This is a genomic window from Sphingobium quisquiliarum P25, assembly GCF_000445065.1.
GTDB lineage: Bacteria > Pseudomonadota > Alphaproteobacteria > Sphingomonadales > Sphingomonadaceae > Sphingobium > Sphingobium quisquiliarum.
Map to the genome: position 1 here is coordinate 1 of NZ_ATHO01000159.1, position 43,665 is coordinate 43,665.

A 43,665-nucleotide genomic window follows, 5' to 3' on the forward strand; every position below is an offset into this window, starting at 1 on the left:
CGCGCATCCTCCAGCGCGGCGCGCGCGGCGCGGCCGTCGGCATGGGGGCTGGACGGGTTGGCCCAGCGGTCCATCGCGTCGATCATCGCGGCCTTCGCCGCCGCCGCCATCGGCGTCGTTGCGGCGTGGTCCAGGTAAAGACGGTCGGCGGCCACGAGGCGGCTATACTCATTGATTGCGGAAACGGCGGCGACTTCTATATAGGCGGTCTGCCGCGCAACGCCAGCACAGGCTTGCGCCCACCGCATCCATCAGCCGCTCGCGGCCAGAACCATAATAAGGTGCCATGCCCGACGTTATCTTTCCCGGACCCGAAGGCCGCCTGGAAGGCCGCTTCAGCCCCCCGCCCCGCCCCCGCGCGCCTGTCGCCATGATCCTTCATCCCCATCCGCAAGGCGGGGGGACGATGAACGACCGGATCACCCAGGCGCTGTACAAGACCTTCGTGAGGCGGGGTTTCGCCACCTTGCGCTTCAACTTCCGGGGGGTCGGGCGCAGCCAGGGGACGTTCGACAATGGCGTGGGCGAACTCAGCGACGCGGCCGCCGCGCTCGATTGGGTGCAGAGCTTCCATCCCGAAGCGCAGACCACCTGGATCGCGGGCTTCTCCTTCGGCGCGTGGATCGGCATGCAGCTGTTGATGCGCCGTCCCGAAATCCGGGGCTTCATCTCGGTCGCGCCGCCCGCCAATATGTACGATTTCTCCTTCCTCGCGCCCTGCCCTTCTTCAGGCATCATCGTGCAGGGGACGGCGGACGAGGTCGTGACCGCCAGCGCCGTGCAGAAGCTGGTCGACAAGCTGCGCACGCAAAAGGGCATCACCATCCATCATGACGAAATCCGTGGCGCGAACCACTTTTTCGAACATGAGCTGGATCAGCTGATGAAGTCGGTCGACAATTATCTCGACATGCGGCTTGCGCCCGATTCACCCATCCGCTGATTGTCCAGGGATCGAGAAAAGGGCCGTGGACCGGCCCTTTTTTTTGTGTCCGCCGGTTGCGCATGGCCTGGCCTGATCATGGACCCAAGAAAATATGTCTTGGCCTGCCATCCGCCCGCGACTAGCGGCGGCGGGCCATGCAGAATGAGAAGAATGACGAAAGCCGCCTGATATGGAGCCGCTATTACAGCGCCTTCATCCCCGCGCCGCCGGGGCCGGGCTTCTTCGACCGGCTGAAGGCCGCGAGCGGGGCGATGGGCGGCATTGCGATCACCGGATTGCTGTGCGGCCTGATGCTGGGGAACGGCATCGCCCATCCGCTGCTGGTGGCGCCCATGGGTGCGTCCGCCGTGCTGCTGTTCGCCGTGCCCGCCAGTCCGCTGGCGCAACCCTGGTCCGTGTTCGGCGGCAATGTCGTGTCGGCCATCGTGGGCATCACGATCGCGCTGCTGGTGCCGGACCTGACGATGGCCGCGGCGCTGGCGGTGGGCTGCGCGATCGCGGCCATGTCCCTGCTGCGCTGCCTTCACCCGCCCGGCGGGGCGGTGGCGCTGTCCGCCGTGCTGGGCGCCAGCGGAGATCCGAGCTATATGTTCGTCCTGGTGCCGGTGGCATTGAACACGGCCTTGCTGGTGACGGTGGCGATCATCTTTCACCGGATCGCCGGGCACAGCTATCCCCACGTCGCGCCCAGGGCGCAAAGCGCGCATGGCACCAGCGATCCCGCGCCCCTGCTGCGCACCCCGCCGTCCGAACAGGATGTGGAGGAAGCGCTGGAAGCCTATGGCGACGTACTGGACGTGGATGCGGCCGACTTGCAGGTCGTGCTGCATGATGCGGAGGTGCGCGCGGCCGAGCGGAGCCATGCGGCGCTGACCTGCGGCGAGATCATGTCGCGCGACATCATCTCCGTCCGGGAAAGCCAGCCGGTGATGGAGGCGGCGGGACTGCTGCATGCCCGCCGCCTGCTGTCGCTGCCGGTGCTGGACGATGCAGGGCGGGTGCAGGGGCTGGTCAGCCCGCTGGACCTTGCCCGCGCGGGAGAGACTGTCCGCGACATCGCGTCGGCGCCGCTGTTCGTGTCAGACCAGACGCCGGTGTCGGAACTGCTGCGGCCGCTGACCAGCGGAGCTCGGCGGGAGGCGATCGTCGTGGATGGAGACGGCAAGCTGCGCGGGCTGGTGACGCAGACGGACCTGCTGGCGGCGATGGCCCTGCGCGCCTGATCAGTCGGCGCGGCTTTCCAGCATCGGCACGTCCGGGCCGGGAATGGCGGAGATGGCGACATTGGCGAACATCACCAGCCCCGCTATGATCATCAGCACGCCGCGCTTGCGGTCGCCCTTCTTCGCGATCGCGTAGATGCCGCCGCCCGTCAGGAACAATCCCGCGAGCATCAGAATGGATAATATCGTCCCTGCCATGGGGCAGGCCATAAGCGGCTAGCTGGACTGTGGCAATTGGCCGCCTGTGCCCCTAAGAGGCGCGGGAAACGAATCACCTTTTGCGTGACAGGATCATTACACCGTGAAAATCGCCATCGCTTCCGATCATGCCGCCGTTGATCTGAAGGCGGAACTTGCCGGTTGGCTGCGCGCCGAAGGACATGAGGTCGACGATCTTGGCCCCGCCACGGCCGATCGCGTGGACTATCCCGATTTCGGTTACAAGCTGGCGGCGGCGGTCGCGTCGGGCGCTGCGGAACGGGGCATCGCGCTGTGCGGGTCCGGCATCGGCATTTCCATCGCCGTGAACCGCAATCCGGCCTGCCGCTGCGCCCTGGTGTCCGAACCGCTGTCGGCCGCACTGGCGCGCGAACATAATGACGCCAATGTGCTTGCCCTGGGCGCGCGCCTGACCGGCGCCGACATGGCCAGGGCCTGCGTCACCGCTTTCCTTTCTACCCAATTTGGCGGAGGCCGTCACAGCGGCCGCGTCGAAAAACTCTCCCAGCCCGCGCTTTAAGGAGCACGCCCGATGAGCACCGCCACCCTCAGCCAGCCCGACCTGTCCGACATCCGCGCGGAAGGTTATTTCACGCGCAGCCTGGCCGATGCCGACCCGGCCGTCTTCGCTGGCGTCACCAAGGAATTGAAGCGCGAGCAGACGCAGATCGAACTGATCGCATCGGAAAATATCGTGTCGAAGGCTGTGCTGGAAGCGCAGGGCAGCGTGTTCACCAACAAATATGCCGAAGGCTATCCGGGCAAGCGCTATTATCAGGGCTGCGCGCCGTCGGATGAGGTCGAGCAGCTCGCCATCGACCGCGCCAAGGAAATCTTCAACTGCGGCTTCGTCAATGTGCAGCCCCATTCGGGCGCGCAGGCGAACGGCGCGGTGATGCTGGCGCTGACCAAGCCGGGCGACACGATCATGGGCCTGTCGCTCGACGCGGGCGGCCACCTGACGCACGGCGCCAAGCCCGCCTTGTCGGGCAAGTGGTACAATGCCGTGCAATATGGCGTGCGCGAAGACACGCACCTCATCGATTATGACGCGTTGGAAGCGCAGGCGATCGAGGCCAAGCCGACCCTGATCATCGCGGGCGGTTCGGCCTATCCGCGCCATCTGGACTTCGCGCGCTTCCGCGCCATCGCTGACAAGGTGGGCGCGTTGTTCATGGTGGACATGGCGCATTTCGCCGGGCTGGTCGCCGGCGGCGCGCATCCCACGCCCTTCGGTTTCGCCGATGTCGTGACCACCACCACGCACAAGACCCTGCGCGGCCCGCGCGGCGGCATGATCCTGACCGATGACGAAGCCATCGCGAAGAAGATCAATTCGGCCGTCTTCCCCGGCCTTCAGGGCGGGCCGCTGATGCACGTCATCGCCGCCAAGGCCGTGGCGTTCGGCGAAGCGCTGCGTCCTGAGTTCAAGACCTATGCGCAGGCGATCGTCACCAATGCCAAGGCGCTCGCCGCCAGGCTGGAGCAGCGCGGCCTGGCCGTGATTTCGGGCGGCACCGACACGCATCTCGCGCTGATCGACCTGCGCCCCTTCGGCATTTCGGGCAAAGATGCGGACGAGGCGCTGGAGCGCAGCTTCATTACCTGCAACAAGAATGGCGTGCCCGGCGACCCCCTGCCCCCGACGAAGACCAGCGGCATCCGTGTGGGTTCGCCCGCGGGGACCACGCGCGGCTTCGGCGTGGCCGAGTTCGAGGCGATCGGCGACATGATCGCGGACGTGCTGGAAGGGCTGCGCGACAAGGGCGAGCATGGCGACGCAGCGGTGGAGGCCAATGTGCGCGAACGCGTGTCGGCCCTCTGCACCCGCTTCCCGATCTACGAGGGTTAAAGCGAACTTCTACCGTTCGTCCTGCATGGCCGTTGAGCGGGATCGAGGACGGCCGAAAGGCAAAAGGCGTATCGAAGGGCTGGAGCTTTGCTCAATCCTTCGATACGTGCCTTGGACAAGCCCGGTTCCTGCTCAGGACGAATGGAGATATCTGCTGAATGCGCTGCCCCTTCTGCGCCCATGACGACAGCCAGGTAAAAGACAGCCGTCCCACCGAGGACGGCGCCGCCATCCGCCGCCGCCGTCAGTGCGAAGCCTGCGGGGCGCGCTTCACCACGTTCGAACGCATCCAGTTGCGCGACATCTGGGTGGTGAAAAGCGAGGGGCGCAAGGAAGCGTTCGACCGCGACAAGCTGGCCCGATCCATCGACATCGCCTGCCGCAAGCGGCAGATCGACCCCAGCCGCCTGGAAAAGCTGATCTCCGGCATCCAGCGGCAGCTGGAGACCAGCGGCGAAGGCGAAGTGCCCGCGCGGGCGATCGGCGAAATGGTGATGGAGGGGCTGAAACGGCTGGACAGCGTCGCCTATATCCGCTTCGCCAGCGTGTATAAGGACTTCACCGATGCGCGGGACTTCGAGGATTTCGCCGGTTCGGTGAAGGAGGTGGGGAGTGAGTGAGGGGGCCGGTCCCTCCCCTTCGCAACCCCGTTCGTCCTGAGTAGCCATTGAGCCTGTCGAAATGGCGTATCGAAGGACAATGCCATGACGTTCCACGCCTATATGCTGCGCTGCTCGGACGGCAGCTACTATCTTGGGCATACGGATAATCTTGAGAAGCGTATCGCCCAGCATCAGACAGGCGAGATTGCCGGTTACACGCAAAACCGCCGCCCCCTTCAACTGGTCTGGCAACAGGATTTCGGTACGCGGGAAGAAGCCCTTGCCGCCGAGCAGCAGATCAAGGGCTGGTCGCGGAAAAAGAAGGAAGCGCTGATCGCTGGCGACTGGGACATGGTCAGCCGGTTGGCGCGCAAATCCTTCGATACGGGGCTTCGACAAGCTCAGCCCCTACTTAGGACGAACGGCATCATGGAAGAAAATAGCGCTCCTCCCCCTATCATCGTCCTTGTCCGCCCGCAGCTTGGCGAGAATATCGGCAAGGCGGCGCGGGCTATGCTGAATTTCGGGCTTACCGAGATGCGGCTGGTCAGTCCCCGCGACGGCTGGCCCAATCCCGATGCGGGGCCCTCGGCGGCGGGGGCGGATGTCGTGCTGGACAAGGCGGAGCTGTTCGAGACGCTGGCCGATGCGGTCGCCGATTGCGCGCATGTCTATGCCACCACGGTGCGCAAGCGCGGCGTCACCAAGCCGGTGGTGACCCCGGAAGAAGCCGCGCGCGAGGTGCATCGGGCGAGCGGCCGCTGCGCCTATGTCTTCGGGCCTGAACGGTCGGGGCTGGAGACGGAGGATGTCGCGCTGGCCCGCAAGATATTGACGGTGCCGATCAACCCGGAATTCGGATCGCTCAACCTTGCCCAGGCGGTGATCCTGTGCGCCTATGAATGGTCGAAGCAGGCCGGGCTGGAGCAGCCGACCGTCACCGACCTGGGCGAACCCGCGCCGCAGGCCGAGCTGGAAGGCATGATCGGCCAGTTCGAAACCTTGCTGGAGGGCGCGGGCTATTTCTTCCCGCCCGACCGCGCGCCCGCGACCAAGCGGACCTTGCGCAACCTGCTCACCAAGCCGGGTTGGAATCACCTGGAGGTGCGGACGCTGCGCGGCGTGCTGTCGGCGCTCGCCAACCCGCGCGCGCGTTAGAATATCGCGGGCAGTGTTTCAGGCTTTCAGCCGGTCGAACTCGGTCATTTCATAGGCGATCGATGCTTCGACCAGTTGGTCCCACAAGGCCGCAAGAATGTCTTCCGGCGCGCCCTGCCGGGCGGCCTCTTCGCGGACATTCTGGATGACTTCGGCCTTGCGCGCCTCGTCCCGCACGGCGCTCCGCTCCTCCTTGATGCGGGCGGCGGCGCGCATATGGGCGAAGCGCTGAGCGAGCAGAGCGACGATCTGGCGGTCGAGATTGTCGACGCCCGCGCGCACCTGCTCCATGGTCGAATAGCTTTCCGGGTTCATGGGCCTACCGATTAGGCTGGCATCCACCCCCTGTCGAGGGCTTGACATGATCCCCGCCCAAGGCCATAGGCGCGCCTTCGCGATTGGCCCTGCACTCCGGTGAAGCGGCGGCCCTGCCCCTTTCAGGCAAGCAGGCGAGTACCGGAACCAACGTTGTTAGCATATCGAAGGAAATATCATGTCGAAGCGTTCCAGCGCCAAGCATAAGCTCGACCGCCGCATGGGCGAGAATATCTGGGGCCGCCCCAAGAGCCCGGTCAACAAGCGTGAATATGGCCCCGGCCAGCACGGCCAGCGCCGCAAGGGCAAGATGTCCGACTATGGCATTCAGCTTCGCGCCAAGCAGAAGCTGAAGGGCTATTATGGCGACATCACCGAAAAGCAGTTCAAGAAGAACTATATCGAAGCCGCGCGGATGAAGGGCGACACCGGCCAGAATCTGGTCGGCCTGCTGGAACGCCGCCTAGATGCGGTGGTCTATCGCGCCAAGTTCGCGCCGACCATCTTTTCGGCACGCCAGATCGTTTCGCACGGTCACATCTATGTGAACGGCGTCAAGTGCAATATCGCGTCGCGTCTGGTGAAGCCGGGCGACGAAATCACCCTGGGCAAGAAGGCGCAGGAAATGGCGCTGGTGCTTGAAGCGCAGAGCCTGCCTGAACGCGACATCCCCGACTATGTGTCGCCCGATGGCGCGGCCAAGGTGACTTATGTCCGCGTGCCCACGCTGGACGAAGTGCCCTATCCGGTGAAGATGGAGCCCAATCTGGTCGTCGAATTCTATTCGCGCTGATCGATCAGGCATTTCGGATTTTGGGAGAAGGCGGTCCTGCGCGGGCCGCCTTTTTCTTTTGCGCTCATCGGCTTGCCTGCATGCGGCCGCGCTGGCATCACCGGGACCATCGCTGGTCCAAACAAGGCTGTCGTCATGCGCATCGCCCTCCTGCCCCTCCTGTCCCTGATCGCCGCCGCGGCGGGCGGTCCGGCGCTCGCTGCGCCGCGCGACGTTGCGCCGTCGATCGACACGATGAAGGAGGTCGTGAAGGAGCTTTCCTCCGACGCCTATGAGGGACGCGCGCCCGGCACGGCGGGCGAGGAAAAGACGCTGGCCTATCTGGTGCAGCGGTTCGAGGCGCTGGGGCTGAAACCCGGCAACAAGGGCAGTTGGTTTCAGGATGTGCCGCTGGTGGAGATCACCGCCAGGGATGTGACGCCGCTGCGCTTCACGGGCGGGAAGACGGCGGTTTCGGCGGAATATGGGCCGGAGATGGTGATCGCCACCTACCGCACCGCGCAGCCGCATGTGGAGGTGAAGGACAGCCCGGTCGTCTTCGTGGGCTATGGCATCAACGCGCCGGAAAAGAAGTGGAACGACTATGCCGGCGTGGATGTGCGCGGAAAGACCGTCATCATCCTGGTGAATGACCCCGATTATCAGGCGGCGGCGCTCACCGGCCCCTTCAACGGGCGGGCGATGACCTATTATGGCCGCTGGACCTACAAGTTCGAGGAAGCCGCGCGGCAGGGCGCGGCCGCGGCGATCATCGTCCATGACACGGAGCCCGCCGCCTATGGCTGGAACGTCGTGCAGTCCAGCTGGACCGGCGCCCAGCATGTGGCCGACAGCGCCGATGGCAATGCGCGCCAGTCCGCCGCGATCGGATGGATAGGGAAGGACAAGGCGGCGGCGCTGATGGCCAGTGCCGGGCTCAACCTGGACACCCTCTCGGCCGCCGCCAAAAAGCGCGGGTTCAAGGCGGTGCCCCTCAAGGGCGTGAAGGCCAGCGTCAGTTTCGACAATGTGGTGCGCAAGCATCGGTCCAGGAATGTCGCGGCCCTGCTGCCCGGCAGCACGCGGCCGGACGAATATGTGCTCTACGCCGCCCATTGGGATCATCTGGGCCGGTGCAAGGCCGCGCCCGATGGCGACGATATCTGCAATGGCGCGATCGACAATGCCACCGGCACGGCGGCCCTGGTCGCGCTGGCGGAGGCGAATGTGAAGGCTGGTCCGGCTGACCGCAGCCAGTTGTTCCTTGCCGTCACGGCGGAGGAGTCCGGGCTGCTCGGCTCGGCCTATTACGCCGATCATCCCGCCGTGCCGCTGCGCCAGACGGTGGGCGGCGTCAATATGGACGCGCTCAGCATGGCGGGGCTCGCCCGCAACGTGGTGGTGATCGGCAAGGGCAAGTCGCAGCTCGACGCCTATCTGGATCGCGCCCTTGCCGCGCAGAAGCGGATCGCGAGCATGGAGCCCACGCCGGAAAAGGGCTTCTACTATCGCTCCGACCATTTCAGCTTCGCCAAGAAGGGCGTGCCGATGCTCTATTTCGAAGGCGGGCAGGATCTGGTGAAGGGCGGCACGGCGGCCGGAGCGGCGGCGGCCAGGGACTATGAGGAGCATCGCTACCACGGGCCCAAGGATGAATATGATCCCAACTGGGACTGGAGCGGGGTGAAGGCCGACCTTGAACTTTATTATGATGTCGGCCGCGCTCTGGCGGACAGCACGGACTGGCCCAACTGGACGCCGGGCGACGAATTCCGCGCCATTCGCGACAGAAGCCGCGCTGGCCGGTGAAGCCAACCCTATTTGCCGCTTCCATGGGACCCGCGATCCTGTAGAGGCGGACAGGACCCGCCCCCCATCAGGAGAAAGCCCATGACCTTCCGTATGCCAGCCGAATGGGCGCCGCACGAATGGACCTGGATCGGCTTTCCGGCCAACCCGGAAGAATGGCCCGGCGCTTTCGACGAGGCCCGGCGGCAGATCGCTGACTTCGCGAACGCCCTGCATGCGGATGGCAAGGGCGAGGATGTGCGGCTGGTCGTGGCCGATGAAGCGGATGCGCAGGCGGCCCGCGCGCTGACCGCGCCGGGCGTCGGCATCGTCGTTCAGAAGCTGGGCGACGTATGGCTGCGCGATACCGCCCCGATCGCGGTGATGCGCGGCCGGGAGCGGGCGCTGGTCGATTTCGGCTTCAACGGCTGGGGCGGCAAATATCAGATGGCGGGGGATGAGGATATCGGCGCGCGGCTGGCGGCGATGACCGGCCTCCCCACATCCACCCAGCAATGGGTGTTCGAAGGCGGAGCGGTGGACACGGACGGCACCGGCCTGTTCGTCACGACCGAACAATGCCTGCTGAACCCCAACCGGAACCCGGACCTGGACCGCGGCAAGATCGAAACGCTGCTGGCGGGATCGCTTGGCCTGTCGGACATGCTGTGGCTGGGCGAGGGGCTGATGAACGATCATACCGACGGCCATGTCGACAATCTGGCGCGCTTCGTGGCGCCGGGCGTGCTGGCGCTGCCCGAATCGGCGGGCGATGACGATCCCAACGCGGCCATCTATGCCGACGCGCGCGCGCGCGCGCAGGCGTTCGGCGTCGAGGTCGCGTCCATCCCCTCCCCCGGCCGCGTCGTCGTGGATGGAGAGGTCGTTCCGGCAAGCTACATGAATTTCTACATCGGCAATGCCGCCGTCATCGTGCCCCTTTATGGCTGCGCCAATGATCAGGCGGCACTGGATGCGCTACGGCCCTTCTTCCCCGGCCGCGACATTGTCGGCCTGCCCAGCAACGCCATCTTGTCGGGCGGGGGCAGCTTTCACTGCACCAGCCAGCAGATGCCCTCCGCCTGAGCGGAGTTTCGTCGCGCGCCGCGCCGGTCACCGGTTGCGCCCGCGCGATCCTGCCCTATGTCCTGACCGTCTTTCGCCGCTGTCTCCAGGGACCATTAACCAATGACCAAAGTCACCGTCGCCGCGCTCCAACTCGCCTTTTCGGACGACATGGCGGACAATATCGAAATGGTCGCGGGCCATGTCGTGAAGGCGGCGGCGCGCGGCGCGAAGATCATCCTTCCCCCCGAACTGTTCGAAGGCCCCTATTTCTGCAAGGTGGAGGATGAGGCGCTGTTCGCCAACGCCCTGCCCGTGGGCGAGCATCCCGCCGTCCAGGAAATGCGCAAGCTCGCCAAGGCGCACGGCGTCTATATCCCCGCCAGCTTCTTCGAGCGGGACGGGCAGCATCATTACAACTCCCTCGCCATGATCGATGATGAGGGGGAGATTATGGGCGTCTATCGCAAGAGCCACATCCCTGACGGTCCGGGCTATGAGGAAAAATATTATTTCCGCCCCGGCAATTCAGGCTTCAAGGTGTGGAATACCCGATATGGGACGATCGGCGTCGGCATCTGCTGGGACCAATGGTATCCCGAAACCGCGCGCGTGATGGCGCTGATGGGTGCGGAGATGCTGTTTTATCCCACGGCGATCGGTTCCGAACCCTATGATGCGGACCTCGACACCAGCCGCATGTGGCGGCGCGCGATGATCGGCCATGCGGTGAGCAATTGCATGCCGGTGATCGCCGCCAATCGCATCGGCGAGGAAGACGGGCAGAGATTCTACGGCCACAGCTTCATCACCGACGAATGGGGCGATTTCGCGGCGGAGGCGGACGGCAGGGATTCAGGCGCGCTGGTGGCGACGCTCGACCTTGCGCAGGCGCGCAAGCACCGCGCGGGCATGGGCTTTTTCCGCGACCGGCGGCCCGAACTTTACGGCCGCATCGCGCAGGACATCTGACCCCCCGCGCCACAGAGGCTTTGCAGCGCAGGGTTGAGACGCTAGGCGCGGGTCATGTCCGCCGCCCCCGCCCTCCACCTCTATGCCCTGGCGCTTGGATCCAACCGCGCCCTGTCGGCCAGGCGCACCCCCGCCCGGCTGCTGCATGAAGCGGCGGCGCGCATCGGCGAATTGGGGCAGGTCCGGGCGATGGCGCCGGTCATGCCCACCCGCCCCCTGGGCCCTTCGGCACGGCAGTTCGCCAACAGCGCCCTGATCGTCGAAAGCAGGCTGACGCCCGGCGAGATGCTGCTGGCGCTGCAACGGATCGAAACGCAGCTCGGCCGCCGCCGCCATCGCCGCTGGGGCGCGCGCAGCATGGATATCGACATCATCCTGTGGTCGGGCGGCCAGTGGAAAAGCCGGTCGCTCCTCATCCCCCATCCCGCCTTCCGCCAGCGCGCCTTCGTGCTGGGCCCCCTCAGCCAGATCGCGCCAGCATGGCGGGACCCGCTCTCCGGCCGCTCCGTCCGCCATATCGAAGCACGGCTGGGAAAAGCGTCACCGATAGAGCGTCCTAGAGGTTGACCAGCCGCATCACGGCCTTTAGGGCGTGCACACCTTCCAGCGAGAGGGCCCTTAGCTCAGTCGGTAGAGCAACTGACTTTTAATCAGTAGGTCGCTGGTTCGAATCCAGCAGGGCTCACCATTTTTCCTTGTTTTTCACGGCGTTGTTAGAAATTCTGGTGCGTCTGTCGCCATCCGGAGTTTCTGAAAACCGGATAGGCACCGAATCTTTCAATCGGACGGATCGTGCCAGGCGCCCTCCTCATGTTTCCAATGAGGTTGCACAATGTGAACCACGGCTCAGACGGCCCCGGATCAATCAGCTGAAAACCTGCGAGAGGAATAATTTCCCTCATAGTCATCACACCGCCTGGCCTGACATTTGCAACGCGCTCCAAGGTTGAGTCGCCGTTGCACCTGTCAGCTGCCGAGCAATCTCTCGATTCGTATTCGGGTATCTTGCGCAAATTTCGACACAACGATATTGTTGTGTCCATGATCCCTAGTCTCATCAGTCAACGTGGGCACTCGGCCCAAGTGCTACCAGTAGGTTTGCACTTCGTCAGCCTGCGAGAATTTCGCGATGCCTTCGCCTTTAATGCCCACCGCGCATGGTTGTTTGAAGGTCTCAAGGTAGCGTGTCACGATCTGCGGGTGGCAGGCTGTTCGCGCATCTTTGTCGGCGGCAGCTTCGTCACTTCGAAGCAAGACCCAAGCGACTATGATGCGTGTTGGGATCCCGTGGGCGTCTCAGCCGACTTAGAGCCAATCCTATATGATGAAAATTTGCTCTTAGAGCGCCGTGAAAGATACAGGGGCGACCTCCTGATAGGCGGCTGCGATTCTGGCCCATCAGGTGAGTTTTTCCGTTTCCTTTCCAAGGATAAAATGACGGGGGAAGAGCGAGGAATGATCGGAATTAAATTGAAACTGTTGGAAATCATGAATTCATGATTAGCAACGAGAAAGAATATCGTTCGACAAAGGCTGCCTTGGCGGGATTTGAAGACGCCTTAATGCAATATGACGTCCTGAAAGCGATCCAAGGTGGCATTGACCCGATGATCGCTCGTGCGCAACGTGCGTCTTATGAACGCCAAGCCGCCGAACTGCGCGAACAGTTGGTTGCCTATGAAGCGCTGCGAGACGGAAAAGTTCGTGAGCTTGAGGTTCATGGCGTTTCTGAACTCGGAAAGGGCTTGCTGGAAGCCCGGGTGGCAAAGGGACTCACGCAGAGAGAGTTGGCCAATTTGGCCGGACTTCAAGAGCAGCAAATCCAAAAATACGAGAAGGAGCAGTATGGTTCAGCAAGCCTCAATCGGATATCGCACATTGCGTCATCGATAGGCTTAGGGTTTGAAGCGAAGTTGACCCTCACCGGAGAAGACCCTTCAATCAATGACATGCCAGGTGGGCTTAGTCTAGCGGACTTCCCTTTTGCGGAAATGAACACGCGTGGTTGGTTCGGCCGTCAGATTGATCGGCGCACACCGTCCGCCGAGAGGGCTCGTGTGTTACGGGACTTTTTCGTTCAGGCGCCGCGTGAAATCGCACCTGCATTACACCGGAAGACGGCGGGCTCCCTGTCTGTTCCACGGCGAGCTGCTCTTTTGGCTTGGCAGGCGAGAATTTTGATGAAGGCTCGCCAACGGGTTGGACTGGCGCGCCGCTTCACTACGCCGTCGGCTGAGGTCGTCTCCCAAATCGCCAAGCTTAGTTCCGACCCTATCGGTATCCGAAAGGTCGTGGAGTTACTTCTGGAATACGGCGTTATTGTAGTTTTCGAGAAGCATCTCCCTAAAACGAAGCTTGATGGTGCGGCCATGTCGTTGGACGGCATCTATGCGGTTATTGGAATGACAGCCCGGCATGACAGGATAGATAACTTTTGGTTCGTTCTTCTTCATGAACTTGGTCATATAATTCGCCATTGGCCCCGCGTTGTCGGAGAAGGAATCATGGATGAGGACGCCGGCAACAGCGATGAATTGATTGAAAGGGAAGCGGACGAGTTTGCGGAAAACGCGATTCTTCCAAAAGTCACTTGGCAAGGATCAACGGTGAGATTTGCCAAGTTGCCCGAAGCTATCATCAAGTTTGCAGCTCGCCACGATTTACATCCAGCTCTGATTGCAGGCCGTATTCGCCGGGAGCGTGATTACACCGAATTTCATGATATGCTAGGTAGTGGCGAGGTCAGAGAATTTCTTCGCTCATCTGGCTATATGGAGTGACAATCAAATGCGAATGTCAGACGTAATCTATATGCCGCAGGCGAAATGGAAAGCCGGTGAGCGCCGCGCATTTAAAACGGCCTCGATGCAAAGTGACAGACTTGTCCCGGCGTTCAAAGTTACACCGGCAGGCTCCTTCGACCCTGACGAACAGCGTGTGCTATCCCCCACGGAATATCTGCGGAGGTTTGGCCACCAACTCGCTGAAAGCCGTGGTCGGCGTCTAGCGTTCATCGATGCCGAATTGGTCGATGATGACCGCCACCGCAAGGCCGTGGATGCCCATCCGCTCACAGAGCTTTTGGAGCGTGCAAGGCTCTGCGGCGCGAATGCTGCCCCGATATTCAGTCGGAACAGTTCGGCTGACTACATGGCGGCCATCCGCCGCTTTATCCGGCGCGATAGCAATGCGGTCATCTGCTTCCGTGTAGGCCTTCAAGAACTCGAGGATATACCGTCTGCGTCTGATCTTGCAGCTCACGTCCTAGAGCTTGGAGGCGCGCCAGATCGGACGGTTCTGCTCGTGGATGGCGGACCACTGCAAATCGATGAACCAGAAGATTTGGCTCATCTTTTGGCGATCCAAATGGCGAGGCTGATCTCGCAGAATACATGGTTGAGGGTGTTTTGGAGCGCCACCAGCTTCCCTGATAAGCCTAAGCTGAAACCGGGAATGCTTGCGCGCTTTCCGCGCAGCGACTGGAAAGTGTACGAGGCAATTCTTAGCATTAAGGACGAATTCCCCGTCGTCCCGATGTTTTCTGATTACATGCTAGAATTTCCAAGCGACTATAAACCGATGCGTGTCAGCCCCACTGCCAAGCTCTTATATTCGAGTGAGAATGATTACATATACTGCAAAGGAAATTCGACGAAGATTGGAGAGAAATACAAAAATATCTTCCCAGTAGCTGCCCAGCTCGCTTTGATTTCTGAAATGAAATCAGCGAATTATAGCTTGGGCAATTCTTACATCCACGATTTGGCTAATGGCAAGGGTAAAACGGGCAACGCAAGTATGTGGAGATGGTGCTCGACAGATCACCATCTTGCTATTGTCGACGAGCAGCTGACCCGAGCTTTTGGCATATCCCGCGAGCGCGTGGCGCCTATTATCCACGCCGAGCAATTACAGCTCGTCTAGCATTCACGCGACACCCGCCTGCTAAGTAATAAGCAAGTCCCCGGGACGAACGCTAAGCACCGTAGCTATTCGGCCAAGCACACTGATCGATGGATTTCGCCTCCCCGCCTCGATGCCGCGCAGGTAGGTCACATCGATCCCGGCATCATGGGCAAGCTGCTCCTGGGTGAACCCCCGCTCGCCCCGCAACCTCCGCACGTTCGCGCCGACGATCTTGCCCCAATCCATGAGTGGACAAGAGCGGCCTCTTCACGGCAGGGTCGAGGGACTATAGTCTCTATCGCACGACCTTGAGGAAGGAACGAATGAAGAAGATCATGGGGATAGCAGCCGCTACAACGGCGCTACTGACCGCCATCGCGCCCAGCGCGGCAATGGCCAAGGGCAAGCCGCGGGACGTGTGGAGCGTCACCCGCTCATCCGATCCGATCACCGGCACAACCAGTTGTGTCGTCACGGCGTATGACACGGCAGCAGGAATGAAGTTCTCCCGAATGGGCTTCCTGTATCCGATCGTAGAGAATAACCCGAAGCTGGGTTTGCTCATCGGCGTCAGCTCTGGCGGACGCTACCGGCTGCCGACCGGCGACATCCTCTGGCGAGTGGACGACAACCCGCATCGCGAGCTTAAAGCCGCGGACAATCCAGCGGTCGGCGGCACCAGCTTCGGCGCTGCCTTCAAGACAGGGAATGAGGCAACGGACCGACAGGTCGAAGGCGTCATGGTGCAGACGGCGCAGCTTACCGCATCGCTGACGGCGACCAGTACCGTAGCGAGCGGCGACAAGGCCCGTGAGATGCTCGCAGAGATGGCGGCCGGCAGGTCGCTCATTTATCGGCAAGAGGCCGCTTCGCCAGCCTTTGGCCTGCCTAGCGCCCGCACCGCCGAGGTTGGGCAGTACACGAGCAAGGGACAGGAGCCGTTCCTTATCGATGCCTCTTTCCATCGGGGCCTCACCGAGTGCGGGATCATTCCGCCCGCATCGGGCGGCGGTGTGACCCCATGATCGATTTTTGGGCATCAGAGCATTCGGTACTCCGCGAAAAGGTATTAGAGCACGCGCTTCTCACCGAGTTGGCTAAGGCTATCCTATTTCACCAGGGTGTCACCCTTGAGGTCCTGCGGCCGGAGTTCGACGCAAATGGCTACGATCTGGTCATCGAAGCAAACGGCGTACTCCGGCACGTTCAACTGAAGGCGATGCGGAAGGGCGGGAAGCGCGCCCATGTCGACATTGCGCTCGCGCTCGCAGACAAACCCGCCGGTTGCGTCGTATGGTTCACCGTGGATACCGAAACCCTCGCCATGGGGCCATTCCTGTGGCTGGGCGGCAAGCCCGGCGAACCCCTGCCCGATCTAGGCGACAGGGTCACGCGCCACACAAAGGCCAACGCTGAAGGTAAGAAAGCAGAGCGGGCGGGGCACCGACGTGTTCCCATCGCCCGATTCACCAGACTGGACACAATCCAGGATTTGGCCATGGCCATGTTCGGTAAACCTGCCGCGCTCGCGACCACCCGTTCCCATGCTATGAACGGGACCATGACAGAAAGCAGATGTGAATATGATGGGCCGGTCGGCGTGACCGAGCCAATGCCCGGATGGGACTTTCCCCGCCAGGTCATCCGATATGAGCGCAGGAACGGCAAGGTCTTCGCGACTTGGATCGCGCCATCGGGCGTCCTTACCCATGGGGAAGTGCCGCTGTTCCAAGAAGGTGACGGCTTCTACGACGTTTTCGGTCGTTTCCTAGGAAACAGCGCAGAACTTTAACAAGATTGGTGGGAGGCGGCCACCGTGGCTGCCTCCCTCGCCCTATCAGTCCGCCGTCATCGCGGTCTCGGCGCGGGCAACAGAGTCGCGATCGTCCGCCTCATCGGCTTCAGTTTCTTGGGCAAGATCGAGCAGGCCTATCATGGCGCAGGCATTACGCCGGGCGAGCTTGACCTGCTCATCCCAATATTCGTCCTCAGGCCATACCTCGGTCCTGATCCAGACCCGCTTAGCTCCACGGCCGAATTCAACGATCGCCCGGTCTGGCTTGTATCCATACCTTTTGAGCGCCGCCGTGCATTCGGCCAGTTCAACCCTGCCGAACGTTTCCTGGTCTCTGCCGGTCATATAGATGTAGAGGGTCAGTGGCGTCAGCATCTGCTCGCCCGCCATCGCCTTCCGGAACAAGTCGTCACGGCCCTTGTATGTGATCGGGATCGTCTGGCCACGCTCGACAATGTCGAGGGCGCGCAGGCGATTGATCGTCCGATCCTTATGCTTCGTCATCATCACCCTCCTCAGCATAGAGGGCTTCGGCCTGCTGCTGGCGAAGGGTCTGCTCGATCATGTTGGTGCCGTCCGCGCGGCCCGTCTCGAAGTCGCGATCGCGGCGCGCAATATCCACTGCCATGGTTTCCACCTCATCCAGCGCCTTACTGATTTCACGCCATTCTTCTCCGACGATTGCATTGGCCAATTCGTTGACGTCGAACGGCCGCTTCTCCGGAGCCAGGGAGAAGACGCGCGAAGCAAGCGCGGCGCCGAGATCCTTGTCGCCGGTCGCCGCCGCCAGTTCCGCAAGGGAAAGCAGTTCCGCCGGGCCAGAGTTCTCGATCTGCTGCATGATCCGACTGCGCTTCTCGCTGCCCAAGGTATACCGGGCAAGCATCTGGGCGGGCGACCGATAGTGCGGCTTGGCGGCGATGGCCGTAGCGCGCATCTCGGCCGCCGAACGGACATGCGCCGTGCGGGCATCGGCGGTCTGTTTCTTGATGTCGCCACGAAAGGCGGCGAGTCCCTGCGCAATGGCCACGTCGCGCGACGGGGCGGGCACATCCTTGAGATTGTTCCAGAGTGACTCGCGCCTGATCTCAACCTTCGCCTGCGTCGCGTCGATCAGGCTATTGAGCTGGTCTCGGTTGCCCTGACGCAGATAATCCTCATGATCGAGGTGTGGATTGTCACGAAAGGTCGAGTTGGCCTGGACGCACCAGCCACCGTGCTCCAACTGGAACGGCGCCCACTGCTTCGACGGCAGCACATAGCGCGACGCAACCCACTGGTGACCGACATTGCCGGGGTTGGCCGCATAGATCGTTCGAAGCGGGATGCCCTGGGGGCCGCGCAGGTTGCTGCGCAGCATGTCGATGACGAAGGGATCGGCCCACTGCGTCAACTCGTCCACCACGATCAGCGTGAATGACCGACCCTGGACCTTGTCATAGTCCTTCGGTCCATCGATCTGGGCAAGTTCAACGTAGCCATATGGCAGGCGCCAGACATGCTCCTGACTGTTGTATGACGCGCGCGAGCCATATGCCTGGGAGAAGATGCCGCGTAGGACCAGTTCGAAATCGGCCAGCCCCTTGTAGGACTTGCGGACGAACAGGACGCGCGCCTTCTCCCGATACAGCTCTAGGTGCCGTAGGATCAGCAGACTGATGTTGTGCGACTTGCCGCCGCCGCGCCCACCGCCGAGAAAAAGGTCCACCATCTCCGGGACGGCCATGACCTTCGCCTGGAAGGCCGTGGGTTCAATGATCTGGACGTCATGCATCGGACGTCTCCACCGCGATCATGCGCTGATAGTCCTCCAGGGAGGCCGAAGGCCCAGGCAGATTGATCTGGATGGCCACCCGGTTATCGTCGCCGCCATTTACGGCGCCGTGGTCGCGGTATCCGTGCCGGGTCTTCAGCGCGAACATGAGGGCCGTGACGTCCCCCTCCTTCGCCTTGTCGATGAGGACGTTGCGAAGTTCGATTTCCTCCATAGCCAGCACCTCGGAGAGTGCGGAGGCAATTTCCTCGTCGTCCGCTTTCACGCGCTGCCAAGTGCGGTAATTGATCCGAAGGGCGCGGGCGATGGAGATGCCGGAGGCGCCGCGGCGGATGGCCCGGATGACCTTGGTCCGCTCGTCGTCGGTCAGTTCAAACTTGTTGCCGCGGCCCCAGCCGGGGACCTTGCCGCCTGGAATTTTTTCCAGGTTTTTGCCCGTCCCACGGTGCTTGATCCGGTGCTTATCGTTTGCTGCCGCGCTCAACGCCTTGGTTTCCTTAGCCTTCGACCGCCAAGACCTTCCGACTAATTGTCAGTAGGGCTGGAAAACGGCCTGTTCAACGCGCGCACGATGGGCCGTAGGCGGCGCTTTTGTTACCAATGTTGAGGGCGAGGCCGCTTGGCCGTGTCGAATGGCGACCATGTTGGAACTGGAAGATGCGCCCTCTACGGCAGGGAAGCGCCCTCTCTAAAATGCAGCGTTTTCAATAGATGAGGGCGATGAGGGCACTTAGGACAACCAAAAGAAATGATTATTGGTCGAATGCTCCATCGCGCTTGGCATCCAAGACTGAGGATCGAGAAAGCTGCGCCGGAAAATCAAACCGCAGTGCGTCCCTCGCGCCCTCGGCAGTGAAAAACCCAGCTTTCTCTAGGCGTTGAAGCGCCCTCGCGATGCGCCCTCACGAAATGCACCTGCCCTCGCCTATATAGGAGAGGCGCCAGGTCGCCCCGACGCCTCCCATTTCACCATAGCTCTCTGTCAGCCAAACAGGCCATCCGCCCCGATGCGGGCCTCGAACATGCCGCGCGCGTCTGACAAAGGCGGAATCACCCATCCACGCCCCATGTTCCGATCGAGCTTAACGGCCTCCAGTCCAAAGGACTTACCCGCTGCGGCGAGCGCCTTGCTGGTCGCCTTCGCAGAATAGACCCGGTTCCGCTTGAGGAACGCGTCATACTCCTCCCTCAGCCGGTCGCGCTCATCCTTGAGGGTGATCGGGCCGGCAAGCCATTCCGCCTCATCAATCAGACCGACCGACCCACGCTCAAGAACCTCCATCCAGAACTTCATTACCGGGTCGAGACTGAGCAGCTTCTGATCGGCAAGTGCCTGAGTCTGAGGCACGTTGCGCGCCGGGTGCCAGTCACCGAGGTCCATGCTGAGAAGATCGTGGAGCATCGCAGCGTATCCGCCATTCTCCATCTGGCTGTTGAGCCGCTCCCAGAATGCGGTATCGCCGCGGCGGCCCTCGGTCACATCGAAGACGGCGAAGCGCCTCGCGTCCTTACCGGCTGGCACGACCCATTCCTCGTTGGACGCGAGCATCAGGTGGACAAGGTTGCGCCCCTGGATGACATCCTTTCCCTTCGGCTCGAACGCGATGACCGGCTCAGTGACGAGCTGCTTCAGCGTGCCCTCGGCTTCCTTGTTGCCCGGCCAGAGCGCCTCGTCGGCGAAGACGAACACCGCGGACCGGAGATGGGCGTTGAAGTTACCCGCAAGCTGCTTCGGTGACGACACCGTGATGCCATGACGGCCTGCGATCCGCATCAGGGCGCGTCCCAGCGTGCTCTTGCCTGTGCCCTCATTGCCGCGGAAAGCGATGGCCACCTCAGGCCGAACCCCCGGCTTCTGCACCATGAAGGCCATCCACCGAACCACGAAGTCGGCATGTGCGCGGTTAGGGTCAGGTCGCGTTCACCGAAGCGGGTCACGAGTTCGCGCGTCAAAACACGTTCGGTTTCCCGCCATGACCGATTGCGCGGCTTGGCATATTGCTCGATGAATGCATCCACGCCTTCGCGCAGGTTCATGTTCTTGCGACGGCGAACAGCCTGCGGATCGACCCCTTCCAGAACCTCCCGATATGCTGCCCGTGCCTTATCGCGGGCTTCGGCGAGGCTGATGATTGGATAGCGGCCGATCGTCAGGCGTCGTTGCTTCCGGCCATAGCGATAGCTCGCGGTGAAGGTTTTCGTACCGTTCGCGTTCACTCGCACGGAAAGGCCGGGGCAATGTGCATCATGCACCGCGTAGCGTTTGCCCGTCGGCTTCAGTGCTTCCAAGGTTCTGTTTGTTAAAGATTTTGTCATCTGCCATCCTTTCGAATGGCAGTTCAATAATCACCTGTTTGGTCAAATCTCAAAGAAAATCCCAGGTCGCGGATGACCTGAAACGGAAAAGTGCAGGCCGTATCGATCTAACGGCCTCTGCCGTCGTCACGGTTCACGAATAGGTCCGCGAGAAATTCATCAATCTCTGCGCGATTCCAGATGACCGTATTTGGGGTCAGATAAGTGCGTTTCGGGAATGCGCCTTGAGCTTCCCTTCGTAGCAAAGTCGTGTTGGAAATCGTGATGCCCCGCTGCTTCAAATCAGCGCGAGTGAGGAAAATACGGTCCATATCGGTTGCTCCATCGTTTGCGATGGCAGGCCAATAATCACCCGATCAGAAAAATCTCAAAGAAAATCCTAGATGCAGGTAGGAATTATTATCCGCGATATTTTACGCGGATTATTGTTCGTCCAAAATAAGATAGTAGCGAGTCGATTTCCTTTCGCCTTCGCGGCGAAGCGCGCCAAGACTTACGAGTTCGGCAAGATCACGTGTCACAGTTGCAGGCGCCGCGTCGGTGATCGTTCGGTAATTCTTGGCGCTGAGGCCGCCCCTGAAGCCATCGGGACCTTCGGCGAACATGCGGAGCAATGCCTTCTCCTGCCGTTCATTGATGTGTCCGCTGAGCCGGTCGAGCATCCGCGTTTGGGCGATGAGGAACCGAACGCGCGTCAGGGTGCGTTGCTGCGCTTCAAGCGCGATGTCTGCGAACCATGCAAGCCATTCGTCGATCTGATTGGTTGTGCTGGCGCGATGCAGATGCTCGTAATAGTCCTTGCGGTGCCGGTGAATGGTTTCGGCCAGTGCGGTGAGGCTCGGCTGCTCGACGGTTTGCGCCAGCGCCTTTTCGGCAATCGCTCGACCGATACGCCCGTTGCCGTCTTCGAAGGGGTGAATCGATTCGAACCAGATGTGGGCGATACCTGAACGCGTGAGTGCAGGGAGCGGCTTTGCGCCTCCCGGAGCCGTACCATTGAACCATGTGATGAAGGCGGCCATTTCTTTCGGAACACGGCCAGATGGCGGCGCTTCATAGTGGACGCGGGGCGCGTGCAAGGCACCCGATACGATTTGCATGGGTTCGGGGTTGGATCGATAGCATCCAACGTTCGCAAGATCGCGCCTGCCGGTCATCAACATGGCGTGCCAATCAAATAATGCCTGATCGGTCAGCGGCTCGGCGAATTTCCGCCAAACATCAGCCATCAGCTCAGCCGCCCCGGCTTCGGCTGGTTTTGCACGCCTTTGATCGGCTTTAAGACCGAGATGCTTGGCAATGGATGATTGGACACTCGCGCGGTCGAGAATTTCCCCTTCGATCGCGGAGCTGTCCACCGTCTCTTGAGTTATAAGATCAACCGTCAACGCTTGCTTCTGCTCGCCATCCACATGAAGCAGCGCGCCGACGATAACACCTGATCCCCGTGTGAATCGCTCCTCAGCCGCCCGCAGACGTGCGGGATCATAGGTGAAGTTCGGCCAGTCGGGTTGTTGCCAGTTCCACCGCATGATCGATAACGCCCTCCTTTATCGATCATTATAATGGCATATTGTGATTTATAAAATGGCAATTTATCGATCACCGCACTGACTGGCTTTCGACCTGACAAGGCTGCCTCTTCTGCGATATGCCGCAATTACCGGGGGGGCTTTGGATCGCCTTCCTTGTGGTGAGGCCGCACCAAGTGTCGCGCGATATTTTCCAGATTTTCAGCCTCAATCGAATGCGTGATGCAGGGTATCGATGGGGTCGCAGACGACTTTACTTAAGCGGAAGAACGTGAAGCCTCCCGAAGCAATATGCTTTGCTAAAAGAGTCGAAATTTCATCAACGAATGGACGATACGCCGCGACAAGATGATACGTAATCTCTTGAAAAATCATACTTTTAATCAGTAGATCGCTGGTTCGAATCCAGCAGGGCTCACCATACCCTTACCGTTCGGACATACCCCCCGCCGCTATAACCGGGCGTGGACCTTCGATCGAGGCATGGCGTTGATGTCGCCATGACGATCGGAATGAGCAGGGTCGGCACGGCCGGATGGGCGATCGCATCTCGCTACAATGCGCAGTTCCCTGGGGAGGACACGCATCTTGAGCGCTATGCCCGTCATTTCAACGCCGTGGAAATCAACAGCAGTTTCCACCGGCCACATCGCCGCTCCACCTATCAACGCTGGGCGGCGAGCGTGCCGCCGGATTTCCGGTTTTCGGTAAAGGCGCCCAAGGCGATCACTCACGAACTGCGGCTGGTGGATTGCGATGATGTGGTCAGCCGCTTCATGGATGAGGTGCAGGGACTGGGAGGCAAATTGGGCGTGGTCCTTGTCCAACTGCCGCCCAGCCTGACCTTTGCTGACGAATTACTTTCAGTGATGGAGCGGCTACGCGATCAGCTTGGCGCGTCCGTTCAATGCGAGCCCCGGCATGCCAGCTGGTTCGCGCCGCATGTCGGCAAGGCGTTCGCCGAAACAGGAATCGGACGCGCCGCTGCCGACCCGTCGCTGCTATCCGATGCCGCCCGGCCCGGTGGAGGCGGGGAACTCGCCTATTTCAGGCTGCATGGCGCGCCGCGCATCTACTGGTCGCGTTATGAGCAGGCGGACCTCAAAGCCTGGTCCGCCGCTGCCTTGAACGAAATGTCGGATGGCCGCGAGACCTGGATCATCCTCGACAACACGGCCGCTGGCTTTGCGCTTGAGAACGCACTCGAAATGCAAGCCCTTCTCGCTCCGGCGCTGATCCCGTGACAGCCGCGCGTCATAGCTGTCCTTCTAGCGTTACGATCGTGCGGCCGGGCACGTCGATGGATTGCCCGCTGGCCTGAAACCGGCAGCCTTCAACCTCTCCGTTGACGCAGAGAGCGAGGCCCGTTCCGCGATATCGCATGATCAGGCGGCGGCGCGCGGGATTTTCCCAATCTTCGGAGGTTAGCGGCGCGCCATGTTCGTCCAGCCATTCCACATCGCTATCGGTCAGCAGCTTCGTGCCGGACAGGCCGGCGCTTCCGGCGCGCTGGGCGGCAAGGGCGAAGGCATGCGCCTCGATCTCCCGGTCGCGCCCGGTCCAATCCAGCCAACTGATCGCATTATCCTGCGCATAGCTGTTGTTGTTGCCGCGCTGGGTGCGGCCGAACTCGTCTCCGGCGGTCAGCATGATCGTGCCGCGCGAGCAGAAGAGGGTGGAAAGCAGCGCCTTTACGTCGCGCTGCCGCGCCGCCTCTATGGCGGGGTCATCGCTGGCGCCTTCGACGCCGTTGTTCCAGCTGAAATTCTCGCCATGGCCGTCCCGGTTATCCTCGCCATTGGCTTCATTATGGCGGTGCGCGTAGCTGGCAAGGTCGCGCAGGGTGAAGCCGTCATGCGCCGCGATGAAGTTGACCGTGCGCGTATGCTCCCCTGCTCCGAACAGGTCCGACGATCCGGCCAGCCTCGTCGCCAGCGCGCCCAGCATGGCGGGATCACCTCGCCAGAACCGGCGGACATCGTCGCGATAACGGTCATTCCATTCCAGCCATGGCTCGCCAAAGCGTCCGAGTTGATAGCCGCCCGACCCGATGTCCCACGGCTCGGCAATCATGATGCGGTCAGCGAGCAAGGAGTCCTGCCGCATCGCCGTCAGCAACGGCGCGCCGGGATGGAACCCGTCCGGCATCCTGCCCAGCGCGGGGGCCAGATCGAAGCGGAAGCCATCCACGCCGGTCTGGGTGACGAAGTGACGCAGCGACGCTAGGATGAGCGACTGCATGGCGGGATGGTTGCAATCGATGCTGTTGCCGGTGCCCGTGTCGTTGATCAGATTGCCGTCAGCATCGCGACGGAAAGCGCTGCGGGCATCTAGACCGCGCAATGACAGCGTAGGCCCGAGCATGTCGCTTTCACCATTATGGTTATAGACCATGTCCAGGATCACGCCGATCCCCGCCGCATGCAGCGCGGCCACCGTATCGCGCAGTTCGGAAAGGCCGCCCGGCGCGATACGGGGATCGAGTGCGAAATAGCTGACGGGATTATAGCCCCACGCATTGCGCAGGCCCAGGGGCGGGAGGTGCCGCTCATCGATCCAGGCGTTGACCGGCATCAACTCGACCGCGCCGACATGCAGGCGGCGCAGATGGTCGATGATCGTTGGATGAGCGAGCGCGCTGATCGTCCCGCGCTGCCCTGCCGGGATATCGGGATGCTGCATGGTGAAGCTGCGCGCCTGAAGTTCGTAGATCAGCCCGCCGGGGCTGAACATGGGCGGCTGGATCGCGACGGGATGCAGAGGGGCGATGACCACGCCCTTGGGCATGAGCGGAGCCGTGTCGCCGCCCTCCCCCCTTGGAGCGGCGAGCGCGGGGTCATAGGCGAACGGCCGGTCGATCGCCTGCGCATAGGGATCGAGCAGCAGCTTATCGGGGTCGAACCACAGGGCCTGACCGGGATCATAGGGGCCGTCGGCGCGGATGCCGTAGCGGGTTCCCGGCCCCGCTCCGGCTATGTCGACGGTCCAGAGGCCCTCGCCATCCCGGCTCATCGGCAGGCGCGTCTCGCGATCGCCCGCGTCGAACAGGCAGAGCCAGAGCTGGGTCGCGTCCGGCGACGCCACGCGGAAGCGAACGCCCTCGCCGCTTGTCTCCGGCCCCGGCAAAGGGCTGCTCATGCGGCGGGCTGCACCAGCGCCCGGAACAGCCGGGCATATTGGCGCGCGCTATGCGCCCAGGAAAAGTCCGCGCGCATGCCTGCCCGCTGCATCGCCTGCCACGCGGCCTTGTCGCCATGCAGACGAACTGTTCTGGTGATCGCTCCGGCAAGGGCGGAGGGGTCGGACGGGGCGAAGACGATGCCCGTCGCCGCGCCCGCAGCCACGGCCGCTTCATTGGCGTCGATCACCGTGTCGGCAAGCCCCCCGGCGCGCGCCACCACCGGGATGCAGCCATAGCGCAGGGCGTAAAGCTGGGTAAGGCCGCAGGGTTCGAAGCGCGAAGGAATGAGGATGGCGTCGCCGCCCGCCTGCATCAGGTGGGACAGCGGCTCGTCATAGCCGATCTGCGTGCCCACGCGCCCGCGATGCCGCTCCGCCGCTGCCAGGAACGCGCCCTCCAGCGCATGGTCGCCCGACCCAAGGATCGCCAGCTTCGCGCCCAAGGCGACGAGATGGCCGATCGCGTCGGCGACCATGTCCATGCCCTTTTGCCAGGTCAGGCGGCTGATGATGACGAAGAGGGGCGCATCGTCGCGATCCAGCCCGAAATGCCTGGTCAGCGCCTTGCGGTTGGCGGTGCGCGCCGCCAGCGCCCGCGCCGTATATCGCCGCGCGATCAGGGGATCGGTCGCCGGGTCCCAAATGGCCGTGTCCACCCCGTTCAATATGCCGTGCAGCCGGTCGGCCCGCCCGTTCAGCAAGCCGTCGAGGCCCATGCCTTGCGCAGGGGAGCGTATCTCCTGCGCATAGGAGGGGCTGACCGTGGTAATGAGGTCGGCCGATATCAGCCCTGCTTTCAAATAGCCGGTGCCGCCATAATATTCGACGCCATCGACGCCCCATGCTTCGGGCGGAAGGCCAAGGCTGCCGAATATCTCAGGGCCGAACCGCCCCTGAAAGGCGAGGTTGTGGATGGTCACGGCCTTGGGCATGTCACGGGCGGGGCCGTAGCGCATATAGGCCGCCGTCATGGCCGCCTGCCAGTCATGCGCATGGACGATATCGGGCCGCCATCCCTTGATCCCGTCCTCCGCCAGGTCAGCGCCCGCGCGGGAAAGCGCGGCGAAGCGCCTCCAGTTGTCGGGCCAGTCATGTCCGGCCAAATCCCCATAGGGGCCGCCTTCCCGCATGAAGAAGTCCGGCGCGTCGAGCACCAGCAGGTCGAGATCGCCCGCCTTCGCCGCCAGGATGGAGGCCGGTGCGCCGAACAGCGCGTCATAACGCCGCACCACCTTCGCCTTGCCGATGCGCGCCATGACCTGCGGATAGCCCGGCACCAGCGTGCGCACGGCAATGCCCTCCCCCGCCAGCGCGGCGGGAAGCGCGCCCGCGACATCGGCAAGGCCGCCCGTCTTGATCAAAGGATAGATTTCGGACGCGACCGAAAGCAGCTGCATTCCCATGTCCCCCCGCTCAGGCCTATCAGTGCGCCAGCCGCCCGATCATATATTGCGTGATCAGGCACACGCCGCTTTCGGTGCGGCGGAACCGGCGCGCATCCTCTTCCGCATCTTCGCCCACGATCAGGCCCGGCGGAATGATGACGTCGGAATCGAGCACGCATTTGTGCAGCCGCGCCCCGCGCCCGATCTCACAGCCGGGCATGATCACGCTGTCGGTGACGGACGAAAAGCTGTGCGTCCGCACACCTGAAAACAACAGGCTGCGGTGCAGGGAGGAGCCGGACACGATGCATCCGCCCGCCACCAGCGACGATGTGGCGGACCCGCGCCGCCCATCCTCATTATGGACGAACTTGGCGGGCGGCGTCACTTCGGAATAGGTCCAGAGCGGCCAGTTGCGGTCGAACAGGTCGAGCGAGGGCACCACCTCCGTCAGGTCGATGTTCGCCTGCCAATAGGCGTCGATGGTGCCGACATCGCGCCAATAGGGCACAGGCTCGCTTTCCGCCCGCACGCAGCTGCTGGAAAAGCGGTGGGCGACGGCCTTCCCATGCTTGACGATATAGGGGATGATGTCGCCGCCGAAATCGCGCTTGCTGGCGGGATTGTCGGCGTCGCGGCGCAATTCCTCGATCAGGAATTTGGTGCGGAACACATAGATGCCCATGGACGCCAAAGCGAGATCGGGCTGGCCGGGGATGCCGGGCGGATTGCTGGGCTTTTCGACGAAATCGGTGATGACGTCGCGTTCATCCACATGCATGACGCCAAAGCCGCGCGCCTCCATGCGCGGCACCTCCAGGCAACCCACGGTCACATCGGCGCCTGTATCGACATGCTGCTGGAGCATCAGTTCATAGTCCATCTTGTAGACATGATCGCCCGCCAGCAGCACCATATATTCGGGCGCATAGCCTTCGATGATGTCGATATTCTGGAACACGGCATCGGCCGTCCCTTCATACCATTGGCTTTCGGAAACGCGCTGGCTGGCGGGCAGGATGTCGAAGCTTTCGTTGCGTTCGGGCCGCAGGAAGTTCCAGCCGCGCTGAAGGTGGCGGATCAGGGAATGCGCCTTGTACTGCGTGGCGACGCCGATGCGGCGGATGCCGCTGTTGAGCGCGTTCGACAGGGCGAAGTCGATGATCCGCGCCTTGCCGCCGAAATGCACCGCCGGCTTGGCGCGCTTGTCGGTCAGTTCGCCCAAGCGGCTGCCGCGTCCTCCCGCCAGCACATAGGCCATGGCGTCACGAGCAATCGGCTGGTGCCTTGGTTGCATGGGAATTTTCCTTCTCCTTATCCCGGCGTCAGCCTGCTCTCGTCCCAATCAATATAGTCCAGTTCCAGCATCAAGGTTCCCAAAGGCGGGATGGTGATGCTGGCCCAGCCATCCTCATCCGCCGTCACCGAACCCATATTGCCCGCGCCGCTGCCGCCATAATCGGCCGCGTCGCTGTTCATGATCTCTCGCCACAGCCCGGCGGCGGGCAGGCGTATCCTGTAGCCCTGCCGCAGGACCGGCGTGAAATGGCTGATGACCACGACCGGCGCGGCGGAAGGGGAGCGGCGGACCCAGGCGAAGACAGAATCCGCCGCCGCGTCGACCAGCACCCATTCGAACCCCTCCGGCTCGCAATCGCGCGCGTGCAGCGCCGGGCGCGAGCGGTAGAGGCGGTTGAGATCCGCCACCAGCTTCTGCACACCCCGGTGCGGCTGATGATCCAGCAGATGCCAGTCGAGCGCCCTCGCCTCGCTCCATTCGGCGCGCTGGGCGAATTCCTGCCCCATGAACAGCAGCTTCTTGCCCGGATAGCCCCACATCATCGCATAATAAGCGCGCAGGGTAGCGAATTTCTGCCAATCGTCGCCCGCCATCTTGTGCAGCAGGGACGCCTTGCCATGCACCACCTCGTCATGGCTGAGCGCCAGGACGAAATTTTCGGTGAAGGCATAGACCAGGCCGAAGGTGATGTCGTCATGATGGTGGGCGCGGTGCACCGCCTCCCGCGACAGATAGCGCAGCGTGTCGTGCATGAAGCCCATATTCCATTTGAAGCCGAAGCCAAGGCCGCCTTCATGGACCGGGTGGGAAACTTTGGGCCAGCTGGTGGACTCCTCCGCGACCGTCATCACGCCGGGATGGGTTCCGTACAGCGCCTTGTTCATCTGCTGGAGGAAATCGACCGCCTCCACATTCTCGCGCCCGCCCTGGGCATTGGGTATCCATTCGCCTGCCTTGCGCGAATAATCGAGGTAGAGCATCGATGCCACCGCATCGACCCGCAGCCCATCGACATGATAGCGCTCCGCCCAGAACAGCGCATTGTTGATCAGGAACTGCGCCACCTCCCGCCGTCCGAAATTATAGATGGCGGTGTTCCAGTCGGGATGGAAACCCTTGCGCGGGTCCTCATGCTCGTAGAGCGCCGTCCCGTCGAAACGGGCGAGGCCATGGGCGTCGGTCGGGAAATGCGCCGGAACCCAATCGAGCAGCACGCCCACCCCCGCCCGGTGCGCGCCATCGACGAAGCGGGCGAAGCCATCCGGTTCGCCGAAGCGCGCGGTGGGCGCATAGAGGCCGGTCGTCTGATAGCCCCAGCTTGGATCGTAAGGATATTCGCTGATCGGCAGAAATTCGATATGGGTAAAGCCAAGCCCCACCACATAGGGGATCAGCCGGTTGGCAAGCTCATCCCAGCTGAGGAAATTCCCATCTTCGTCGCGCTGCCATGATCCGGCATGCACTTCGTAGATGGAGACAGGCTCGCGCCGCGCATCCGCCTTTGCCCAATAGTCGCGATGCCGGTCGTCGCCCCACACATGCGCGGGGGGAGCAGCGACGATGGAGGCGGTGGACGGCCGCAGTTCGGACTGAAAGGCGAAGGGATCGGCCTTGAGCGGCAAGGGCGTTCCGTCCGCGGCCAGAAGCTCGAACTTGTAGGGGACGCCCGGTCCCACTTCGGGAATGAAGATTTCCCACACGCCCGCATCCTGACGGCGGCGCATCAGCCCGCGCCGTCCGTCCCAGCGGTTGAAGTCGCCGACCACTGACACGCGCCCGGCATTGGGCGCCCAGACCGCGAAATGGGTGCCGTCCACCCCTTCATGGCGGATCGGATGCGCGCCCATCTTGTCGAACAGGCGGCCGTGCGATCCTTCGGCGAAATAATAATCGTCCAGCGGCCCCAGCACCGGCCCGAACCCATAGGGATCGATGAAGCGATATTCGCCGCCATCGGGGAAGACCGCATGATAGCGCAAGGGCTGCCGCTTGCGCACCGCCACCTTGCCGAAGAACAGGCCCGCAGGATCGACCAGCGCCAGCGTGCCCGCCATCTTCCCGTCGAGCCGGTAGGCGGTGACGCTGACCGCTTCGGGCAGGAGGACGCAGGCGGTGAACGCCTTTCCGTCCGGGTGAACGCCAAGCGCCGCGAAGGGATCGTCCTCGCGGCCTTCGACCAGCCTGGCGATCTGCCCGGAACTCAGCACCCGGCTGCGCAGCCCATCATCATCACATCACCTTCCAGATATCGGCGGCATATTCCCTGATCGTGCGGTCGGACGAGAACCAGCCCATCCGGGCGACATTGTGGATCGCCATGCGCGCCCATTGCGCCTGGTCGCGCCAGATCGCATCGATGCGCCGCTGCGCCGCCGAATAGCTGTCGAAGTCCGCGGCGACCATGAACCAGTCATGATCGTAGATGCCCGCGATCAGGTCGCGATAGCGGTTCGGATCGTCGGGGGAAAAGACGCCGCTTGCGATCGCGTCAAGCGCCTGCCCAAGCTCGCGGCTCTGGCCGATGACGTCGCGCGGATTATAGCCGTTGGCGCGCCGTTCGTTGACCTGCTGCGCGGTCAGGCCGAAGATGACGATATTCTCCTCGCCCACATGATCGCGCATCTCGACATTGGCGCCGTCCAGCGTGCCGATGGTCAGCGCGCCATTCACGGCGAACTTCATGTTGCCGGTGCCTGACGCCTCCATGCCCGCGGTCGAAATCTGTTCGGAAAGGTCCGCCGCCGGGATCATCACTTCGGCCATCGAAACATTGTAGTTCGGCACGAACTGCACCTTCAGCAGCCCCTGCACCGCCGGATCATGATTGATGGCGCGGGCGACATCGCCCGCGAGCTTTATGATCAGCTTGGCATTATGATAGCTGGGCGCGGCCTTTCCGCCGAACAGCTTGACGCGCGGCACCCAGTCCCTTTCCGGGTGGGACCGGATCTGGTCGTACAGCGACACCGCCTCGATGATGTTGAGCAATTGCCGCTTATATTCGTGGATGCGCTTGATCTGGATATCGAACAGCGCGGCCGGATCGATCCTGGCGTTGACGCGGGCGCGCAGCAGGTCCGACAGCGCCGCCTTGTTGGCGCGCTTGACTGCCATGAACCTGTCCTGGAAAGCAGCGTCGCCGGCGAAGGGATCAAGGTCCCGCAGCGCTTCGGGATCGTCCATGAAGCGGTCGCCAATGGCTTCGCGGATCAGGTCGAACAGGCCGCGATTGCACTGCATCAACCAGCGGCGGAAGGTGACGCCGTTGGTCTTGTTGTTGATGCGCGCGGGATAGAGCCGGTGGAGGTCGGCGAACACGGTTTCCTTCATCAGGTCCGTGTGCAGCGCCGACACGCCATTGACGCTGTGCGATCCAGCGAAGGCCAGATTGCCCATCCGCACCCGCCGTTCCCCGCCTTCGTCGATCAGGGATATGCAGCCGACCGCCCGGTCATCAAACTGCCCCGACCGCCGCGCTTCGCCGAGCAGGCGGCTGTTCACCGCATAGACGATCTGCATGTGCCGGGGCAGCAGCCGTTCGAACAGCGGAACGGGCCAGCTTTCCAGCGCTTCGGGCAGCAGCGTGTGGTTGGTGTAGCTGAACGTGCGCCGCGTCAGGTCCCAGGCTTCGTCGAAATCGACGCCATGGTCGTCCAGCAGGATGCGCATCAATTCCGCGACGGCGACGGCGGGATGGGTATCGTTCAACTGGATCGCCGCCTTGTCCGGCAGCGTCCTTATGTCGCCGAAATATTGCATGTGCCGCCGGACGATGTCCTGCAAGGATGCGGAGGAGAAGAAATATTCCTGCCGCAGCCGCAATTCCTGCCCCGCTGGCGAACTGTCCGCCGGGTAGAGCACCCGCGTCAGCGCCTCCGCCCGGTTGCTTTCGGCCAGCGCGCCCAGATGGTCCCCGGCGTTGAAACGATCGAGCAGGATCGGGTCGATCGGCTGCGCTTCCCACAGGCGCAGCGTGTTCACCCGCTTGCCGCGCCAGCCAGCGATCGGCGTGTCATAGGGCGTGGCGATCACGCGCTCGCTGGGCCGCCACTGCATCTGGTGCGGCCCCGCATTCTCTCCTTCGGCGGGGTCGACGCGGCCGCCAAAGCCGATTTCATAGCTCGCCTCGCGCCGCTCGAATTCCCAAGGATTTCCGTGCGTCAGCCAGGTTTCGGGCAATTCGACCTGCCAGCCGTCCGAAATCTCCTGCCGGAACATGCCGTTCACATAGCGGATGCCATAGCCATAGGCCGGGACGTCCACCGTCGCCATGCTTTCCATGAAGCAGGCGGCCAGCCTGCCAAGGCCGCCATTGCCCAGCGCCGCGTCCGGCTCCAGCGCGGCGATGATGTCTATGTCCACGCCCAGCGAGTCCAGCGCCGCCTTCACATCGTCCAGCATTTCCATGTTGGACGCCGCATCGCGCATCAGGCGGCCGATCAGGAATTCCAGGCTGAGATAATAGACCCGCCGTCCCTGCTCCTCATAGGTTTTCTGCGTCGACCTGATCCAGGCGTCGATCACCCGGTCCCGGATCGAAAGGATGACGGCGTGCAGCCAGTCGTGCGGCTTGGCGGCCTGCGCATTCTTGCCGATGCGGTAGGTCAGCCGCTCGACAATCTCCCGCGCGAGCGCTTCGGGACCGCCCTGCCGCGGAGCAGGCATGAAAAGCGTGGTGTTGCCCTTTACGTTCATGGCGCGCCCCTTGCTGATTCAGCAGGGATGATGACACAGGGCCGCAGGCGAGACCATCTGCAATTTCGCAGTGCAGCATGATCGCGCACTATCCCGCATACCCTTTCAGGATCGCGGCCTTGATGCCGTCGCGAAAGGCGCGGCGGAGAGGGTAGACGTTGGATGGAAAATGCTGGGTCATCAACAGGCCGATTATCCGTTCGCGGGGGTGAACGAAGAAGAAGGTGGAAAAGACCCCGCCCCAGAAAAATTCCTGCGTGACAAGGTCGGTCGCAAAGCCCAGCCCAAAGCCGACATCGGCATAATCGGCCTCGCTGAACATGGATGAGGACAGGCTGGCAAGGTCAGCGCCGCCGGGCAGTTGATTGGCGTGCATCATCGCTATGGTTTCGGGGCGCAGCAGCCGGACGCCGTCCAGTTCCCCGCCGCGCAGCAGCATCAGGGCGAAGCGATGATAATCCTCCGCCGTCGACAGCAGGCCCCCGCCCCCCGACCGGAGGCGCAGGTTGCGCCGCCAGCTGCTGCGCTCCCCCCGTTCGTAGAGCGACAGCCGCCCGTCGCTGCCAAGCTGCCACGCATCGGTCATGCGGCCGGCCCGGTCATCGGGCAGCCGGAAGAATGTGTCCGTCATGTCCAAGGGCGCGAAGATGCGATCGGCAAGGAAGCTGCCCAGATCCGTGCCGCTCAGCCGTTCCACTATGACGCCGAGCACATCGGTCGAGATGGAGTAATTCCAGCGTTCGCCCGGCGAGAACTCCAGCGGCAGGCGGGCGACGGCTTCGATGAACTCGCCCGGTCCTCGCTTCTGGTGGAACTCGTCCAGACCCTGTTCGCGATAGAGGGCGTCGATCGGCGTCTGCCGCTGAAGCCCATAGGTAAGGCCGGAGGTGTGACGCAGCAGGTCGATCATCCGCATCGGCCGCCGCAAGGGCTGGCGGTCCATGCCGACGGTCAGGGCGGAAAATTCCGGCAGCACATCGGTCACCGGGTCTTGAAGCGCCACCAGCCCCTGCTCCACCAGCATCATGAAGGCGGCCGAGGTGACGGGCTTCGTCATGGAGGCGATGCGGAACAGCGCATCATTGCGCAGCGGCTCGCCCGTGGCGCGCGCGGCGCCGCTGACATGGTTCAAAAGCGGCTTTTCATCGCGCGATATCAGCAGGCGCAGATGCGGCAGCTTGCCGGACGCGACATAGTTCTGGTGCAGGCCGTCAGCCAGGGCATGCAGCCGCGCGGCGTCCATGCCCGCCGCCTGCGCGGCTGCTTCATCTGTCCATGTCTTCGCCTGCATGCTGCCTCCGGCCTATTCCGTCCCGCAGCTAGAACAGGCAAATGGCGGCCATGTCCATATGGGCCAGGCGAAATGACCGGACCGGATGGCCGCGCCTTACGGCTGGACCGCGAAGTCGAAGATGCGGGCCGACCCCGTGCCGCTGCCCCACATGCCCGGCCCCGTGCCCGCGCTGACGGAATAGAGGAAGCCATATTCTCCGGCAGGAAGGTCCGCCGTTGGCGTCACCTTGAACACGCCGGGCGTCACCTGCTCATAGTCGAAGGCGATGCGGTCCTTGTCCATCACGCCCGCCTTGGCTCCCGCCAGGTTCATGCTGCCCACCCGCGTTTCCCGCCGGTCCTTCTTCACGTCGAAGCGGATCAGCGAAAACTCGTTGGGCGAGGTGATGGCCGTCGCGGGCCCCGCCAGCCAGAGCGAAGGCGCGCCCGTCTGAGACAGGCCGCGCGTCGCTTCATCGAAGTAGAAATAGAAGGTAGGGCGCGGCCGCTGCGTGCGGGCCCTGGCGCTGGTGTTGGGAATGACCGCCTTGATGCTGAGCGAGGCGATGCCGCCGGTGAAGGCATAGCCCAATATGCCGCCGGTCTTGCTCTGGTTCGATGTCGTGGGGTCGATCCGCGCCATCTTGGGCTGAGGCAGCCAGTCCATCAGCATGTAGATGCCCGAAGGATGCGGCACCAGCGGATCGGGCGAGTCCGCCGAAAAAGCGGCCTTCGACGATACGGAGCCGGTGGCCCCGGCCTCGATCATGGCGGCGATGACCGGGCCGGTGACGCCATTCTTTTTCAACAGGATCAGATCATCGGTCGAAAGCGCATAATGGGCCGCCGAAGCCTTGATCTTGGCGATGACCGCTTCCTCGCCCAGTCCCGCCTGGACCAGCGCCACCACCATGTCGTTGGTCAGCGTCTCCGCCCGCACATCCGCAGGCAGCGCGCACGCGCCCATCAGCGCGAGCGCCGCCGTTGCCCTCCACAGCGTCATCTTGTCCCCCCTGTTGCCGGACATGCCCCCACATCCGGCCTCACGGCAAGGACTTAGACAGCGCGCCCCGATTCAGGCAAGCGCCTTGCGGATCAGTTCGTTGACGACCTGGGGATTGGCCTTGCCCTGCATGGCCTTCATCGTCTGACCGACGAAGAAGCCGAACAGCGCCTCCTTGCCCGCCTTATACTGTTCCACCTTGTCGCCATTGTCAGCCAGCACCTTGGCCACGGCGGCTTCGATCGCGCCGGTGTCGCTGGTCTGCTTGAGCCCCTTTTCCTCGACGATCGCGGGCGCGCGCTCGCCGGTTTCGAGCATGATCTCGAACACCTGCTTGGCGATGGTGCCGCTGATCGTGCCGTCCGCGACGAGCGCCAGCAGTTCAGCGCCCTCTTCAGGACCGACCGGGCTGTCTTCAAGGCTTTTGCCCAGCCGGTTGAGCGCGCCATAAAGTTCGGACAGCAGCCAGTTGGCCGACGCCTTCGCGACCTCGCCCTCGCTCTTTTTCTGGATGCGCGCGCCTTCGGCCAGCAGCGCTTCGAACCAGCGAGCCGTATCGGCGTCGGCCGTCAGCGTCGCGGCATTATAGGCGGAAAGGCCAAGCTGCTCCTCATAGCGGCGGCGCTTGGCGTCGGGCAGTTCGGGAAGCGACTGGCGGCATTCCTCCAGAAACACGTCGTCCAGCTCCAGCGGCAGCAGGTCGGGATCGGGGAAGTAGCGGTAATCATGCGCATCCTCCTTCGACCGCATGGAGCGCGTTTCATTCTTGTCCGGGTCGTAGAGGCGCGTTTCCTGCACGATGGTGCCGCCCGCCTCCAGTACATCGACCTGGCGGTTGGCCTCATATTCGACCACCGCCATGACGAAGCGGACGGAATTGACGTTCTTCGTCTCGGTGCGCGTGCCGAACTCATGCCCCGGCTTGCGGACCGACACATTGACATCCGCGCGCATCGAACCCTGGTCCATATTGCCGTCGCACGATCCCACATAGCGCAGGATCGTCCGCAGCTTCGACAGATACGCCCCTGCTTCGGCGGGAGAACGCATGTCCGGCTTCGACACGATCTCCATCAGCGCCACGCCCGAACGGTTGAGGTCGACATAAGAGCGGGTCGGGTGCTGGTCATGCATCAGCTTGCCCGCATCCTGCTCGACATGGATGCGCTCGATACCGATCCGCTTGGTCGCGGCATCGGGGTTCTTCTCGTCGAGATTGATCTCGATCTCCCCCTCGCCCACCAGCGGATGGTAAAGCTGGCTGATCTGATAGCCCTGCGGCAGATCGGCGTAGAAGTAGTTCTTGCGATCGAAGCGTGACCATTTGTTGATCTTCGCGTTGATCGCCATGCCGGTGCGCACCGCCTGACGGATGCACTCGCGGTTGGGCACGGGCAGCATGCCGGGCATGGCCGCATCGACTAGGCTGACCTGCGTGTTCGGCTCTGCGCCGAAAGCCGTAGCCGCGCCGGAAAAGAGCTTCGCCTGGCTCGTCACCTGCGCATGGACCTCCAGGCCGATCACGACCTCCCACTCGCCGGTTGCGCCCTGAATGCGATAGGTTGATTCAGTCATCTTCTTGTCCTCAAGTGTTCCCGCGAAGGCAGGAACCCGGGGTGAGTGCAGAGCCAAGCGGCCCTGGGCTCCGGCCTCGCCGGAGCACGGTTCGTTTTACCACCACTTCTCCGGCCGCGCCGTGAAGCCAGCCCGCTCCTCGATGGCAAGCCCGGCATTCAGCACGCCTTGCTCGTCCAGCGCCTTGCCGATGATCTGGAGGCCCAGCGGCAAACCTTGCGAGTCCAGCCCGCCCGGCACCGCCATGGCGGGCAGACCGGCAAGCGACGCGGGCACGGTGAAAATGTCGTTCAGATACATGGCCAGCGGATCGGCCTGCTTCTCGCCCAGTGCGAAGGAGGCGCTCGGCGCAGTCGGCGTCAGCAGCAGGTCGCACTTCTCAAACGCCTGCTCAAAATCGCGCGCGATCAGGGTGCGGACCTTCTGCGCCTGCGTATAATAAGCATCGTAGAATCCCGCCGACAGCACATAGGTGCCGATCATGATGCGGCGCTTGACCTCCGGCCCGAAACCGGCGGCGCGGGTCGCGGCATACATATCCTGGAGACCCGCCCCATCGGGAAGCTCGCGCTGCCCATAGCGCACGCCGTCATAGCGGGCGAGGTTGGACGAAGCCTCGGCAGGCGCGATGATATAATAGGTCGGCAGCGCATATTTGGTATGCGGCAAAGAAACCTCCACCACCTGCGCCCCCGCATCCTTCAGCCACTCGATCCCGCGATCCCACAGCGCCGCGATTTCGGCGTTCAGGCCATCGGGGCGATATTCCCTGGGAATGCCCACCGTCTTGCCCTTGAGATCGCTCGAAAGATTGGCTTCCCACTGCGGCACCGGCAGGTCCAGCGAGGTCGAATCCCTGGGGTCGAAGCCCGCCATGGTTTCCAGCAGGATCGCATTGTCGCGCACCGTCCGCGCCATCGGCCCGGCCTGATCGAGCGAGGAGGCGAACGCCACGATGCCCCAGCGAGAGCAGCGGCCATAGGTTGGCTTGATCCCGCTGATGCCGGTAAAGGCGGCGGGCTGGCGGATGGAGCCGCCCGTATCCGTCCCGGTCGCCGCCGGGCAGAGCCGCGCCGCGATCGCCGCGGAGGAACCGCCAGAGGAGCCGCCCGGCGCGAGCGCCGCATTGTCGCCGCCGCCCCGCCGCCAGGGGGAGATCACATTGCCGAAATAGCTCGTCTCGTTGGACGATCCCATGGCGAACTGGTCAAGGTTCAGCTTCCCCAGCATCCCCGCCCCCGCATCCCACAGCTTCTTCGACACCGTGGATTCATAGGTCGGCTTGAACCCTTCCAGCATGTGGCTGGCGGCGGTGGTCTGCACGCCTTCGGTGCAGAACAGGTCCTTCATGCCGATCGGCACGCCCGACAGCGGCTTCAACGCCTCGCCCGCAGCCTTCGCCTTGTCGGCTGCATCGGCGGCGGCCAGCGCCTTTTCCGGCGTCTCGACGATGAAGGCGTTCAGCGCCTTGGCGGACGCGACATTGGCATTGAACGCCTCCGCCACCTCGCGCGCGGAAAAGTCCCCGGCGCGGAAGCCGTCGCGAATTTCGGCAACTGTGAGGTCAGTAAGATCAGTCACGATTAAATTCCCGTTCGGGCTGAGCGAAGTCGAAGCCCATCACTGAGCGGAGCGAAGTGGCCTCCCGCTGGCCGGCCGTGCCCCTCGACAAGCTCCGGGCGAACGGATGGCGCGCCATCACTCAATCACCTTGGGCACCGCGAAGAAGCCATGTTCGGCCTGCGGCGCGTTCGCCAGCACCTTGTCGCGGACATCGCCATCGGTCACAACATCGTCGCGCAGGCGCAGTTTGTTGGGGATGACGGCGGTCATCGGGTCGACGCCGGTCACGTCCACCTCACCCAATTGCTCCACCCAGCCAAGGATGTTGTTGAGTTCGGGCACCATCGCTTCGGCTTCGGCGTCGGTCACCGAAATGCGCGAGAGGCTGGCGATCTTTTTCACGGTCTGAAGGTCTATCGACATGGGCCGCCGCTACCATCCGCTCACGCTTGCTTCAAGTCCGCACTTGCGCCCCGCTTGCGCCTGCGCCAGACATGCGCCCGCGCAGCGGGGGCGCGCAGCCCCGCATCGTGACGGAGAGCAGCCCCGTGGCCCGCAAATTCCTGTATGTCGTCGCCGGCCTGATCGTGCTGGTCCTCGCGGCATTGCTGGTCTACCGCATCTGGGGCATGCAACTGATCCGCGCGGTGATGGTCCCGCGCGAAGCCTTCACGCCGCTGCGGCCGCTTGCGCCCAATGCCTATGACGATCCCGGCATGTGGATCGCCCGGCCCGACATTCGCAAGGGCAATCCCGCCCTGTGGACGCCGCAGGGGTTGAAGGACGCGCCGGTGGCGAAAAAGGCGGCGGTCTTCTTCATTCACCCCACATCCTACATCACCACCTTCGGCGGCGCGCATTGGAACATGCGGCTGGACGACAAGGACGCGCTCAACACCGCGCGGCGCTTCGTGCAGGGTCAGGCAAGCGCCTTCAACGCGGTGGGCGACATTTGGGTGCCGCGTTACCGTCAGGCCAATTATGGCGCATTCCTGACCCGCGATCAGGCGGGCGATCAGGCGCTCGCCGCCGCCTATCGCGACGTGGCGCAGGCGTTCGCCGCCTTCCTCAAGGCCAATCCCGAAGGGCCGCTGATCCTGGCGGGGCACAGCCAGGGGTCGCGCCACCTGTTGCAACTTCTGCGCGAACAGGTTGCGGGAAAGCCCGTGGCGGAACGGATCGCGGCGGTCTATGCGGTCGGCTGGCCGGTGTCGGTGGAGGCTGACCTTCCGGCGCTGGGCCTGCCCGCCTGCGCGCGGCGCGATCAGGCGCATTGCCTGGTGAGCTGGCAAAGCTATGCCGAGCCCGCCGACCCGTCCCCCATCATCGAAACGTTCGAGCGCCGCAACGGCTATACCGGCCGGCCGCGCAAGGGCACGCATATGCTGTGCACCAATCCCATCACCGGCGCGTTCAACGGGTCGGCCCCGGCCAGCGCCAACCGGGGAACGCTGGACAGCCGCGACGACGCCAGGCCGCCGCGCCTGCTGACCGGCATCGTGCCAGCGCGCTGCGACACCAGCGGCGTGCTGATGATCGGGGAGCCCATCGACATGGGGCCGTTTACGTTGCCGGGCAATAACTACCATGTCTATGACTACAGCCTGTTCTGGGGCGATGTGCGCGAAGACGCGCGGCAGCGGCTGGCGACGTTCCTGAAATCATGACGCAGACCCTGCTGACCGCCGACCGCACGGCTTTTCGTGACGCTTTGCCGCAGGGCGGCCGCCTGCTGGGCATGGATGTGGGCACGAAGACGATCGGGCTGGCGCTGTGCGATGCGGGCTGGTCGATCGCCAGCCCGGCGCACACGGTCGCGCGCGGCAAGTTCAGCAAGGACAAGGTCGCGCTGGCCGCCTTCATCGAACAGCAGCAGGTCAGGGGGCTGGTCATCGGCCTGCCGCTGAATCTGGACGGCAGCGAAAGCCCGCGCTGCCAGGCGAACCGCGCCTTCGCCCGCAACATGGCCGACCTTGGCCTGCCGATCCTGCTGTGGGACGAACGCTGGTCGACCCAGGCGGTCACGCGCACCCTGCTGGAGGCGGACGCCAGCCGTGCGCGGCGCGGGGAACTGGTCGACAAGCTCGCCGCCAGCTACATTTTGCAGGGCGCGATAGACGGGCTGATGGCCGGGTTCTGAAGCCGCCGCCTATCCTCCGTCCCGGTCATAGACATCGGGCAGGAACTGCACGCCGTCTCCGCCCGGCGCCGCTGTCAGGTAAGTAAGATAGACCGGCACTGGCTGGGGCAGCGGCACATGCTGTTCGGGCTCGTCGCTTTCCGGCTTGAGCGGCTTGCCGAAGAACCAGCGGCCAAGGCGCTGCGCATCCTCCAGCCGGACGCAGCCATTGCTGAAATGGCGCGCGGGCTTCGCCAGCAAATCGCGCGAGGGCGTATCGTGCAGATAGATGCCAAGGTCGTTGGGAAACATGAACTTCACCTTCCCCATGGCGTTGGAACCGCCCGGCAGTTGCCGCACCCTCAACTGCTGCCGCCCGTCGGCGACCGCCTGCCAGTCTATCTCCGACTGGCTGAGCGGCCGGGCGTTCGCGCTCCAGTCGGTCAGCGCCTCATAGTTCAGGCGGCTGAGCGACGCGCCGTCGAGGATGCGGGGGGCAAGCTTGCGCTCCACCAGATCGGACGGCACGTTCCAATAGGGGTTGAGCGTCGCATAGCGCACCATGCCCGCCATCATCGGCGTCTGGCTTTCCTTCGCGCCCGCCACGACCTTCATCGTGCCGTCCTGCCGCCCCTTGCTATAGTACCAGAGGCGCGCGGAAGCGGCGTCCACCACCACATGCCGCACCCACGGCCCCGGCAGCAGCCGCGCCCGGTCAAGGTTCAGGGTCAGCTTGCGGTCGTACCAGTCCGGTCCGCGGTTCAGCGCCTCGATCGTCTGCGCGCCCGCGACGCCATCGGCCTTGAGGCCATGATCCGCCTGAAAGGCGCGAACCTTGGCGGCGAGCGCCTTGTCATAGCTGCTCCCGTCCGGCAGGCCGAGGCGGCGGCGCAGCATGGATACACCCTGCCCCTTCCCTCCGGGACGCAGCTTGACGTCAGCGGGAATGGCGACAGCGGGCAGGTCAGCCCAGCGCTTGGCGAAACTTGCTCTTGCGGCGCGCAGCTTCATGTAGAAGGGGCTCATCCACTCCGCATTGGCCACATAGTCGGGGAATGACGACGCCACGGCGGCGGCGCGCAGGATATCGGCGGGCTCCTCGTCCTTCGGCTCCACCTCCGGGTCGAGATAGCGCATCTTCACCCGCCTGGACGGCCGCCGCATGTCCTTGACCAGTTCGGCAAAGGCCTTGGACAGGGCGATGTCGGCGCGGGCGAGCAAGCGCGGGTCGCCATGGCTGCCATTCGCATCCTCCATGGCGCGCTCCAGGCCGCGTGGATCATAATCCTTGGGGTTGAGGCCATCGAGCCGGGCCGTCCTGACCAGCGCCAGCAAGGCGTCCGCCTGCGCGCCAAGCCTGTTGCCGTCGACCCATAGCGGCCAATAGCCGCGCGGACCGTAGAAGTCGCGCAGCTTCCCCCCGGCCGACGCGCGGATTTCCGCCCCGATGGTCGACTGCGCCGCGTCCTGCCCCGCCACCGGCTGCGCCATGGCGGAAACCGGGACAAGCCCGGCAGCCAACAGTCCCGGTATAAGGAAATGCCGAAACAGGCGGGCGCGGCAGGACAGCCGCGCCCCTGATATCAAATGTGTCAGCCGCGTTCTCCAGACCGGCTCGGCGGCGGGGGCGGAGGCGGCGGCGGGCAAGGCGGACCCTGCACCTCATGATACATGCCGTCGGCCGAATAATAGCCATCGACAATGCCGTCGCCATTGCGATCCGCGGCGACGGTGCCTGCGATCGCGCCGGGGCCGACCGGCGGCGCGGGCGCGATGGGTTCATCCCTTGTCGACGCGCACGCGCTCAGGGCGAGTGCCGTGCCGCCGAGAAGAGCCAATAGCCTGATTTTCATACCCTCTCCCTTGGCGACACGAGGACCGCGCGCCGGTTAGAACATGGACACTGCCAATCGCAGCGCAAGTGCAACGATCAACCCGCGCTTTGGAAGCCATTACCCGATCGCAATGACGATGGACCGTTGCCTATGCGCGATGGATTGCGGCCGCCTAGCCTTCGGCCCAGTCCGCCGAAGCAATCCCCTGCGCATAAAGCAGCACGGACAGGTCGCCGTGCACAATCTCCGCATGCGCGGCTTCCCGCGTTTTGGGCTTGGCATGATAGGCGACGCCCAGCCCCGCGCCCTGGATCATCGGAATGTCGTTCGCCCCGTCACCCACCGCCAGGGTGAGCGCCCGGTCGATGCCGCCCGCTATCGCCTGCTCCAGTTCCGCCAGCTTCCGCGCCGCATCGACGATCGGCAAGGCGACCGTGCCCGCCAGCGTCCCATCGGCGATGTCCAGCACATTGGCGACCGCGCTGTCGAAGCCGATCTCTTCGGCCACCGGCCCGGTGAAGCGGGTAAAGCCGCCCGACACCAGCAATGTCCGTGCCCCCCGCGCCTTCATCGTGCGGACCAGCGCCCTTGCGCCCGGCATGATCCTGACCCGCTCCGTCCGGCACCGGTCGATCGCCGCATCCTCCAGCCCCTTGAGCAGGGCGACGCGCTCATGCAGCGCGCCTGCGAAATCCAGTTCCCCGCGCATCGCCCGTTCGGTGATCTCGGCGATCTGCGGCTTGATCCCGGCATAATCGGCCAGCTCGTCGATGCATTCCACCGTGATCATGGTGGAATCCATGTCGGCGATCAGCAGCTTCTTCTCGCGCCCTTCGGCAGGCTGCACGATCACGTCCACCTTGCCGCCGATGTCCGTCAGCGCCGCGCGCGCCGTCACCGGATCGCTGCCGAAGAAGATGTCCGCCGCCTTGCCCTCGTCCAGCCACCGGCTGTCCACCGGCGCGCAGCCAGCGGTGGATAGCCGCGCGACGGCTTCCTCAATATCCCCCTGACTCAAGGCCGCACTTGCCACTAAGGTCGCGACGAACATGGACACTCCCGAAACAGATAAGGGCGAATCCCGCCCGCGCGTCGCGCTTATTGCCGGACCTACCGCCAGCGGCAAGAGCGCGCTCGCCATTGCGCTGGCGCGGGCGGCGAACGGCGTCGTCATCAATGCCGACGCCAGCCAGGTCTATGCCGACCTGCGCATCCTGTCCGCCCGCCCCTCGCCGGAGGAGATGGCGGATGTCCCCCACCGCCTGTTCGGACATATCGATGGAGCGGAGGCCTGCACCGCCGCCCGCTGGGCCAGCGAGGCGCGCGCCGAAGTGCGCAGGGCGCATGAAGAAGGGCGGCTGCCCATATTGGCCGGCGGCACCGGCCTTTACCTCCGCACGCTGCTGGACGGGATCGCGCCCGTGCCGGACATAGACCCCGCCATCCGCGCCGCCGTTCGCGCCCTGCCCGTGGCGCAGGCGCATGCGGCGCTGGCCATCGAGG

The 43,665-nt window shown here is 63.5% G+C and carries 43 protein-coding genes, 1 tRNA gene and 1 pseudogene; 21 read left to right on the plus strand and 24 right to left on the minus strand.

Annotated elements, in window-relative coordinates:
* Nucleotides 1-248 (minus strand): annotated as a pseudogene (locus L288_RS44015) (hypothetical protein); the annotation flags it as partial.
* A 38-nt stretch (nt 249-286) separates the two neighbouring features.
* On the opposite strand from L288_RS44015, the gene L288_RS39495 reads away from it, so the two are divergent.
* Nucleotides 287-943, plus strand: a complete 657-nt coding sequence (locus tag L288_RS39495) for an alpha/beta hydrolase (RefSeq protein WP_021239697.1) — start codon at nt 287-289, stop codon at nt 941-943.
* 137 nt (nt 944-1,080) lie between these two features.
* Complete coding sequence (locus L288_RS39500) at nt 1,081-2,169, plus strand: HPP family protein (protein ID WP_021239698.1); 1,089 nt, start codon at nt 1,081-1,083, stop codon at nt 2,167-2,169.
* Here the strand turns inward: L288_RS39500 and L288_RS39505 are convergent, their stop codons facing one another.
* Entirely contained in the window at nt 2,170-2,367 is a 198-nt protein-coding gene (locus L288_RS39505; protein WP_030540480.1) for a hypothetical protein, read from the minus strand. It lies immediately after the preceding gene.
* Between the two features lie 103 nt (nt 2,368-2,470).
* Here L288_RS39505 and rpiB point away from each other — a divergent pair, with 103 nt between their 5' ends.
* From rpiB to L288_RS0122270, 4 genes are all read left to right on the plus strand, one after another.
* Nucleotides 2,471-2,908 carry a ribose 5-phosphate isomerase B gene (gene rpiB, locus L288_RS39510; protein ID WP_021239700.1) on the plus strand — a complete coding sequence of 146 codons (438 nt, stop codon included), beginning with the start codon at nt 2,471-2,473 and terminating at the stop codon, nt 2,906-2,908.
* 12 nt (nt 2,909-2,920) lie between these two features.
* Nucleotides 2,921-4,240, plus strand: coding sequence for a serine hydroxymethyltransferase (gene glyA, locus L288_RS39515; protein ID WP_021239701.1), 1,320 nt, complete (start codon nt 2,921-2,923; stop codon nt 4,238-4,240).
* A gap of 158 nt (nt 4,241-4,398) precedes the next feature.
* Entirely contained in the window at nt 4,399-4,860 is a 462-nt protein-coding gene (gene nrdR, locus L288_RS39520; RefSeq protein ID WP_021239702.1) for a transcriptional regulator NrdR, read from the plus strand.
* 84 nt (nt 4,861-4,944) lie between these two features.
* Nucleotides 4,945-6,000 (plus strand): TrmH family RNA methyltransferase, encoded by a 1,056-nt coding sequence (locus tag L288_RS0122270; RefSeq protein WP_021239703.1) that lies wholly within the window; start codon nt 4,945-4,947, stop codon nt 5,998-6,000.
* Nucleotides 6,001-6,018: 18 nt separating this feature from the next.
* Here the strand turns inward: L288_RS0122270 and L288_RS39525 are convergent, their stop codons facing one another.
* A complete protein-coding gene (locus tag L288_RS39525) occupies nt 6,019-6,315 on the minus strand; it encodes a chorismate mutase (RefSeq protein WP_021239704.1) in 297 nt (98 codons plus the stop codon).
* 178 nt (nt 6,316-6,493) lie between these two features.
* Here L288_RS39525 and rpsD point away from each other — a divergent pair, with 178 nt between their 5' ends.
* The 9 genes from rpsD to L288_RS0122275 all read left to right on the plus strand — a co-directional run bounded on the left by rpsD (nt 6,494) and on the right by L288_RS0122275 (nt 14,836).
* Nucleotides 6,494-7,108: a 30S ribosomal protein S4 gene (gene rpsD / locus L288_RS39530; protein WP_021239705.1), complete on the plus strand. Its 615-nt coding sequence runs from the start codon at nt 6,494-6,496 to the stop codon at nt 7,106-7,108.
* A gap of 135 nt (nt 7,109-7,243) precedes the next feature.
* Nucleotides 7,244-8,896, plus strand: coding sequence for a M28 family metallopeptidase (locus L288_RS39535; protein WP_021239707.1), 1,653 nt, complete (start codon nt 7,244-7,246; stop codon nt 8,894-8,896).
* 81 nt (nt 8,897-8,977) lie between these two features.
* Complete coding sequence (locus L288_RS39540; protein ID WP_021239708.1) at nt 8,978-9,961, plus strand: agmatine deiminase family protein; 984 nt, start codon at nt 8,978-8,980, stop codon at nt 9,959-9,961.
* Nucleotides 9,962-10,063: 102 nt separating this feature from the next.
* Nucleotides 10,064-10,912: an N-carbamoylputrescine amidase gene (gene aguB, locus L288_RS39545; RefSeq protein ID WP_021239709.1), complete on the plus strand. Its 849-nt coding sequence runs from the start codon at nt 10,064-10,066 to the stop codon at nt 10,910-10,912.
* A gap of 54 nt (nt 10,913-10,966) precedes the next feature.
* Nucleotides 10,967-11,479, plus strand: coding sequence for a 2-amino-4-hydroxy-6-hydroxymethyldihydropteridine diphosphokinase (folK, locus tag L288_RS39550; protein ID WP_021239710.1), 513 nt, complete (start codon nt 10,967-10,969; stop codon nt 11,477-11,479).
* Nucleotides 11,480-11,524: 45 nt separating this feature from the next.
* Nucleotides 11,525-11,600, plus strand: a tRNA-Lys gene (locus L288_RS39555).
* 269 nt (nt 11,601-11,869) lie between these two features.
* Nucleotides 11,870-12,412, plus strand: coding sequence for a DUF6932 family protein (locus L288_RS39560; protein WP_021239711.1), 543 nt, complete (start codon nt 11,870-11,872; stop codon nt 12,410-12,412).
* Nucleotides 12,409-13,692: a helix-turn-helix domain-containing protein gene (locus tag L288_RS39565; protein WP_021239712.1), complete on the plus strand. Its 1,284-nt coding sequence runs from the start codon at nt 12,409-12,411 to the stop codon at nt 13,690-13,692. The genes L288_RS39560 and L288_RS39565 overlap by 4 nt, the downstream gene beginning before the upstream one ends.
* Nucleotides 13,693-13,699: 7 nt before the next feature.
* A complete protein-coding gene (locus L288_RS0122275; protein WP_031304873.1) occupies nt 13,700-14,836 on the plus strand; it encodes a beta family protein in 1,137 nt (378 codons plus the stop codon).
* 21 nt (nt 14,837-14,857) lie between these two features.
* Here the strand turns inward: L288_RS0122275 and L288_RS39570 are convergent, their stop codons facing one another.
* Nucleotides 14,858-15,064: a helix-turn-helix domain-containing protein gene (locus L288_RS39570; RefSeq protein WP_021239716.1), complete on the minus strand. Its 207-nt coding sequence runs from the start codon at nt 15,062-15,064 to the stop codon at nt 14,858-14,860.
* A gap of 77 nt (nt 15,065-15,141) precedes the next feature.
* Between L288_RS39570 and L288_RS39575 the strand changes: the two genes are divergently transcribed.
* On the plus strand, nt 15,142-15,843 hold the full coding sequence (locus L288_RS39575; protein WP_021239717.1) for a hypothetical protein: 702 nt from the start codon (nt 15,142-15,144) through the stop codon (nt 15,841-15,843).
* The gene (locus tag L288_RS42160; protein WP_021239718.1) at nt 15,840-16,610 is read left to right on the plus strand and encodes a hypothetical protein; all 771 of its coding nucleotides are present in this window, start codon (nt 15,840-15,842) and stop codon (nt 16,608-16,610) included. The genes L288_RS39575 and L288_RS42160 overlap by 4 nt, the downstream gene beginning before the upstream one ends.
* Before the next feature lie 45 nt (nt 16,611-16,655).
* On the opposite strand, the gene L288_RS39580 is transcribed toward L288_RS42160, so the two are convergent.
* From L288_RS39580 to L288_RS39590, 7 genes are all read right to left on the minus strand, one after another.
* Entirely contained in the window at nt 16,656-17,120 is a 465-nt protein-coding gene (locus L288_RS39580; RefSeq protein ID WP_152522115.1) for a hypothetical protein, read from the minus strand.
* Nucleotides 17,104-18,387 carry a phage terminase large subunit gene (locus L288_RS42165; RefSeq protein WP_021239720.1) on the minus strand — a complete coding sequence of 428 codons (1,284 nt, stop codon included), beginning with the start codon at nt 18,385-18,387 and terminating at the stop codon, nt 17,104-17,106. Before L288_RS42165 ends, L288_RS39580 begins: the two co-directional genes overlap by 17 nt.
* Complete coding sequence (locus tag L288_RS42170) at nt 18,380-18,871, minus strand: hypothetical protein (RefSeq protein ID WP_021239721.1); 492 nt, start codon at nt 18,869-18,871, stop codon at nt 18,380-18,382. Before L288_RS42170 ends, L288_RS42165 begins: the two co-directional genes overlap by 8 nt.
* A 498-nt stretch (nt 18,872-19,369) precedes the next feature.
* The gene (locus L288_RS0122300; RefSeq protein ID WP_161625680.1) at nt 19,370-20,251 is read right to left on the minus strand and encodes a DUF5906 domain-containing protein; all 882 of its coding nucleotides are present in this window, start codon (nt 20,249-20,251) and stop codon (nt 19,370-19,372) included.
* Nucleotides 20,161-20,703 carry an Arm DNA-binding domain-containing protein gene (locus L288_RS42175; RefSeq protein WP_084466098.1) on the minus strand — a complete coding sequence of 181 codons (543 nt, stop codon included), beginning with the start codon at nt 20,701-20,703 and terminating at the stop codon, nt 20,161-20,163. The genes L288_RS0122300 and L288_RS42175 overlap by 91 nt, the downstream gene beginning before the upstream one ends.
* Nucleotides 20,704-20,810: 107 nt before the next feature.
* Nucleotides 20,811-21,014 carry a helix-turn-helix transcriptional regulator gene (locus L288_RS39585; protein ID WP_041208716.1) on the minus strand — a complete coding sequence of 68 codons (204 nt, stop codon included), beginning with the start codon at nt 21,012-21,014 and terminating at the stop codon, nt 20,811-20,813.
* 111 nt (nt 21,015-21,125) lie between these two features.
* Nucleotides 21,126-22,235 carry a Fic family protein gene (locus L288_RS39590; protein WP_021239724.1) on the minus strand — a complete coding sequence of 370 codons (1,110 nt, stop codon included), beginning with the start codon at nt 22,233-22,235 and terminating at the stop codon, nt 21,126-21,128.
* A 500-nt stretch (nt 22,236-22,735) separates the two neighbouring features.
* Here L288_RS39590 and L288_RS39595 point away from each other — a divergent pair, with 500 nt between their 5' ends.
* Complete coding sequence (locus L288_RS39595) at nt 22,736-23,479, plus strand: DUF72 domain-containing protein (protein ID WP_021239725.1); 744 nt, start codon at nt 22,736-22,738, stop codon at nt 23,477-23,479.
* Between the two features lie 10 nt (nt 23,480-23,489).
* Here the strand turns inward: L288_RS39595 and glgX are convergent, their stop codons facing one another.
* From glgX to gatC, 10 genes are all read right to left on the minus strand, one after another.
* A complete protein-coding gene (glgX, locus tag L288_RS39600; RefSeq protein WP_031304878.1) occupies nt 23,490-25,373 on the minus strand; it encodes a glycogen debranching protein GlgX in 1,884 nt (627 codons plus the stop codon).
* Nucleotides 25,370-26,818 (minus strand): glycogen synthase GlgA, encoded by a 1,449-nt coding sequence (gene glgA / locus L288_RS39605; RefSeq protein ID WP_031304879.1) that lies wholly within the window; start codon nt 26,816-26,818, stop codon nt 25,370-25,372. The genes glgX and glgA overlap by 4 nt, the downstream gene beginning before the upstream one ends.
* A 19-nt stretch (nt 26,819-26,837) precedes the next feature.
* Entirely contained in the window at nt 26,838-28,097 is a 1,260-nt protein-coding gene (gene glgC, locus L288_RS39610; protein WP_021239728.1) for a glucose-1-phosphate adenylyltransferase, read from the minus strand.
* Between the two features lie 17 nt (nt 28,098-28,114).
* Complete coding sequence (gene glgB, locus L288_RS39615) at nt 28,115-30,307, minus strand: 1,4-alpha-glucan branching protein GlgB (RefSeq protein ID WP_021239729.1); 2,193 nt, start codon at nt 30,305-30,307, stop codon at nt 28,115-28,117.
* Between the two features lie 22 nt (nt 30,308-30,329).
* Entirely contained in the window at nt 30,330-32,795 is a 2,466-nt protein-coding gene (locus L288_RS39620; protein ID WP_021239730.1) for a glycogen/starch/alpha-glucan phosphorylase, read from the minus strand.
* An 88-nt stretch (nt 32,796-32,883) separates the two neighbouring features.
* Nucleotides 32,884-34,086: a serine hydrolase domain-containing protein gene (locus tag L288_RS39625; protein ID WP_021239731.1), complete on the minus strand. Its 1,203-nt coding sequence runs from the start codon at nt 34,084-34,086 to the stop codon at nt 32,884-32,886.
* A 96-nt stretch (nt 34,087-34,182) separates the two neighbouring features.
* Nucleotides 34,183-35,034, minus strand: coding sequence for a hypothetical protein (locus tag L288_RS39630; RefSeq protein WP_408020643.1), 852 nt, complete (start codon nt 35,032-35,034; stop codon nt 34,183-34,185).
* Between the two features lie 108 nt (nt 35,035-35,142).
* Entirely contained in the window at nt 35,143-36,645 is a 1,503-nt protein-coding gene (gatB, locus tag L288_RS39635) for an Asp-tRNA(Asn)/Glu-tRNA(Gln) amidotransferase subunit GatB (RefSeq protein ID WP_021239733.1), read from the minus strand.
* Between the two features lie 96 nt (nt 36,646-36,741).
* The gene (gatA, locus tag L288_RS39640; RefSeq protein WP_021239734.1) at nt 36,742-38,226 is read right to left on the minus strand and encodes an Asp-tRNA(Asn)/Glu-tRNA(Gln) amidotransferase subunit GatA; all 1,485 of its coding nucleotides are present in this window, start codon (nt 38,224-38,226) and stop codon (nt 36,742-36,744) included.
* Between the two features lie 117 nt (nt 38,227-38,343).
* Entirely contained in the window at nt 38,344-38,631 is a 288-nt protein-coding gene (gene gatC, locus L288_RS39645; protein ID WP_021239735.1) for an Asp-tRNA(Asn)/Glu-tRNA(Gln) amidotransferase subunit GatC, read from the minus strand.
* A 125-nt stretch (nt 38,632-38,756) separates the two neighbouring features.
* Between gatC and L288_RS39650 the strand changes: the two genes are divergently transcribed.
* Together L288_RS39650 and ruvX are read left to right on the plus strand one after the other, a co-directional pair.
* The gene (locus L288_RS39650) at nt 38,757-39,875 is read left to right on the plus strand and encodes a DUF3089 domain-containing protein (protein ID WP_030540495.1); all 1,119 of its coding nucleotides are present in this window, start codon (nt 38,757-38,759) and stop codon (nt 39,873-39,875) included.
* On the plus strand, nt 39,872-40,348 hold the full coding sequence (ruvX, locus tag L288_RS39655) for a Holliday junction resolvase RuvX (protein WP_021239737.1): 477 nt from the start codon (nt 39,872-39,874) through the stop codon (nt 40,346-40,348). Before L288_RS39650 ends, ruvX begins: the two co-directional genes overlap by 4 nt.
* 9 nt (nt 40,349-40,357) lie before the next feature.
* Here the strand turns inward: ruvX and L288_RS39660 are convergent, their stop codons facing one another.
* The 3 genes from L288_RS39660 to serB form a co-directional block, all read right to left on the minus strand.
* Nucleotides 40,358-41,848 carry a L,D-transpeptidase family protein gene (locus L288_RS39660; protein WP_456242880.1) on the minus strand — a complete coding sequence of 497 codons (1,491 nt, stop codon included), beginning with the start codon at nt 41,846-41,848 and terminating at the stop codon, nt 40,358-40,360.
* Between the two features lie 71 nt (nt 41,849-41,919).
* Nucleotides 41,920-42,180: a hypothetical protein gene (locus L288_RS39665; protein WP_021239739.1), complete on the minus strand. Its 261-nt coding sequence runs from the start codon at nt 42,178-42,180 to the stop codon at nt 41,920-41,922.
* A gap of 154 nt (nt 42,181-42,334) precedes the next feature.
* Nucleotides 42,335-43,213, minus strand: coding sequence for a phosphoserine phosphatase SerB (gene serB / locus L288_RS39670; RefSeq protein WP_021239740.1), 879 nt, complete (start codon nt 43,211-43,213; stop codon nt 42,335-42,337).
* Here serB and L288_RS39675 point away from each other — a divergent pair.
* On the plus strand, nt 43,212-43,665 hold a 454-nt coding region (locus L288_RS39675; RefSeq protein WP_021239741.1), incomplete at its 3' end, for a tRNA (adenosine(37)-N6)-dimethylallyltransferase. The genes serB and L288_RS39675 overlap by 2 nt on opposite strands.

Coding starts and splice junctions, on each gene's coding strand:
- L288_RS39495 (WP_021239697.1), top strand. CDS start 287: ATGCCCGACGTTATCTTTCCCGGACCCGAAGGCCGCCTGGAAGGCCGC.
- L288_RS39500 (WP_021239698.1), top strand. CDS start 1,081: ATGCAGAATGAGAAGAATGACGAAAGCCGCCTGATATGGAGCCGCTAT.
- L288_RS39505 (WP_030540480.1), bottom strand. CDS start 2,367: ATGGCAGGGACGATATTATCCATTCTGATGCTCGCGGGATTGTTCCTG.
- glyA (WP_021239701.1), top strand. CDS start 2,921: ATGAGCACCGCCACCCTCAGCCAGCCCGACCTGTCCGACATCCGCGCG.
- nrdR (WP_021239702.1), top strand. CDS start 4,399: ATGCGCTGCCCCTTCTGCGCCCATGACGACAGCCAGGTAAAAGACAGC.
- L288_RS0122270 (WP_021239703.1), top strand. CDS start 4,945: ATGACGTTCCACGCCTATATGCTGCGCTGCTCGGACGGCAGCTACTAT.
- L288_RS39525 (WP_021239704.1), bottom strand. CDS start 6,315: ATGAACCCGGAAAGCTATTCGACCATGGAGCAGGTGCGCGCGGGCGTC.
- rpsD (WP_021239705.1), top strand. CDS start 6,494: ATGTCGAAGCGTTCCAGCGCCAAGCATAAGCTCGACCGCCGCATGGGC.
- L288_RS39535 (WP_021239707.1), top strand. CDS start 7,244: ATGCGCATCGCCCTCCTGCCCCTCCTGTCCCTGATCGCCGCCGCGGCG.
- L288_RS39540 (WP_021239708.1), top strand. CDS start 8,978: ATGACCTTCCGTATGCCAGCCGAATGGGCGCCGCACGAATGGACCTGG.
- aguB (WP_021239709.1), top strand. CDS start 10,064: ATGACCAAAGTCACCGTCGCCGCGCTCCAACTCGCCTTTTCGGACGAC.
- folK (WP_021239710.1), top strand. CDS start 10,967: ATGTCCGCCGCCCCCGCCCTCCACCTCTATGCCCTGGCGCTTGGATCC.
- L288_RS39565 (WP_021239712.1), top strand. CDS start 12,409: ATGATTAGCAACGAGAAAGAATATCGTTCGACAAAGGCTGCCTTGGCG.
- L288_RS0122275 (WP_031304873.1), top strand. CDS start 13,700: ATGCGAATGTCAGACGTAATCTATATGCCGCAGGCGAAATGGAAAGCC.
- L288_RS39570 (WP_021239716.1), bottom strand. CDS start 15,064: ATGGATTGGGGCAAGATCGTCGGCGCGAACGTGCGGAGGTTGCGGGGC.
- L288_RS39575 (WP_021239717.1), top strand. CDS start 15,142: ATGAAGAAGATCATGGGGATAGCAGCCGCTACAACGGCGCTACTGACC.
- L288_RS42160 (WP_021239718.1), top strand. CDS start 15,840: ATGATCGATTTTTGGGCATCAGAGCATTCGGTACTCCGCGAAAAGGTA.
- L288_RS39580 (WP_152522115.1), bottom strand. CDS start 17,120: ATGATGACGAAGCATAAGGATCGGACGATCAATCGCCTGCGCGCCCTC.
- L288_RS42165 (WP_021239720.1), bottom strand. CDS start 18,387: ATGCATGACGTCCAGATCATTGAACCCACGGCCTTCCAGGCGAAGGTC.
- L288_RS0122300 (WP_161625680.1), bottom strand. CDS start 20,251: ATGGTGCAGAAGCCGGGGGTTCGGCCTGAGGTGGCCATCGCTTTCCGC.
- L288_RS42175 (WP_084466098.1), bottom strand. CDS start 20,703: ATGACAAAATCTTTAACAAACAGAACCTTGGAAGCACTGAAGCCGACG.
- L288_RS39585 (WP_041208716.1), bottom strand. CDS start 21,014: ATGGACCGTATTTTCCTCACTCGCGCTGATTTGAAGCAGCGGGGCATC.
- L288_RS39590 (WP_021239724.1), bottom strand. CDS start 22,235: ATGCGGTGGAACTGGCAACAACCCGACTGGCCGAACTTCACCTATGAT.
- L288_RS39595 (WP_021239725.1), top strand. CDS start 22,736: ATGACGATCGGAATGAGCAGGGTCGGCACGGCCGGATGGGCGATCGCA.
- glgX (WP_031304878.1), bottom strand. CDS start 25,373: ATGAGCAGCCCTTTGCCGGGGCCGGAGACAAGCGGCGAGGGCGTTCGC.
- glgA (WP_031304879.1), bottom strand. CDS start 26,818: ATGGGAATGCAGCTGCTTTCGGTCGCGTCCGAAATCTATCCTTTGATC.
- glgC (WP_021239728.1), bottom strand. CDS start 28,097: ATGCAACCAAGGCACCAGCCGATTGCTCGTGACGCCATGGCCTATGTG.
- L288_RS39620 (WP_021239730.1), bottom strand. CDS start 32,795: ATGAACGTAAAGGGCAACACCACGCTTTTCATGCCTGCTCCGCGGCAG.
- L288_RS39625 (WP_021239731.1), bottom strand. CDS start 34,086: ATGCAGGCGAAGACATGGACAGATGAAGCAGCCGCGCAGGCGGCGGGC.
- L288_RS39630 (WP_408020643.1), bottom strand. CDS start 35,034: ATGGGCGCGTGCGCGCTGCCTGCGGATGTGCGGGCGGAGACGCTGACC.
- gatB (WP_021239733.1), bottom strand. CDS start 36,645: ATGACTGAATCAACCTATCGCATTCAGGGCGCAACCGGCGAGTGGGAG.
- gatC (WP_021239735.1), bottom strand. CDS start 38,631: ATGTCGATAGACCTTCAGACCGTGAAAAAGATCGCCAGCCTCTCGCGC.
- ruvX (WP_021239737.1), top strand. CDS start 39,872: ATGACGCAGACCCTGCTGACCGCCGACCGCACGGCTTTTCGTGACGCT.
- L288_RS39665 (WP_021239739.1), bottom strand. CDS start 42,180: ATGAAAATCAGGCTATTGGCTCTTCTCGGCGGCACGGCACTCGCCCTG.
- serB (WP_021239740.1), bottom strand. CDS start 43,213: ATGTTCGTCGCGACCTTAGTGGCAAGTGCGGCCTTGAGTCAGGGGGAT.